At 74.2% G+C, this 55,592-nt stretch carries 54 protein-coding genes (1 of these 54 running past the window's edge); 20 read left to right on the top strand and 34 right to left on the bottom strand.

The features are described 5' to 3' along the window. Together QNO07_RS23230 and QNO07_RS23225 are read right to left on the bottom strand one after the other, a co-directional pair. Positions 1-1,200 carry the 5' end (the start) of an ATP-dependent helicase gene (locus tag QNO07_RS23230; RefSeq protein WP_502961914.1) on the bottom strand. 2,211 nt of this gene lie to the left of the window's left edge, so the window shows 1,200 of its 3,411 coding nt (coding positions 1-1,200); the start codon lies at positions 1,198-1,200; its stop codon lies beyond the left edge, outside the window. 224 nt (positions 1,201-1,424) lie between these two features. Beyond that, positions 1,425-1,799 (bottom strand): MGMT family protein, encoded by a 375-nt coding sequence (locus QNO07_RS23225; protein ID WP_283994253.1) that lies wholly within the window; start codon positions 1,797-1,799, stop codon positions 1,425-1,427. 128 nt (positions 1,800-1,927) lie between these two features. Here QNO07_RS23225 and QNO07_RS23220 point away from each other — a divergent pair, with 128 nt between their 5' ends. Continuing rightward, a complete protein-coding gene (locus QNO07_RS23220; RefSeq protein WP_502961913.1) occupies positions 1,928-4,723 on the top strand; it encodes a lysylphosphatidylglycerol synthase transmembrane domain-containing protein in 2,796 nt (931 codons plus the stop codon). A 163-nt stretch (positions 4,724-4,886) separates the two neighbouring features. Then, positions 4,887-6,491, top strand: coding sequence for an alpha/beta hydrolase (locus QNO07_RS23215; RefSeq protein ID WP_283994249.1), 1,605 nt, complete (start codon positions 4,887-4,889; stop codon positions 6,489-6,491). A gap of 101 nt (positions 6,492-6,592) precedes the next feature. Here the strand turns inward: QNO07_RS23215 and moeZ are convergent, their stop codons facing one another. The 7 genes from moeZ to QNO07_RS23180 form a co-directional block, all read right to left on the bottom strand. Beyond that, a complete protein-coding gene (gene moeZ, locus QNO07_RS23210; RefSeq protein ID WP_283994248.1) occupies positions 6,593-7,771 on the bottom strand; it encodes an adenylyltransferase/sulfurtransferase MoeZ in 1,179 nt (392 codons plus the stop codon). Positions 7,772-7,836: 65 nt separating this feature from the next. Then, complete coding sequence (locus QNO07_RS23205; RefSeq protein ID WP_283994270.1) at positions 7,837-8,538, bottom strand: spherulation-specific family 4 protein; 702 nt, start codon at positions 8,536-8,538, stop codon at positions 7,837-7,839. A gap of 35 nt (positions 8,539-8,573) precedes the next feature. Continuing rightward, positions 8,574-9,491, bottom strand: a complete 918-nt coding sequence (locus tag QNO07_RS23200; protein WP_283994247.1) for an NAD-dependent epimerase/dehydratase family protein — start codon at positions 9,489-9,491, stop codon at positions 8,574-8,576. A 348-nt stretch (positions 9,492-9,839) separates the two neighbouring features. Beyond that, positions 9,840-11,159 (bottom strand): hypothetical protein, encoded by a 1,320-nt coding sequence (locus tag QNO07_RS23195; protein WP_283994246.1) that lies wholly within the window; start codon positions 11,157-11,159, stop codon positions 9,840-9,842. Further along, the gene (locus tag QNO07_RS23190; RefSeq protein WP_283994244.1) at positions 11,156-12,976 is read right to left on the bottom strand and encodes a DUF3492 domain-containing protein; all 1,821 of its coding nucleotides are present in this window, start codon (positions 12,974-12,976) and stop codon (positions 11,156-11,158) included. The genes QNO07_RS23195 and QNO07_RS23190 overlap by 4 nt, the downstream gene beginning before the upstream one ends. Positions 12,977-13,556: 580 nt before the next feature. After that, a complete protein-coding gene (locus QNO07_RS23185; protein ID WP_283994243.1) occupies positions 13,557-14,864 on the bottom strand; it encodes a DUF3152 domain-containing protein in 1,308 nt (435 codons plus the stop codon). A gap of 8 nt (positions 14,865-14,872) precedes the next feature. Continuing rightward, the gene (locus QNO07_RS23180; RefSeq protein ID WP_283994242.1) at positions 14,873-15,853 is read right to left on the bottom strand and encodes an alpha/beta fold hydrolase; all 981 of its coding nucleotides are present in this window, start codon (positions 15,851-15,853) and stop codon (positions 14,873-14,875) included. Positions 15,854-15,989: 136 nt separating this feature from the next. Between QNO07_RS23180 and QNO07_RS23175 the strand changes: the two genes are divergently transcribed. The 4 genes from QNO07_RS23175 to QNO07_RS23160 all read left to right on the top strand — a co-directional run bounded on the left by QNO07_RS23175 (position 15,990) and on the right by QNO07_RS23160 (position 17,742). Then, positions 15,990-16,235: an Rv3202a family protein gene (locus QNO07_RS23175; protein WP_283994241.1), complete on the top strand. Its 246-nt coding sequence runs from the start codon at positions 15,990-15,992 to the stop codon at positions 16,233-16,235. Positions 16,236-16,355: 120 nt separating this feature from the next. Continuing rightward, positions 16,356-16,982 carry a TetR/AcrR family transcriptional regulator gene (locus QNO07_RS23170; protein ID WP_283994240.1) on the top strand — a complete coding sequence of 209 codons (627 nt, stop codon included), beginning with the start codon at positions 16,356-16,358 and terminating at the stop codon, positions 16,980-16,982. A 133-nt stretch (positions 16,983-17,115) separates the two neighbouring features. Then, positions 17,116-17,343 (top strand): DUF3107 domain-containing protein, encoded by a 228-nt coding sequence (locus QNO07_RS23165; RefSeq protein ID WP_283994239.1) that lies wholly within the window; start codon positions 17,116-17,118, stop codon positions 17,341-17,343. Between the two features lie 132 nt (positions 17,344-17,475). Beyond that, positions 17,476-17,742 carry a hypothetical protein gene (locus tag QNO07_RS23160; RefSeq protein ID WP_283994237.1) on the top strand — a complete coding sequence of 89 codons (267 nt, stop codon included), beginning with the start codon at positions 17,476-17,478 and terminating at the stop codon, positions 17,740-17,742. Between the two features lie 96 nt (positions 17,743-17,838). On the opposite strand, the gene QNO07_RS23155 is transcribed toward QNO07_RS23160, so the two are convergent. Continuing rightward, on the bottom strand, positions 17,839-18,588 hold the full coding sequence (locus QNO07_RS23155; RefSeq protein WP_283994235.1) for a ferritin-like fold-containing protein: 750 nt from the start codon (positions 18,586-18,588) through the stop codon (positions 17,839-17,841). A 383-nt stretch (positions 18,589-18,971) separates the two neighbouring features. On the opposite strand from QNO07_RS23155, the gene QNO07_RS23150 reads away from it, so the two are divergent. Beyond that, positions 18,972-20,738 carry a DEAD/DEAH box helicase gene (locus tag QNO07_RS23150; protein ID WP_502961912.1) on the top strand — a complete coding sequence of 589 codons (1,767 nt, stop codon included), beginning with the start codon at positions 18,972-18,974 and terminating at the stop codon, positions 20,736-20,738. A gap of 174 nt (positions 20,739-20,912) precedes the next feature. Continuing rightward, on the top strand, positions 20,913-21,794 hold the full coding sequence (locus tag QNO07_RS23145) for an alpha/beta fold hydrolase (RefSeq protein WP_283994233.1): 882 nt from the start codon (positions 20,913-20,915) through the stop codon (positions 21,792-21,794). 110 nt (positions 21,795-21,904) lie between these two features. On the opposite strand, the gene QNO07_RS23140 is transcribed toward QNO07_RS23145, so the two are convergent. From QNO07_RS23140 to QNO07_RS23125, 4 genes are all read right to left on the bottom strand, one after another. After that, entirely contained in the window at positions 21,905-22,510 is a 606-nt protein-coding gene (locus QNO07_RS23140; protein WP_283994232.1) for a MarC family protein, read from the bottom strand. Positions 22,511-22,644: 134 nt separating this feature from the next. Further along, a complete protein-coding gene (locus tag QNO07_RS23135) occupies positions 22,645-23,490 on the bottom strand; it encodes a PHP domain-containing protein (protein WP_283994231.1) in 846 nt (281 codons plus the stop codon). A 124-nt stretch (positions 23,491-23,614) separates the two neighbouring features. Next, positions 23,615-24,253 carry a DUF6758 family protein gene (locus QNO07_RS23130; RefSeq protein WP_283994230.1) on the bottom strand — a complete coding sequence of 213 codons (639 nt, stop codon included), beginning with the start codon at positions 24,251-24,253 and terminating at the stop codon, positions 23,615-23,617. Positions 24,254-24,296: 43 nt separating this feature from the next. Then, on the bottom strand, positions 24,297-24,905 hold the full coding sequence (locus tag QNO07_RS23125) for a suppressor of fused domain protein (RefSeq protein ID WP_283994229.1): 609 nt from the start codon (positions 24,903-24,905) through the stop codon (positions 24,297-24,299). 430 nt (positions 24,906-25,335) lie between these two features. Between QNO07_RS23125 and corA the strand changes: the two genes are divergently transcribed. Next, positions 25,336-26,448, top strand: coding sequence for a magnesium/cobalt transporter CorA (corA, locus tag QNO07_RS23120; protein WP_283994227.1), 1,113 nt, complete (start codon positions 25,336-25,338; stop codon positions 26,446-26,448). 85 nt (positions 26,449-26,533) lie between these two features. Here the strand turns inward: corA and QNO07_RS23115 are convergent, their stop codons facing one another. After that, entirely contained in the window at positions 26,534-27,142 is a 609-nt protein-coding gene (locus QNO07_RS23115; protein WP_283994226.1) for a TetR/AcrR family transcriptional regulator, read from the bottom strand. Positions 27,143-27,345: 203 nt separating this feature from the next. Here QNO07_RS23115 and QNO07_RS23110 point away from each other — a divergent pair, with 203 nt between their 5' ends. Continuing rightward, positions 27,346-28,194 carry an NAD(P)H-binding protein gene (locus tag QNO07_RS23110; RefSeq protein WP_283994225.1) on the top strand — a complete coding sequence of 283 codons (849 nt, stop codon included), beginning with the start codon at positions 27,346-27,348 and terminating at the stop codon, positions 28,192-28,194. Positions 28,195-28,266: 72 nt separating this feature from the next. Here QNO07_RS23110 and QNO07_RS23105 read toward each other — a convergent pair whose 3' ends face one another. After that, positions 28,267-29,289, bottom strand: a complete 1,023-nt coding sequence (locus tag QNO07_RS23105) for a DMT family transporter (protein ID WP_283994224.1) — start codon at positions 29,287-29,289, stop codon at positions 28,267-28,269. A gap of 122 nt (positions 29,290-29,411) precedes the next feature. On the opposite strand from QNO07_RS23105, the gene QNO07_RS23100 reads away from it, so the two are divergent. Further along, entirely contained in the window at positions 29,412-30,026 is a 615-nt protein-coding gene (locus tag QNO07_RS23100) for a hypothetical protein (RefSeq protein WP_283994223.1), read from the top strand. A 40-nt stretch (positions 30,027-30,066) separates the two neighbouring features. Here QNO07_RS23100 and QNO07_RS23095 read toward each other — a convergent pair whose 3' ends face one another. Continuing rightward, entirely contained in the window at positions 30,067-30,825 is a 759-nt protein-coding gene (locus QNO07_RS23095; protein ID WP_283994222.1) for a hypothetical protein, read from the bottom strand. A 102-nt stretch (positions 30,826-30,927) separates the two neighbouring features. On the opposite strand from QNO07_RS23095, the gene QNO07_RS23090 reads away from it, so the two are divergent. Beyond that, complete coding sequence (locus QNO07_RS23090; protein ID WP_283994221.1) at positions 30,928-32,085, top strand: Mrp/NBP35 family ATP-binding protein; 1,158 nt, start codon at positions 30,928-30,930, stop codon at positions 32,083-32,085. Positions 32,086-32,141: 56 nt separating this feature from the next. Here QNO07_RS23090 and QNO07_RS23085 read toward each other — a convergent pair whose 3' ends face one another. From QNO07_RS23085 to sigE, 5 genes are all read right to left on the bottom strand, one after another. After that, positions 32,142-32,789 (bottom strand): hypothetical protein, encoded by a 648-nt coding sequence (locus QNO07_RS23085; RefSeq protein WP_283994220.1) that lies wholly within the window; start codon positions 32,787-32,789, stop codon positions 32,142-32,144. A gap of 161 nt (positions 32,790-32,950) precedes the next feature. Continuing rightward, positions 32,951-33,415 carry a sec-independent translocase gene (locus tag QNO07_RS23080; RefSeq protein WP_283994219.1) on the bottom strand — a complete coding sequence of 155 codons (465 nt, stop codon included), beginning with the start codon at positions 33,413-33,415 and terminating at the stop codon, positions 32,951-32,953. Between the two features lie 117 nt (positions 33,416-33,532). Beyond that, positions 33,533-35,197 (bottom strand): S1C family serine protease, encoded by a 1,665-nt coding sequence (locus tag QNO07_RS23075; protein ID WP_283994218.1) that lies wholly within the window; start codon positions 35,195-35,197, stop codon positions 33,533-33,535. A 111-nt stretch (positions 35,198-35,308) separates the two neighbouring features. Further along, positions 35,309-36,163: a zf-HC2 domain-containing protein gene (locus tag QNO07_RS23070; protein WP_283994217.1), complete on the bottom strand. Its 855-nt coding sequence runs from the start codon at positions 36,161-36,163 to the stop codon at positions 35,309-35,311. After that, positions 36,160-36,957, bottom strand: a complete 798-nt coding sequence (gene sigE, locus QNO07_RS23065) for an RNA polymerase sigma factor SigE (protein ID WP_283994268.1) — start codon at positions 36,955-36,957, stop codon at positions 36,160-36,162. Before sigE ends, QNO07_RS23070 begins: the two co-directional genes overlap by 4 nt. 156 nt (positions 36,958-37,113) lie before the next feature. Here sigE and QNO07_RS23060 point away from each other — a divergent pair, with 156 nt between their 5' ends. Further along, a complete protein-coding gene (locus QNO07_RS23060; RefSeq protein ID WP_283994215.1) occupies positions 37,114-37,797 on the top strand; it encodes an O-methyltransferase in 684 nt (227 codons plus the stop codon). Positions 37,798-37,936: 139 nt separating this feature from the next. On the opposite strand, the gene QNO07_RS23055 is transcribed toward QNO07_RS23060, so the two are convergent. Then, positions 37,937-38,104: a DUF3117 domain-containing protein gene (locus QNO07_RS23055; protein ID WP_283994214.1), complete on the bottom strand. Its 168-nt coding sequence runs from the start codon at positions 38,102-38,104 to the stop codon at positions 37,937-37,939. Between the two features lie 295 nt (positions 38,105-38,399). Here QNO07_RS23055 and QNO07_RS23050 point away from each other — a divergent pair, with 295 nt between their 5' ends. After that, positions 38,400-39,188, top strand: coding sequence for an enoyl-CoA hydratase-related protein (locus QNO07_RS23050; protein ID WP_283994213.1), 789 nt, complete (start codon positions 38,400-38,402; stop codon positions 39,186-39,188). A 97-nt stretch (positions 39,189-39,285) separates the two neighbouring features. Here QNO07_RS23050 and QNO07_RS23045 read toward each other — a convergent pair whose 3' ends face one another. Together QNO07_RS23045 and QNO07_RS23040 are read right to left on the bottom strand one after the other, a co-directional pair. After that, positions 39,286-39,885, bottom strand: a complete 600-nt coding sequence (locus tag QNO07_RS23045) for a DNA-3-methyladenine glycosylase I (RefSeq protein ID WP_283994212.1) — start codon at positions 39,883-39,885, stop codon at positions 39,286-39,288. Then, positions 39,882-40,385 (bottom strand): DivIVA domain-containing protein, encoded by a 504-nt coding sequence (locus QNO07_RS23040; protein WP_283994211.1) that lies wholly within the window; start codon positions 40,383-40,385, stop codon positions 39,882-39,884. Before QNO07_RS23040 ends, QNO07_RS23045 begins: the two co-directional genes overlap by 4 nt. A gap of 158 nt (positions 40,386-40,543) precedes the next feature. Between QNO07_RS23040 and folP the strand changes: the two genes are divergently transcribed. Further along, positions 40,544-41,404, top strand: a complete 861-nt coding sequence (gene folP, locus QNO07_RS23035) for a dihydropteroate synthase (RefSeq protein WP_283994210.1) — start codon at positions 40,544-40,546, stop codon at positions 41,402-41,404. 43 nt (positions 41,405-41,447) lie between these two features. Here folP and QNO07_RS23030 read toward each other — a convergent pair whose 3' ends face one another. Beyond that, positions 41,448-42,188, bottom strand: coding sequence for an LOG family protein (locus tag QNO07_RS23030; RefSeq protein ID WP_283994209.1), 741 nt, complete (start codon positions 42,186-42,188; stop codon positions 41,448-41,450). Positions 42,189-42,328: 140 nt separating this feature from the next. Further along, complete coding sequence (gene dapE, locus QNO07_RS23025; protein ID WP_283994208.1) at positions 42,329-43,408, bottom strand: succinyl-diaminopimelate desuccinylase; 1,080 nt, start codon at positions 43,406-43,408, stop codon at positions 42,329-42,331. Between the two features lie 83 nt (positions 43,409-43,491). Between dapE and QNO07_RS23020 the strand changes: the two genes are divergently transcribed. Next, on the top strand, positions 43,492-44,409 hold the full coding sequence (locus QNO07_RS23020; protein ID WP_283994207.1) for a VldE C-terminal domain-containing protein: 918 nt from the start codon (positions 43,492-43,494) through the stop codon (positions 44,407-44,409). Positions 44,410-44,705: 296 nt separating this feature from the next. Continuing rightward, on the top strand, positions 44,706-45,176 hold the full coding sequence (locus QNO07_RS23015) for an ATP-binding protein (protein WP_283994206.1): 471 nt from the start codon (positions 44,706-44,708) through the stop codon (positions 45,174-45,176). Between the two features lie 95 nt (positions 45,177-45,271). Here QNO07_RS23015 and dapC read toward each other — a convergent pair whose 3' ends face one another. Both dapC and fdxA read right to left on the bottom strand, forming a co-directional pair. Continuing rightward, positions 45,272-46,369: a succinyldiaminopimelate transaminase gene (gene dapC / locus QNO07_RS23010; RefSeq protein ID WP_283994205.1), complete on the bottom strand. Its 1,098-nt coding sequence runs from the start codon at positions 46,367-46,369 to the stop codon at positions 45,272-45,274. Between the two features lie 225 nt (positions 46,370-46,594). Beyond that, on the bottom strand, positions 46,595-46,921 hold the full coding sequence (fdxA, locus tag QNO07_RS23005; RefSeq protein ID WP_232270238.1) for a ferredoxin: 327 nt from the start codon (positions 46,919-46,921) through the stop codon (positions 46,595-46,597). A gap of 114 nt (positions 46,922-47,035) precedes the next feature. Between fdxA and QNO07_RS23000 the strand changes: the two genes are divergently transcribed. After that, positions 47,036-48,046: a GNAT family N-acetyltransferase gene (locus QNO07_RS23000; RefSeq protein ID WP_502961911.1), complete on the top strand. Its 1,011-nt coding sequence runs from the start codon at positions 47,036-47,038 to the stop codon at positions 48,044-48,046. Between the two features lie 81 nt (positions 48,047-48,127). Further along, a complete protein-coding gene (locus tag QNO07_RS22995) occupies positions 48,128-48,964 on the top strand; it encodes a transglutaminase-like domain-containing protein (RefSeq protein ID WP_283994203.1) in 837 nt (278 codons plus the stop codon). 168 nt (positions 48,965-49,132) lie between these two features. Here QNO07_RS22995 and QNO07_RS22990 read toward each other — a convergent pair whose 3' ends face one another. From QNO07_RS22990 to QNO07_RS22975, 4 genes are all read right to left on the bottom strand, one after another. Then, positions 49,133-50,887, bottom strand: a complete 1,755-nt coding sequence (locus QNO07_RS22990; protein ID WP_283994202.1) for a hypothetical protein — start codon at positions 50,885-50,887, stop codon at positions 49,133-49,135. Positions 50,888-50,966: 79 nt separating this feature from the next. After that, on the bottom strand, positions 50,967-51,350 hold the full coding sequence (locus tag QNO07_RS22985) for a DUF6113 family protein (RefSeq protein ID WP_283994201.1): 384 nt from the start codon (positions 51,348-51,350) through the stop codon (positions 50,967-50,969). Continuing rightward, positions 51,347-52,210, bottom strand: coding sequence for an N-acetyl-1-D-myo-inositol-2-amino-2-deoxy-alpha-D-glucopyranoside deacetylase (gene mshB, locus QNO07_RS22980; protein ID WP_283994200.1), 864 nt, complete (start codon positions 52,208-52,210; stop codon positions 51,347-51,349). The genes QNO07_RS22985 and mshB overlap by 4 nt, the downstream gene beginning before the upstream one ends. Before the next feature lie 24 nt (positions 52,211-52,234). Beyond that, complete coding sequence (locus QNO07_RS22975) at positions 52,235-52,429, bottom strand: hypothetical protein (RefSeq protein ID WP_283994199.1); 195 nt, start codon at positions 52,427-52,429, stop codon at positions 52,235-52,237. 391 nt (positions 52,430-52,820) lie between these two features. Between QNO07_RS22975 and QNO07_RS22970 the strand changes: the two genes are divergently transcribed. Next, positions 52,821-55,019, top strand: coding sequence for a S9 family peptidase (locus tag QNO07_RS22970; protein WP_283994198.1), 2,199 nt, complete (start codon positions 52,821-52,823; stop codon positions 55,017-55,019). A 158-nt stretch (positions 55,020-55,177) separates the two neighbouring features. On the opposite strand, the gene QNO07_RS22965 is transcribed toward QNO07_RS22970, so the two are convergent. Continuing rightward, positions 55,178-55,592: oligopeptide/dipeptide ABC transporter ATP-binding protein (locus QNO07_RS22965; RefSeq protein WP_349636869.1), on the bottom strand; the 415-nt coding region annotated here is incomplete at its 5' end.

Here is a 55,592-nt window from a genome sequence, read left to right as displayed (position 1 = left end):
GCCGGCGCGCACCAGGACGGCCATCGACGACCAGGGGGTGCCGTCCTCCAGGTGGGCCCGGCGCAGCAGGTCGGCGATGTTCTCCAGTTCGGCCCCCGGCGTCGGGTAGGTGCGCACGTCCACCCGACCGCCGGGACGGGAGGACGTCAGTTCGCGGTGGGCCCGGACCGCGGCGGCCGGGAGCCGGGTCAGCGGCATGCGGGCGGTGAGCCGCCGGGTGGCGGCGAGCAGTTCCGCCGCCGAGCGGCGGTGTGCGGTGAGCACTCTGACGTCCGCGCCGGGGAACGTCCGGGGGAAGTCGAGGATGCCGCCCACGTCGGCGCCCCGGAAGGCGTAGATGGACTGGTCGGGGTCCCCGAACGCGACGACCGTGCCGACCCGGCCCAGCGCCTGGAGCAGACGGACCTGCGCCGGGTCGGTGTCCTGGTACTCGTCGACGTAGATGGCGTCGTAGGCGGCGGCCGGTCGCCCGGCGGCGCCCTGCGGCTCGGGGCGCTCGGCGAGCAGCACCGCGCGGTGCACCAGCTCCGCGTAGTCCAGCACGCCGTGCAGGTCGAGCACGTCCAGGTACTCGGCGAGGAAACCGGCCGCCGCCGACCAGTCGGGTCGGCCGGTGCGCCGGGCGAAGCCGCTCAGCTCGCCGGGCCCCAGGCCCAGCTCTCGGCTGCGGGCCAGTACCGCCCGGACCTCGTCGGCGAAGCCCCGGGTGGTGAGGCAGGCCCGCAGGTCGTCGGGCCAGCCGACCCGACCGCGTCCCGCCCGTTCCAGCTCCAGCTGCCCCGCCAGCAGCTCGCGGATGTAGAGGTCCTGCTCGGGTCCGGACAGCAGGCGCAGCGGTTCGGCGAAGAGTTCCGCATCCTGGTGGGAGCGGACGAGCGCGTAGCAGTACGAGTGGAAGGTGGTGGCCTGCGGCGCGGTGCCGGCCATGCGTGCGGCCATCCGGTCGCGGAGTTCCACGGCGGCCTTGCGGCTGAAGGTGAGCACCAGGACCCGTTCGGGGTCGGTGCCGCGCCGGACACGTTCGGCGACGGCCTCGACCAGGGTGGTGGTCTTGCCGGTGCCGGGACCGGCGAGCACGAGCAGGGGCCCGCCGGTGTGGTCAACCACGGCACGCTGCGCTGCGTCCAACGGAGGAGGACTCGCCTGACCCGGCGGGGTGCGCACCAAGCGGTACGCATGGGATTTATCGGAGGAACTCACGTGGATCGCCGGCCCTGGGGTTCGTTCTGGGTGCTGCCGACGGTACGCCAGGGAGCGCCCGGCTCGCAGCGCGTCCCGGAGGTCCCCCGCGGCGTTCGCGGGGGGTTGTCCGAGCGGGTCGCCACTACCCGGACGGCCCAGGCGGCACCTCGTACGGACCGCTCAGCGGATGCGGTGCGGCGGCATGACGGAAGCTGGACACTGTGACAAGGCCCACCCGGCGCTCAGCCGTCCCCGCCGTCCCAGCGGGCCTGCCGCATGTCCAGGCGCGGCGGGTCGGCGCCCGGCCGCAGCGGGGTGCCCTCGGCGCGGTAGTGCGCGAGGGCGCGCCGCTCGCTGCCCGGCAGCGGCCGGCCGTCGGCGCGGACGACCCGCCACCACGGCACCGCCGCCCCGTGCAGGGCCATCACCCGGCCGACCTGGCGGGGGCCGCCCGTGCCCAGCCACTCCGCTATGTCGCCGTAGGTCATGACCCGGCCGGGCGGGATCAGCTCGGTCACCTCCAGGACACGTTCGGTGTAGTCGGCGGCGTGGCCCGAAGCCGGAGGTGGCGGTTCCTCGGTGGGCGACTCTCCCGGCTCCGCTGTGTGCTCGCGCATGACGGCCATGCTGCCGCATGCCACCGACAGCGCCGCACTCGTGGGGAAGATCACGGATTCGCCCGCAAACGGCACCTCCTGCGGTCGGTCCCGGCCTCGGCATGCCACCATCTTCCGGGCGGTGACACGTGATACAGGACGGAAAAAAGCAGACCGAGGCGCAGGACGGGGCCTCTCCGGTACCGGAGACCCCTGCCACCCCGGTGGCCCCGTCCTACCCTGAGGAGGTGCGCGCCGACCAGCTCGACGGGGACGAACCGCTGCTCTCCGCACGCGCCCACCGGCCCTCAGACCTGCTTCGTCTGCTGCTCGGCAGCCTCGGCACGGTGCTGCTGCTGGGCATCGCCTACTTCGCGCACGGCACCGCCGCCGGCCTGGAGCAGGACATCGACAAGGGCGCCGGGCAGGCACCGCCGCTGGTCATCTCCATCGCCGCGTTCGTGTCCAGCATCGCCGTGCTGATCGTCCCGGTGGCGTTCGCCGTGGAGCGGCTGATCAAGCGCGACGGGTTGCGCATCGCGGACGGCGTGCTGGCCGCGGTGCTCGCGCACGGCGTCTCGCTGGCGGTGGCGCTGTGGGTGGCCGAGGCCGCGCCTGAGTCCATCCAGGAGGCGCTGACCAAGGCGTCGCCGTCCGGTGGCCTGACCGACCCGGTGCACAACTACCTCGGCCCGGTCATCGCGTACATGACGGCGGTGGGCATGGCCCGCCGCCCGCGCTGGCGGGTGCTGCTGTGGGTGGTGCTGCTGACCGACGCGCTGTCGGTGCTGATCAGCGGCTACATGACCTCCTTCGCCATCGTGCTGACCGTGCTGATCGGCTGGACCGTCGCCTACGCCACGCTGTACGCGGTCGGCACCCCCAACGTGCGGCCGACGGGCCAGAACCTGCTGGCCGGTCTGCGCCGGGTCGGGTTCAGTCCGGTGAGCGCGCTGCGGGCCGAGGGCCCGGAGGTCCACGACCGCGACGGCGGCGAGAGCAGCGGAAGCGGTGGCGGTGACGACGACAGCCACGGCGACCGGCGCGACCGCCACGACCGGCACGACCGGCACGACCGGCACGACCGGCACGACCGGCACGACCGGCACGACAACGACCGCGGGCGCCGCTACGTGGTGACGCTGGAGGACGGCCCGCCGCTGGACGTCACCATCGTCGACCGGGAGCAGCAGGCCCACGGCTACTTCTACCGGGCCTGGCGGCGGCTCGCGCTGCGCGGCATCACCCAGCGCCGCAGCCTGCAGACGCTGCGGCAGGCGCTGGAGCAGGAGGCGCTGCTGTCGTACGCGGCCATCGCCGCCGGGGCGAACGCGCCGAAGCTGATCGCCACGTCGGAGCTGGGCCCGGACGCGGTGATCCTCGTCTACGAGCACATCGGCGGCCGGCCGCTGGACGCGCTGGCCGACGAGGAGATCACCGACGCCCTGATGGCCACGGCCTGGCACCAGGTCCGCGCGTTGCAGTCGCGGCGCATCGCGCACCGGCGGCTCAGCGGCGACGCCCTGGTGGTGGATCGTTCCGGCGCGGTGTTCCTCACCGACCTGCGCGGCGGCGAGATCGCCGCGGGCGACCTGAGCCTGCGTATGGACGTCGCCCAGCTGCTGACCACGTTCGGTCTGCGGGTCGGCGCGGAGCGGGCGGTACGGGCGGCGGTCGCCGCGCTCGGCCCGGACGCCGTCGCCGACAGCCTGCCGATGCTCCAGCCCATCGCGCTGAACCGCAGCACCCGCCAGACGCTGCGGCGGCTGGCGAAGGAGCGCGCGAACCGCGAACGTGAACGGGTGCTGGCCGCGTCCCGGGACCGCAAGCAGGCCCGCGAGGCCCGCGGGGAGGCGCCCGAGCCGGGCACCCGGGAGGCGGTGCGCGCCGAGCGGTACGCCGACAAGCGCGCGCTGGACGAGGCGCTGGAGGGCGCCCGCGAGGAGGACCTGCTCACCCAGATCCGGGGCGAGGTGCTGCGCATCCGCCCGCAGGCCCCCATAGAGCCCGCCCGCCTGGAACGGATCAGGCCTCGGACGCTGATCAGCGCCATCGCCGGTGCGGTCGCCGCGTACTTCCTGCTCTCCCAGCTGGTGCACGTCAACCTCACCAACCTGGTCAGCGACGCCGAGTGGGGCTGGGTCGCCGCCGCCCTGCTGTTCTCGGCCGTCACCTACCTCGCGGCGGCGCTCAGCCTGCTGGGGTTCGTGCCGGAGAAGGTCCCGTTCCTGCGCACCGTCGCCGCGCAGGTCGCGGGTTCGTTCGTGAAGCTGGTGGCGCCCGCCGCGATCGGCGGGGTGGCGCTGAACGCGCGTTTCCTCCAGCGGGCCGGCGTCCGGCCCGGGCACGCCGTGGCGAGCGTCGGCGCCTCGCAGCTGTTCGGGCTCGGCTCGCACATCATGCTGCTGCTGTTCTTCGGCTACCTGACCGGCAAGGAGCAGGCGCCGTCCATCCCGCCGTCCCGCACGGTCATCGCCGGCCTGCTGACGGTCGCGGTGCTGGCGCTGGTCGTCACGGCCATCCCGGGGCTGCGCAAGTTCGTGGTGACCCGGGTGCGGTCGCTGTTCGCCGGCGTGGTGCCGCGCATGCTCGACGTGGCGCAGCGGCCCCGGAAGCTGCTGAGCGGCATCGGCGGCATGCTGCTGCTGACGCTGGCGTTCGTGATGTGCCTCGACGCGTCGATCCGCGCCTTCGGGGGCAGCGCGAGCTTCGCGGTGGTCGCCGTGGTCTTCCTGGCCGGCAACGCGCTGGGATCGGCCGCGCCGACGCCCGGCGGCCTGGGCGCTGTGGAGGGCGCGCTGCTGATCGGCCTGACCTCCATCGGCAAGCTGGACGTCGCCACCGCCACCTCGGCCGTGCTGCTGTTCCGGGTGCTGACGTTCTGGCTGCCGGTGCTGCCCGGCTGGCTGGCCTTCACCCGCCTCACCCAGCGCAAGGCGCTCTGAGCCGTCCCGCCGCAGGCCGCACGCGCATCGCACACCCTGCCGCCGAGCGCTCCCCCGCCTCCGGCCCGACCGGTCCGCTCACCCGGACGGCACCGCCCAGCGGGCGGTGCCGGTGCCGCTGCGCCGACGATGGCAGCCGGCCACTCGTCAGCAGGGAGCACTCATGTCCGCAGCCCGTCGCGGAAGCACAGCCCTCGCCGCCGCCGTCTGCCTGCTGCTCGCCGGGTGCGGCGGCGGCTCGGCGGGGCCGCTGCCCGCGCAGCCGGTGAACCGGGCTGCCGACGGCACGACGGGCACCGGCGACCTGCCGGCGGAGCTGCGCGAGCAGCGTCTGGCCTGGGAGGAGTGCCCGGCGCCGACCGCCGCGCAGGGCGGCGGCCAGGCGCCGGCCCCGCTACCGGACGGCACCCGGTGGCAGTGCGCGACGCTGCGGGCGCCGCTGGACTACGCGGAACCGGACGGCGAGACGCTCGGCCTGGCGCTGATCCGGGCCCGGACCTCCGCCGAGGCGGACCGGCGCATCGGTTCGCTGGTCTTCAACTTCGGCGGCCCCGGCGGTTCCGGCGTCAGCACGCTGCCGGTGTCAGCGACCGACTACGAGGAGCTTCGCGGCCGTTACGACCTGGTGAGCTTCGACCCGCGCGGGGTGGGCCGCAGCGCCGGGGTGCGCTGCCTGGACGACCGCGAGCTGGACGCCTTCCACCAGGAGGCCGTCATGCCCGGCAGCACCGCGCAGGGCGAGGAACTGCTCGCCCAGCAGCAGCGGTACGCCGACGCGTGCAAGCGGAGGTCCGGCGCGGTCCTGCCGCATCTGACGACCACGAACACCGCCCGCGACCTGGACCTGATGCGGGAGGTGCTGCGCGACGAGAAGCTGCACTACTTCGGCATCTCCTACGGCACGGAACTGGGCGGCGTCTACGCACACCTCTTCCCGGAGAAGGTCGGCCGGGCGGTCTTCGACGCGGTCGTCGACCCGCGGCTGACCCTCGCGCAGAGCGGACTCGGCCAGGCCAGGGGCTTCCAGCGGGCCCTGACGAACTACCTCAAGGCGTGCGCGGAGGGCGAGAACTGCCCGGTGGGCGGGTCACCGGAGGAGGGACAGAAACGGATCACCGCACTGCTGGACGGCCTGGACGAGCAACCGCTGGAGACCGCCGACCCGGACGGCCGCACCCTCAACAGCTCGCTCGCCGCGTCCGGCATCGCGCTGTCCCTGTACTCGGAGGACTTCTGGGGTGTGCTCAGCGAGGGCCTGGAGGACGCGCTGGACAACAACGACGGCACACTGCTGCTGCGCCTCAGCGACCTGCTCAACGGGCGCCAGGACAACGGCCGGTACGACAACAGCCAGGCCGCGCTGACCGCGATCTCCTGCGCGGACGCCAAGCCCCGTTACACGCTGGACGACATCCGGGAGCGGCTGCCCGCGTTCCGTGCGGCGTCGCCGGTGTTCGGCGAGATGAGCGCCTGGGGCCTGGCGATGTGCCACGGCTGGCCGGTCGAGGGTGAGTCCGACCACCCCGAGGTCGGTGCCGAGGGAGCCGCGCCGATCGTGGTGATCGGCAACACCGGCGACCCGGCCACCCCGTACGAGGGTGCGGCGGCGATGGCCCGCGGCCTGGGCAGCGGGGTGGCCGTGCAGCTCACCTACGAGGGTGAGGGGCACGGCGCGTACAACAGCGGCGACGCCTGCGTGCAGCGCGCGGTGAACGTCTACCTGCTGGACGGCGACGTCCCGAAGGACGGGACGACCTGCACGCCGTGACCCGCCTCCGCTCGCGCGTGAGGACCCGCACCGCCGGTATCGGCGGTGCGGGTCCTCACGTTGCGGTCGCGTCCCCAGGGGACCGGCGGCGCTTGCGGCCGTCAGTAGACGGGCTTCTCCGGTTCGATCTGGTGCACCCAGCCGATGACGCCGCCGCCGACGTGCACGGCGTCGGCGAAGCCGGCGCTCTTCAGGACTGCCAGGACCTCCGCGGACCGGACACCCGTCTTGCAGTGCAGGACGATCTTCTTGTCCTGCGGCAGGTCCTGGAGGGCGGTGCCCATCAGGAACTCGTTCTTCGGCACCAGGCGGGCGCCGGGGATGGAGACGATCTCGTACTCGTTGGGCTCGCGGACGTCGATGACGTCGATGCTCTCGCCCGCGTCCATCCACTCCTTGAGCTGGTTGGGCGTGATCGTGGCACCGGCGGCGGCCTCCTGGGCCTCCTCGGAGACCACGCCGCAGAACGCCTCGTAGTCGATCAGCTCGGTGACCGTCGGGTTCTTGCCGCACACGGCGCACTCGGGGTCCTTGCGGACCTTGACCTGGCGGTAGGTCATCTCCAGGGCGTCGTAGATCATCAGCCGGCCGAGCAGCGGCTCACCGATACCGGCGAGCAGCTTGATGGCCTCGTTGACCTGGATCGAGCCGATGGAGGCGCACAGCACACCGAGCACGCCGCCCTCGGCGCAGGACGGCACCATGCCGGGCGGCGGGGGCTCGGGGTAGAGGCAGCGGTAGCAGGGGCCGTGCTCGCTCCAGAACACCGACGCCTGGCCGTCGAAACGGTAGATCGAACCCCATACGTACGGCTTGTTCAGCAGCACGCAGGCGTCGTTGACCAGGTAGCGGGTGGCGAAGTTGTCGGTGCCGTCGACGATCAGGTCGTACTGCGCGAACAGCTCCATCACGTTGGAGGATTCGAGCCGCTCGTTGTGCAGGTTGACCTTGGTGTACGGGTTGATGCCCAGCACGGTGTCCCGGGCGGACTCGGCCTTCGAACGGCCGATGTCCGCCTGGCTGTGGATGATCTGACGCTGCAGGTTCGACTCGTCGACCTCGTCGAACTCGACGATGCCGAGCGTGCCGACGCCTGCGGCGGCCAGGTACATCAGGGCCGGCGAGCCCAGACCGCCGGCGCCCACACAGAGCACCTTGGCGTTCTTCAGCCGCTTCTGCCCGTCCATCCCGACGTCCGGGATGATCAGGTGGCGGGAGTACCTGCGGACCTCGTCGACGGTGAGCTCGGCGGCCGGCTCGACCAGGGGTGGCAGCGACACAGAGACCTCAGCAAGGGGTTGGTCGGTGGACTGTTGTTCTCTGCGTAACACTGCCACGCCCGATCTCATTCCGAGACACCCGGTCCGAGCTTCGAGACGATTTCGTCCCAGTAGCCGGGCAGCGCCTCCCACGGGTCGAAGCCGTCCCGCCGGTCCCGGTCGGTGAAGTACACCGTTCCGGCGCCCTGCCAGCGGGCGACGCGCAGCGCCTCGTCCAGGTGCGGGCGCGGCACGCCGTGCACGAGGTGGCAGAAGCGGTCCGGCGGGAAGTCCGCCGTCCACTCGGCGACCTGCGACCAGCGGTACTCCGGCCAGCCGCCCCGGAAGGTGACCACCTGGTCGGCGATCTCCGCGTAGCCGGGGTGGGGGTGGGTGCCGTGCGCCAGGACCAGGCGCACGCCGCCGCGGCCGTCCTCCCCCAGCGCCCGCAGCGTCGTCAGCACCCGGCGGGTCTCCGGCAGTCCCGCGGCGTCGGCGGGCGGGCGGTCCAGGTAGAAGCCCTCCACGCCGTACCAGTCGAGGTAGCGCCGCGCCTCCCCGACCAGCTCGCCGAACGGCCGGCTGCCGTCGCGCAGGTCAAGGTGGCCCAGCAGCGGCACGCCGGTGTCCCGCAGACGCACCGCCGCGGCCAGGCAGTGCCGGTCCAGCCGGCCGCCCGGACCGTCCGCGACGTTGAGCACCGCCCAGTGCAGCGGGGTGCCGGGCCGCGCCAGCTCGGCCCACTCCACCGGGGCGACCAGCGGATGCGCGCAGCCCGGCACGGCCATGCCGAGCCGGTCGACGGCGTGTCCCGGGAGCGGTCTCAGATCCGGCACGCCGCCTCCATCCAGATGTCGGCCAGGGACTCCTCCAGGCCGGTGCGCGGGCGCCAGCCCAGCCGGTCCCGGGCGGTCCGCACGTCGGCCTGCTGCCACAGGCCGCAGCCGTCCGGGTAGGGGGGCGGCGGCGGACCGGCGCCCAGGTGCGGCTCGTCCAGCTCGTGGATGGAGCCGGTGAAACCGGCGACCCGGGCCAGCACCGCCGTGGCGTCGCGCAGCCGCACGGCCCGGCCGGTGCCGATGTTGACGACGCCCTGCGCGGCGGAGAGCGAGGCGGCGTGCACGGCTCGGGCGACGTCGCGCACGTCCACGAAGTCCCGCTGCACGTGCAGGCCGGCGAGCTTCAGCTCGTGGTCGCCGTGCTGCATGGCACGCCGCATCGCCTCGGCCAGCCGCCCCAGCGGCGATCCCGCGGGGGTGCCGGGTCCGGCGAGCGAGAACACCCGCAGCACGATGGCGTCCAGTCCGGAGCCCAGGACCAGTTCGGTCGCGGCGAGCTTGCTGACCCCGTACGGGCCGCCCGGCCGGGGCACGGCGTCCTCGCCGGTGGACGAGCCGGGCTGCGAGGGCCCGTACTCGGCGGCGCAGCCCAGGTGCACCAGCCGGGCGGTGCAGCTGCTGCGGCGCATCGACTCGCAGATGGTGGCGGTGGCGACCGTGTTGTGCCGGGTCAGTTCGCGGGCGCCGCCGCGGATCGCCCCGGCGCAGTTGATCACCACACCGGGGTGGACGGCGTCGAGGAAGCGGGTGAGCGCCCCCGGACTGCCGGTGGACAGGTCGAAGCGGACGTCGGAGTCGTCGCGGCGGCCCAGCGCGGTCAGCTGGACGGCCGGGTCGGCGAGCAGCCGGTCGGCGACGTAGCGGCCGAGGAACCCGTTGGCTCCGAGCAGCAGCACCCTCATCGTGCCTCCTCCTCCGGTCGAACGGAGACGCCAGCGGCGTGCTGAACGGTCATCGGTCTTGCTCCTGTCGGTGTGGGAAGCGGCTCTTCGGGAGCGGCTCGGTGAGGGGACTTGAGAGGGCCTGAGGGGACTTGAGAGGAAGGGTGTTGGGGTTGAAGGACGCAGGGGGTGAAGGGAGACGCAGGGGGTGAAGGGAGACGCAAGGGGTGGAGGACGGGCCGGACGGCGGGGCGTGGCGGAGCCGGCCCCGCCACGCCGGGACGGCTCGCGGCGCGCAGGCGGCGGTCGGGTCGCCGCGGGCGGCGGGCAGGGCCTGCGGCAGGCGGCTTCCGGGCCGCCGGGCGGCGCTCACCTCGGTTCCGGCCGGTGCGCCCAGGCGCCGGTGAGCGCGGTGGCGGCGTAGGCGAGCAGGACGGCGGCGGCCAGCGCGCAGCCCGCGGCCGGTACGAGTGCCGGGCCGAAGCGGTCCACGGCCCGCACCAGATCGGCGGCCGGGTCCTGGAGCGGCGGCAGCAGCCGCACGGCGAGCGCCGCGCCCAGTGCCGCGGCCTGCCATCCGCAGGCAGCGGCCAGCCCGGCGGCGGCAACCCGCGGATAGCCGTGGGCGGCGAGCAGCAGCGCGGTGAACAGCAGCACGGCCAGGGCCGTGACAGCGGCCGTCGCGGCGTGCGCGGACCCGGCCGCCGGGTCGGGTGGCAGCAGGAAGCGTGCGGCGGACTGGAGGGCGAGCAGCGCCAGGGTGAACATCAGGGCCGCGGCGGCCAGCAGCGGCCGGGTCCGGCCGGTGAACTCGCCCAGGGTGCGGCTGACGGCGAGCCGCCGCCTGCTGCGGGAGGCGAACCAGTGGGCGCACCAGGCGGCGGGCGCCACCGCGAACGCGAGGGTCAGCGGCACCCCCGCGCCGGCCGGTGCGGGCGGCAGCGAGGGGCCGCCCGCGAGCAGCCCGGCGAGCAGCCAGTCGCCGAACAGGGCGTACGCCAGCAGCCATCCGCACCACAGCACGCACAGCCAGCCGAGCCGCACTCCGCGCAGGCACAGCCGCAGCGCGGCCAGCACACCGGCGGCCCCGACGAGCCCGACGGCCGCCGCCGCCACGCCGGTTCCGGCGCCGGGGGCGAGCCGGGCCGCGGCGGGCAGCACCGCGACGGTCACCGCGCACAGCCCGCCCGGCAGCAGCCACAGCGCCGCCTGCGCCGGGGCCGGGGCCGCCGCGCGGGGCAGCGGGCGCGGGGCGCCGCCGCCTTCGGAGCGGGGCACCCGGGCGAACAGCTCCTCCGCGAGGGAGAACACGTCCCGGTGCCGGAAGCGGGCCGCGGTGCGGTCGGTGACGCCGTGCGCCTCCAGCCCGGCGGCGATCTCCAGCGGGTCGACGGCTCGTTCGCAGAGCCGCCGGTGCCGGTGCATCAGTGTGCGGACCGGGTCGGCCGGGGCCGGTACGGCCGCCCGCCCGTCGGGCGCCGGGGCGGGGGGCGCGGCTTGCCTGGCGGGGGCGGCGGGCGGCGGGGCCGGGCGGCGCGGGGGCCGCTCCGGCGGGGCGGCGGCGGGGCCGGGGGCCGAGGGCTCGGCCAGGACGGCCGAGGGCGCCAGGTACGTCGAGTACGCCGAGGGCACGGTGTCCCATGCGCCGGGGCTGACCGGGGTGCGGGGCTGGTACTCGGAGGTGCTCATACCGACTCCTCCTCTGCGGTGGACGCGCCGACCGCGACCGGGCGGGCCGGCGACCGGCCGGGCCCCGCGGCCACCGCCCAGCTGGGTCCCGGCGGTGCTCCGAGCGGTGTCCCGGGCGGGGGTCCGGGGCGCGGGCCGGTCCCTGCGGCGGTCTGCGGGCCCGGGCGGCCGGTGGCCCAGCGGCCCGGCAGGTGGGACTCGGCGGGCCGGGCGAAGGGCCGCGGGGCGCGGCTCGCGACGGTGCCCTGGCCCGGGCTGCGGGAGATCAGTTCCAGGTAGATGCCATGAAACGCCGCGACGTTCTGCTCGACGGTGAACAGCTCGGCGGCCCGGGCGCGGGCGGCGGCGCCGAGCCGGGCCCGGCGCTGCGGGTCCCTCACCAGCGCCAGGCAGGCGTCGGCCAGGGCCCTGGGGTTGCGCGGCGGAACGACCAGGCCGGTGCCCCCGATCACCTCGCACACCGCGCCGACGTCCGTGGACACCGTGGCGCGCCCGCTGAACATGGCCTCCACCAGCGACACGGGGAAGCCCTCGACGACGCTCGACAGCACGACCACGGCCGCCGCCCGGTAGGCGTCGGCGACGGTGGGGACCGCGGCGCCGCCGACCTCCTCGAAGCTCACCGGGTTGTCGCCCGGGGTGCGGGAGTCGGCGGCCTCGTCGGGGAAGAGCTGGGCGGCCAGGGCCCGGCAGTGCGCCAGGTACTCCTCGCCGCGCGGGCCCGCGGCCGGGCCGGTGCGCACGAGCAGCAGCCGGGCACCCGGCTCGGTCCGGCGCACCTCGGCGAAGGAGTGCAGCAGGGCGACGACGTCCTTGGTCGGTTCGATCCGCCCGGTCCACACCAGCAGCGGGCCTGGTCGGCGGGTGCCGGTGTCCTCGGCGACGGCCGCGAAGGAGGCCGCCTCCATGCCGGGGTACACCAGACGCAGCCGCTGCCGCTCGGCGCCGCAGCGCTCCTGCCAGCGGCGGGCATGGGTGTTGCCGGGCGTGATCACCTCGGCCCGCCGGTACGCCTCGCGGGTCAGGCTGCCCTGGAAGGCCGCGAGCAGGGCCCGCACCGGGGCCTGCGCCGTGGACGGCGACACCGCCCGCGCGGCGCCCGCGGCGCTGCGCAGGTAGTGCTCGCGCAGCCGCACGCCGTACTCGGTGACAAGCAGCGGAGTGCCGTAGTAGTGCTTCGCGAGCAGCCCCGGCAGGGCGGCCGGACCGGCGCCGACGGCGTGGCAGAGGTCGGCACCGGCCAGCCCCTCGTCGCCGCGCTCCCCGGTCGGGCGGTCCTCGCCGGGCCCGTACCAGTCCAGGGAGAGCGGGCGCAGGGCCCGTTCCAGGCGCTCGGCGACCGCCAGCAGGTCCTCGACCCGCGCGGTGCGGACCGCGCGCAGGGCGCCGGGGGCGCGGCAGGCGCTCTCCAGGAGGCGGACGGCCTGCTCGGAGCGCAGGCAGGCGGGGAGGCGGACGTGGTCGCGGGCGAGTTCGGCGAGCCCGTACAGGCCTTTGGCGAAACGGTCCGCCTGCGTGTCCTGGGCGCACAGCGCGTGCACCAGCTCCCCGTAGGGCTCCGCGAAGCGCCGACGCTCCCGGCGGCCCGCCCCGCGCCCCGCGGCGGCGTCGTAAGGCCCCCACAGCGCGGCGGTGCGGACCCGGCGCACCTGCGCCGGCAGCGGGTGTCGGCCGCCCTCCTCCTGGCGCCGGCTGCGGCTCAGGGCGTAGACGTCGAACTCGTGGCCGCCCAGCCCTCGCACCAGCCGGTCGCACCAGGCCCCCGACTCACCGCGTGCATACGGGTAACCACCCTCGGTAAGTAGTGCAATGCGCATGAACGCACCCCCGTTCTTCCCTTCGAGCCCTTCGAGACACCGGCGTGGCGCCGCGGGAAGACGGTATGCGCGGGATACGGGGGCACGACGGACGGTTGTCCGCCGCACCACCGGAAGGGGTGAACATCCGTGACTTCTCCCGGGGTGGCGCGTTCACCCGTGCACCGGAGACGATCGGACGATCGCACCACCGCTCACCCGGACGGACCACCCCGTTCCGGCGGAAGCCGCCCTCCGTCAACGGGACCCGTCTGCCCGCTGGTCGCAGGAGCGCGGCGGGCGCGGGTGCACGCCCGGCGCGCGGGAGACGGCGCGGACAACGGCGCAAGCCGGCGAGCGGGGCAGATGGCGCCCGCGCTCGGCGCACAGGCGCACCGGCTCAGCGGCAGGCGGGCAGGCCTCGGGCGCGCGTGGCGGTCAGTGGCGCGGGTTACCGCGGCCCGGCCCACGGCGTCGCGCGCACGGCATCGCGAGCGGCGGGCTCGGCAGCCGGGCACGGCTCAGGCCCAGGCGGGCAGAACCCCTGGTGGCGCGCGGCCTCCGCGGGCGGGTGCCGCCCGGGGCGTCAGGCGTCCGGGCGTCAGGCGTCCGGGAAGGGCCAGGCGTTGGGGCGGCAGGTCGCGCCGCCGACCGTCAGGAACTTCGTCTGCTGCATCATCACCGGGGCCAGCGCGCCCTCACGCGGGCAGTCAACGTGGCCGAAGCCCAGCCGGTGCCCGACCTCGTGGTTGATCAGCATCTGCCGGTAGGCGCGCATCCGCTCGGGGCCGAAGGTGTCGGCGCCCTGCGCCCAGCGGTAGCCGTTGATCATGACCCGCTCGGTGGACGCCGAGTCGCAGGACACGTTGTCCTCGGTGGTGTCCAGGCCCGACTTGGCGCACCACACGGCGGTGGTGCCGGGGCTCGCCAGCGTGATGGCGAAGTCGGCCGAGCCCGACGAGACCCGCTCGAAGGTGCGGGCGCCGCCGTTGGCCCAGCTGCGCTTGTCGTTCAGGGTCTCGTGCACGGCCCGGGCGAAGACCTTGCTGTCCAGGCCCAGGTCGCTCTCCACGTCCACCCGGTAGGTGATGCGCTTGCCGCTGCCCGGCCCCTCGGCCTGCCCGGCGACGGTCGTGAACCGTCCCTCGCCCGCGAAGTCGGGGTCCAGCGGCACCGCGCGGGCGAACTGCTGCTCGAAGCTCAGCGGCGCCGCTTCCGGCTCGCCGTCCGCCGGGGTGGGCCGGCCGTCCGAGCGGGACGCCACGTCCCCGCCCGGGCCGGCGGCGACGGAACCGCGCTCGTTCTGGCCGGCCGCGGCTGCCTCCGGCCCGTTCCGCCGCTCGCCGGCCACCTGGCCGGCGACGAGCACCGCGAGCACGGTGGTGACCGCGGCGGCGGCCACCCCGGTGAGGGTGCGGCCGTGCCGGGCTGCGGGAGGCTCCTCGTCCTCCGGGGCCTCACCCCAGGGGCCGTCCGGGCAGTCGTCGTCGAGCGGGGCCGAGGCGTCGGGAGAGCCCGGGGCGCCGGGCGCGGCCCGGCCCCGACCAGGCGCTGGGCCGGAGTGCGGGGGTGCCGCAGTGTCCGCGCCGGCGCGTTGCGCGTCGGAGGCGAAGGCGAAGGCGTCAACGTAGTCCTGGCGCGGGCCTGGCGCACGCTGCGCCGGGATGCCGCCGGGCGGCGGGCGGCGGGCGGGCCCGCCCGGGCCGCGGCCGTAGGGGCCGCTGCCGTGCTCGGGATGCTGGGGGTGGCCGCCGCGCACGTGCGCGTCGCCGCCGGGTTCCTGCCGCTGGGGGCGCGGGGCCTGCGGCGGGGTCAGCGGACGGGGGGCAGGGCGGTCACCCGTCGGGGGCAGGGGTATTCCGGCGGTGTCCTCGGACGATGCCCGACGGGGGCGGCTGTGACGTCCCACGCGTCGCCTCAACTCCTGACCGTGTCGGCTGCTGCGAGCAGGTCACGGAAGGCTCCCGCCACCGTCTCCGGGTACTCCATCATGGCGACGTGCCCGGCGTCCGGCAGGATCACCAGCCGCGAGTCGCGGTAGGCCCTGCTCGCCCGGCCCGCCATGCGGACCGACACCAGCCGGTCCCGCCCGCCGTAGACCAGGAGCGTCGGGGCGAGGACCCGCTCGGCCTGCCGCCACAGGGAGTGCTGGCCGCCCAGCGTATAGGCATCCACCACTCCGCGTGCCGAACGCGTCAGTACCTCCCAGAAATAAGGGAGTTCCAGTCGCCGCTCGTACTCGGCCACGGCCCGCTCGAAGCCGGCGGGCTCGACCCGCCCGGGGTCGCCGTAGCAGAGCCTCATCACCTCGCGGGTGCGCCGCTCGGCGTCCCACCCGCGGGTGAGCCGGGCGTAGGCGCGGGCGGCGCCGGGCATCGCCAGCAGCGCGGTGGGCACCGCCGAGCGCTGCGGCCGCAGCTCGGGCAGGGCCGGGGAGACCAGGGTCAGGCTGCGCACCAGGTCGGGGCGGACCGCCGCGACGCGGGTGGTGACGGCGCCGCCCAGCGAGTTGCCGAAGAGGTGCACCGGGCCGCGGCCGGCGGCGTCCAGGTAGCGGATCACGGCTCTGGCGTGCCCGGTGACGGAGTAGTTGCCGTCCGCCGGAGGCTCGGAGTGGCCGAAGCCCGGCAGGTCGACCGCCTCCCCGTCGACGTCCCCGGCCAGCTCCGCGAGCAGCGCCGACCAGTTCTGCGAGGATCCGCCCAGGCCGTGCACGAAGAGCGCGGGCGGCAGCGTGTCGCGGTTCTCGGGCGGCTCGGCGAGGGAGCGCACGGCGAGCGTCGAACCGGACAGCGGCAGCGTGCGCAGCACCTCCCCGTCGCCGGCCGGGAGCCCGACCGGCGGCTGCACGACTTGCGGGACAGCGGCGCGGGTACCCGACTGGTCAGTGGAAGCCATGGCCGCAATGTTACGGGTCGATCACGCCGACCCGTGCTGTGTTCGCCGTCACAGCCCGCCCCGACCGCGGGACGGAGAACCGCGCGGCCTGGTGCGGACACAGAACCCGAGGAGACCCCGGAGAAAGGGAACCGCCATGACCGTCGACCCGACCGAGCCCGAGACCTTCGCCACCCGGCGGAGCGCGCCCGGCGAGAGCCACCCCGAGGTTCCCGAGGCGGACGCCGCCGAGCAGCGCGCGGACCTGCTGCCCGGCGAGGACGACCCGCAGCCGCTGCGGAGCACGGGCACCCCGCCGATCGACCCGGCGGACGCCGTGAACGAAACGGACGCCGCCGAACAGGCCCAGGTAGTGGAGATCAATGAGGACGATTACCGATAAATCCGGGCACGCGGTGTCCGAGGAATGAAAATCTCAGGCCACGGCGCGCACAGGCCGGTTACCCAAAAGTACGATGGCCAGCGCGGCGCACATCGCGCAAGCACGACCCTGGGAGGCGGCGTGACAGCCATCGAGCAGACCGAGGCACGCCCGCGAGGCACTCGCCTGCCGCGCCGGGCCCGACGCAACCAGTTGCTCGGGGCCGCGCAGGAGGTTTTTGTCGCACAGGGCTACCACTCAGCGGCGATGGACGACATCGCCGACCGGGCAGGAGTCAGCAAGCCGGTGCTCTACCAGCACTTCCCCGGCAAGCTGGACCTGTACATGGCACTGCTGGACCAGCACTGCGAGGCCCTGCTGCTCGCCGTGCGCACCGCGCTGAGCAACACCACCGACAACAAGCACCGGGTCGCGGCCACCATGGACGCCTACTTCGGCTTCGTGGAGACCGAGGGCGGTGCGTTCCGACTGGTCTTCGAGTCGGACCTGACCAACGAGCCCGCGGTGCGCGAGCGGGTCGACCGGGTCAGCCTGGAGTGCGCCGAGGCGGTGTGCGAGGTGATCGCCGAGGACACCGACCTGCCGCGGGAGCAGTCCATGCTGCTGGCCGTGGGCCTGTGCGGCATGGCGCAGATCACCGCCCGCTACTGGCTCGGGTCAGGTCAGCCGATCCCCCGGGACGCGGCGGCGCAGCTGATGGCGTCCCTGGCCTGGCGCGGCATCGCCGGGTTCCCGCTGCACGAGTGAGCGCCGAGGCGCCGGGACGGTGTTCGCTCCCGGCGTGGCGAAGGGGACGCCGCGGCGTCCCCTTCGCGGGCTAATGTGTGGTGCGAACAGCGCGGTTGGCCGCGCATCCTGTGACCGTCGGAAGGACATTGCCGTGGAGGTCAAGATCGGCGTGCAGCACGCGCCCCGCGAGCTCACGCTGGAGAGCACGCAGTCTGCCGAGGAGATCGAGCGCGCCGTGGCCGAGGCGCTGACCGGCAAGTCCGGTCTGCTCACCCTCAAGGACGAGAACGGGCGCAAGGTCCTGGTGCCGACGGACCGGCTCGCCTACATCGACATCGGCGAGCCCGCGACGCGCAAGGTGGGCTTCGGCGTCGGCTGAGGCGGCGAGGGCCGCTGGGCGGCCCCGACGAACGGCGGCCGGGAGGTGAATCCTCCCGGCCGCCGTTTTGTGCGCCCGGCCGACTGGGTAGTACGGGGAAGTCCCATATGCCCCGCGACCAGGAGGTGCCCCATGCTCGGGGAGGCACTCAGCTCCATGATCCTCGGTCTCGCCGTGGCAGGCGCCGCGCTGCGCCTGCTGCCGCATCGATTCACCGGCCGCTCGTCGCTGGTCCTGGCGACGGGCACGGTCGCCGGTGCGCTGGGCGGCCTGGTCGCCCGGGCCGTGCTCGGACCCGGCAACCTGCTGGTGGCCCTGGTGCTCGCCGCCGCGGTGGCCGCGGCGCTGATCTCACTGCTGTTCGACGCCGGGCCCCCGGTGGCGCACGCCGGCCGCTGACGCCGCCCGCCGCCCGGCCCCTGAGGGACGGACGGCGGCGTGCGGCGGGAAGCCGCGCGCGGCGGGAGCGGGTCAGGTCGGGACCAAGGACAGCCCTTAGGCTGCCAGGCCCAGAGCCGCCATGCGCTTGGTGTGCGCCTCGGTGATGCGGGAGAACATCCGGCCCACCTCCGCCAGGTCGAAACCGTCGGCCACCCCGCCGACCAGCATCGTCGACAGCGCGTCGCGCTCGGCGACCACCCGCTGCGCCTGGGACAGCGCCTCGCCCATCAGCCGCCGGCCCCACAGGGCGAGCCGCCCGCCGACCCGGGGCTCCGCCTCGATGGCGGCGCGCACCTTCTCGACGGCGAAGCTGGAGTGCCCGGTGTCGTCGAGTACCCCCAGCACCAGCGCCCGGGTGTCGGAGTCGAGCCGCGCGGCGACCTCCCGGTAGAAGTCGGACGCGATGGAGTCGCCCACGTAGGCCTTGATCAACCCCTCCAGCCAGTCGGAGGGCGCGGTCTGCCGGTGGAACTCGTCGAGCGAGGCGACGAAGGGCGTCATGGCCTCCGTCGGGTCCACGTCGATCTGCGTGAGCCGGTCCCGCAGCTGGTCGAAGTGGTGGAACTCGGCGGAGGCCATCGCCGCCAGCTTGCCCTTGTCGGCGAGCGTCGGAGCGAGCTTGGCGTCCTCGGCCAGCCGCTCGAACGCCGCGAGCTCCCCGTAGGCCAGCGCTCCCAGCAGGTCCACCACCGCGGCCCGGTACTGCGGGTCGGCGGAGGCCGCAACCCAGTCCTTGGCGGCGATACCGGTCTGCTCGGACGCGCCGCGCGGGTCCGGGGTGTCAGGGGTCTCAGACGTCTCCATGCTGCGCACAATAGCCGCCCCCACCTGCCCGGAAACCCCGCGGGAGCAAGGCCGAGCGGCCCGTGGGGGTGGGTGGGCGAACTCGTGCCCGGTACACCTGCGCCGTTCCGGGGTACAGTGATATGGAGACCGACGTAACGCGGAGGTCTTGTCCGAACGCGCCCCCGGCGCAGCGAGCCAGCACGTTGCCGGAGCCGAGAAGGTTCCAGCACCTCGTTGGGACGTCGTCGCGGGAGCGAGTTCGGAAGTCCTTGAACGCGGATGCCCGGTCGGTGGCACGATCGGCTCCGACCAGACCGCCCTCCCCACGGTGAGGGGCCGCTCGCGCGGTATGAGCGCTTGAGCGAGAGCTAGTGGTCCTGCGTCGCACGTCGACTTCGTGTGTGACGCGGTACGACCCGCCTCGCCGCCTCCTGCCGCGTCACACAGAAGAGGCAAGCATCCTGTCCACCACCCTTACTTTCCGCGACCTCGGCATCCTGGCCGAGACCGCCGAGGCCCTTGAGGCCGTCGGCATCGTTCACCCCTTCCCCATCCAGGAGATGACGCTCCCGGTCGCCCTGTCGGGTCTGGACGTCATCGGCCAGGCCAAGACCGGCACCGGCAAGACGCTCGGTTTCGGCCTGCCGCTCCTGAACGTCGTGACCGTCCCCTCGGATGTCGAAGCGGGCCGGGCCAAGCCCGAGAAGCTCACCGAGGCACCGCAGGCCCTCGTGGTGGTCCCCACCCGCGAGCTGTGCCAGCAGGTGACGAACGACCTGCTCACCGCCGGCAAGGTCCGCAACGTCCGGGTCCTGCCGATCTACGGCGGCCGGGCCTACGAGCCGCAGGTGGAGGCGCTGCGCAAGGGCGTCGACATCGTGGTCGGCACCCCGGGCCGGCTGCTCGACCTCGCCGGTCAGCGCAAGCTCGACCTGTCGCACGTGCGCGCCCTGGTCCTGGACGAGGCCGACGAGATGCTCGACCTGGGCTTCCTGCCGGACGTCGAGCGCATCATGCAGTACCTGCCGCAGAAGCGGCAGACGATGCTGTTCTCCGCGACGATGCCGGGCCAGGTCATCTCGCTCGCCCGCCGCTACATGTCGCAGCCCACGCACATCCGCGCCACCTCGCCCGACGACGAGGGCGCCACCGTCGCGAACACCAAGCAGCACGTGTTCCGCGCGCACAACATGGACAAGCCCGAGCTGGTGTCCCGCATCCTCCAGGCCGACGGCCGGGGGCTCGCGATGGTCTTCACCCGCACCAAGCGCACCGCCGCGGACGTGGCCGAGCAGCTGACCCGCCGCGGGTTCGCCGCCGGCGCGGTCCACGGCGACCTCGGCCAGGGCGCCCGTGAGCAGGCCCTGCGGGCCTTCCGCAACGGCAAGGTCGACGTGCTGGTGTGCACCGACGTCGCCGCCCGCGGCATCGACGTCGAGGGCGTCACCCACGTCATCAACTACCAGACGCCCGAGGACGAGAAGACGTACCTGCACCGGATCGGCCGGACCGGCCGTGCGGGTGCCTCGGGTACGGCGATCACCCTCGTCGACTGGGACGACATGCCGCGCTGGGCCCTGATCAACAAGGCGCTCGCGCTGGGCCTGGCCGAGCCGGAGGAGACGTACTCCACGTCACCGCACCTGTTCGAGCTGCTGGGCATCCCGGCCGGGACGAAGGGTGTGCTGCCGCGCACCGACCGCACCCGCGCAGGGCTTTCCGCCGAGGAGGTCGAGGACCTGGGCGAGCCCGGCGGTCGCGGCCGGGGCCGCAAGACCGCCACCGAGGAGCCGCCGGCCCGTACCCGCACGCCGCGCCAGCGCCGCCGCACCCGCGGCGGGCAGGGCGCGGACGGCTCCGAGGTCACCCCGCTGGACGCCGGGCAGGACGCCGGGCAGCCGGCCGCTGCTGAGGCTGCCGAGAGTGCCGAGGGCGGGCAGGGCCCCGAGGGCCCGGCCACGCCGCGCCGCCGTCGCCGCACACGCGCCGCCCGTCCCGCCGAGGCGCAGCCGGTGGCCGCGCAGGCCGCCGGTGAGGCTGCCGTCGCCGTGGACGACGCCGGGCAGGCCGCGCCGGAGTCGGACGCGGCACGCAAGCCGCGCCGCCGTCGCCGCACCCGCAGTTCCGCCGCACAGGGCGGCGCCACCGCGCCGACGGCCGAGGCCTGACGGACCGCCCGGGCGGGACCCCGCCCGCGCGCCCGCGCCGCACCGACCACGGCATCATGCCGGGACGGCCCCCACCTCGGGGCCGGTCCCGGCATCATGCTGTCCGGCGCCCGTGACTCCCCGGCGGCCGGGTCGGAGGACGTGCCGGAGGCCGGGGCCGGTAGCGTCGGCGGCATGAGCAAGCCGCCGACCCTCTCCCTGCCGCCCGGTGCGCGGTCCCACCTGCTCGACACCGCCCGCGGCCCGTTCGCCGTCCTCGACGCCGGCCGTCCGGAGCGCGGCACCGCGCTGCTGGTGCCGGGTTTCACCGGGAGCAAGGAGGACTTCATCGCGGTGTTGGAACCGCTCGCGGAGGCCGGCTTCCGGGTGGTGGCGGTGGACGGCCGCGGCCAGTACGAGACCCCGGGGCCCGACCGGGAGAGCGCCTACACGCGGGCCGAGCTGGCCGCGGACGTGCACGCGCAGGTGGCGGCGCTCAGCGGCGGTCCTGTGCACCTGCTGGGCCACTCGCTGGGCGGACTGCTCTGCCGTGAGGCGGTACTGCGCGACACGTCACCGTTCCGCTCGCTGACCCTGATGAGCAGCGGCCCCGGCGCGATCGCCGCCGGGCAGCAGGAGCGGCTGAAGCTGCTGATGGGCGCCCTGCCGGTGCTGGGCATGGAAGACATCTGGCAGGCGATGCGCGATCTCGACCCGCCCGAGGCCGCCGACGCGGAGACGCCGCCCGAGGTGGCCGCGTTCCTGCGGGAACGCTGGCTGCGGACGGTCCCCGCGCAGCTGCTCGCCACCGCCGCGCAGCTGCTCGCCGAACCGGACCGGGTCGCCGAGCTTGCCGGGCTGGCCGGCTCCGGCGGTCTGCCGCCGACGCACGTGCTGTCGGGGGCGGTGGACTACGCCTGGCCGGTGGAGCAACTCGACGCCATGGCCGCGCTGCTGGGCGCGCACCGCACGGTGATCACCGGTGCCGAGCACTCCCCCGCCGCGGAACGCCCGGCCGAGACGGCCGCCGCACTCGCCGCGTTCTGGCGGGAGCAGCCGGAGCACGCTCGGCCCTGACGCACGAGACTGACGCGCGGCCCTGACGCACGAGACCGACGGCCGGTCCTGACGGCCGGTCCTGCCCCCGGCGCGCGGGACCGCGGGTGCCGGTCCTGCCCGCCGGGCGGTCAGCCGTTCTGGATGAACTGGGTGACGCCGTTGGCGATCTGCTGCACCGCGATGGCGGACAGCAGCATGCCGGACAGCCGCGTCACCAGCACCACGCCGCCCTCCTTGATGAGCCGGACGATCAGCAGCGAGTAGCGCATCGTCAGCCACAGCACGAGGTGCATCGCGGCGATGGCCGCCCACACGGCGACCTGGCCGCCGACGCCGTCGGCGCGCTGCACGGCGAGGATGACGGAGACGATCGCGCCCGGTCCGGCCAGCAGCGGCATGCCCAGCGGGACCAGCGCCACGTTGACCTCCTTGGTCTGCGTGGGCTCGTCGGACTTGCCGGTGAGCAGGTCGAGCGCCACCAGCAGCAGGAGCAGCCCGCCGGCGACCATCAGCGCGGGCATCGACACGTGCAGGTAGTCGAGGATCTGCTTGCCGCAGAGGCCGAACAGCGTGATGACGCCGAAGGCGACCAGGGCCGCCTGCCAGGCCATGCGGCGCTGCACCTTGACCGGCCGGCCCGAGGTGAGGCCGAGGAAGATCGGGGTGATGCCCGGCGGGTCCATGATCACGAACAGGGTGAGGAAGAGCGAGCCGAAGACGGCGATGTCGAACACGGTGGTGCCTTGCGGGAGGAGCGGAAGGGGGAAGGTCGGGCGGGCGGCGCCCGGGCCGCCGCCGGTACTGCGGGCCGCGGCACCGGGTTCGGCGGGTGAGGCGCGTGCCGGCCCGATGGGCGCGGGCGCGCGGTTCAGCCGGTGAGCGGCGACGCTCCCGTGGCCCGGGCGGCGATCTCGGCGTACACGTCCGGCGCGGTGGTGTGGTCACCGAGTCGGCAGGTCTTGCGGCTGCCGTGGTAGTCGCTGGAGCCGGTCACCAGCAGCGACAGGTCGGCGGCGAGGCCGCGCAGCCGGGCCCGGGTCGCCTCGTCGTGGTCCATGTGGTCGGCCTCCAGGCCGTCCAGCCCGGCCTCGGCCAGCTCGGCGACGGACTTCTCCGACAGGCACGGCCCGCGGGTGGCCGCCAGCGGGTGGGCCAGCACGGTGACGCCGCCCGCGTCGCGGACCAGGCGCAGCGCGTCGAACGGGTCCAGCTCGTGCTTGTCGACGTACGCCCGGCCGTCGTTGCCGATGAAGTCGGCGGTGAAGGCCTCCGAGACGGTGTCCACGACGCCCGCCTCGACGAGTGCGGTGGCGATGTGCGGGCGGCCCATGGCGCCGTCGCCGGCGATCTCGCAGACCCGCTCCCAGGTGACGGGCACGCCCCGCTCGCGCAGCTTCTCCACCATCGCGCGGGCCCGGGGCACCCGGTCGTCGCGGACCAGTTCGCGCTCCGCGGCCAGGCGCGGCTCCAGCGGGTCGAAGAGGTACGCGAGCATGTGCAGGCCGACGCCGTCGAGGCGGCAGGACAGTTCGGCTCCGGTGACCAGTGTCAGTCCGGCCGGCAGCGCCGACGCGGCCTCCCGGTGGCCGCCGACGGTGTCGTGGTCGGTGAGGGCCACCACGTCGAGCCCCGCGGCTGCGGCGTTGCGGATCAGCTCGGCCGGGGTGTCGGTCCCGTCGGACGCGGTGGAGTGGGTGTGCAGGTCGATGCGCACAGGCGTGACTCCCACGGCACGGGGACGGACGGGACGAGGTCCCAGGGTAGAGCACGCCGTTGCGGCGGCCCCTGCCCGGGACGGGGGCCGGGTCAGGGGCGGCGACCGGCCGTGGCCGCGGGCGTCAGCCCAGGATGCGGGGGGACAGCGCGCCGCAGGGCAGCAGGTCGACCTCGGCGCCGGCGTCGCGCAGGTCGGTCAGCACCAGTTCGTCGTACATCAGCAGCCCGGACTGCTCGGGCCAGACGACCGCCCACAGCCACAGCCCGCACGCCTCACCGGCGAACACGGCCCGGTCCTCCGGCACGCCCTGCACGTTCCACAGCGGGGTGGGGCGCCCGCCGGCCAGCACCTTGGCGTGCGGCGGCTTCTCGACCGCCATGTGCGGCCCGGGGTCGGGCCCGGGCAGGCCCGCGTAGCGGGCGCCGAGGCCGACGCCCAGCTCCTCGGCGATCAGCAGCAGCTCGCCCGGTCCGCCGAGCGGAGCCGGTCCGGAGCAGGCGACGGCGGTGGCGCGGCCCCCGCTGCGGTCGTCACCCGCGCAGGCGACACCGGTGAACAGCCAGCCCACCGGCAGCGGCCACGGCATCCAGACGGGGACATGGGTGCGGTTGACGACCACACCGAGCGCCTCGACGCTCGGCGGGAGCACCGGCTGCAGCGGGTGCACCGTGCCGTGCACGTCGCACTGCCAGGAGTCGGCGAAGAGACCGGGCGCCCTGACCCGGCCACCGCACTTCGGGCAACTGGGTTCGCCCCTCATAGGTGTCCACGGTCCTACCCCGCGGCCCCCCAGTCAAGGACGATCACCCGGTCAGGGGTACGGATGCACGACGCGGGTCGCGCAGGTCCGTGCCGCGGGCGAGCCAGCGCTCCTCCAGCGCCTGCGCTCCCTGGACGCGTTTCCAGGCCGCCTCGTTGGGGGTCATGGGCAGCAGCGGGAGGAAGCGGACCGGGTCCGCCGGCTCGTCCAGTTCCAGGTCTGCGACCAGGCCGCCCGGTTCGCCGACCAGCACCGACTGGAAGGGAGCGCCCGGCCACAGCGGCTCGCCCAGGTCGAGGGACGCGCCGGGGGCCACCACCACCCCCTCGACCTGCGGGGAGGCGGCGAGCACCGCGAGCGCCCTGAGCACCTTGTCGGTGTCGGCGACCTCCTTGGCCACCGCCCGCACCGACAGCAGCAGTTCGGCGCGCGGGCCGCGGTCGGGGTCGGCGAGCAGGGCCGCCGGGTCGGCCATCGGCGCGGCGGACATGCCGAGCGTGGCGTAGCGGACGAGCGGGCCGGACGGTTCCTCGCCGGGGAAGCGCAGCACCTCGATCCGGTCGGTGCCGAGGAACGTCACCGACGCCCTGGCGTCCGGCTCGCCGAGCGCCGAGTGCAGCCGGGCTTCGACCAGTTCGAGAACACGTGTCATGCGGCGAGTTTATGCCTCGTATGGATTGGGCAAAGAAGTGCCCGCCGAGGGCCGTTCCGCGCAGGCCGGACAGTGCGCCGGTGCTACGGTGGCGGTTCTTGCCGGGTCCGTTCAGACCTGTGCACGTCATCCCTCAGGGGATCGGCCGGAGGAGGTGGGGCTCGCATGGATCCAAGTCGACCGTGCAGTAGCAGCCACCATCCGTACCGGCAGCGGCTTACCTGATCGGTGCCCGCTTTGGAGACCCCCGGCCCGGCCCCCAGTGTCGCGGTCCTGCCGTAGGTCCCTAATCCAGGCAGCGTTTCCTGCCGACCCGTCTCTGTGTGCGTCCCCTGTGCCCGCGGTGTGCCGCGGGCACCCGGCCGCCCCCGCTCGGGTCCCCCAGCCGCTGGCCGCTCGTTCCGCGTGAACGTCCGCGAAGGAGCCCAGCATGTCGATGATCCGTGACCTGCGCGCCGCGGTGCGCCCGGTCCGCCGCCGGGAGCGCTCCGGCGCCTACAAGAGCGTGCGTGAGGACGGCGGGGCCCGCAGCGCGGTGGTGGACTGCGCGGTCTACCGCGCGGGACGCCGGTGCAGCGAGGCGCTGTCCCCGGCCGATGCCCTGCGCCGGGTGCGCGCCGGGGACGGGCAGGAGTTCGTCTGGATAGGGCTGCACGAGCCCACCGAGCAGGAGTTCTCCGGCATCGCCCAGGAGTTCGGGCTGCACCCGCTCGCCGTGGAGGACGCGGTGCAGGCCCACCAGCGGCCCAAGCTGGAGCGCTACGACGACTCGGTGTTCACCGTCATCAAGACGCTGCACTACGTGGAGCACGCGGAGCTGACCGCCAGCAGCCAGGTGGTGGAGACCGGCGAGGTGATGTGCTTCACCGGCCGGGACTACATCATCACCGTCCGGCACGGGGTGCAGGGCTCGCTGCGCTCGCTTCGGCACCGCCTGGAGGACGACCCGGAGCTGCTGGCCAAGGGCCCGTCCGCGGTGCTGCACGCCATCGCCGACCAGGTGGTCGACGGTTACCTGGCGGTGGCCGACGCGGTGCAGAACGACATCGACGAGGTGGAGACGGACGTCTTCTCCCCGCCCGGCGGCCGGTCGGCGCGCGGCGGCGACGCGGGGCGCATCTACCAGCTGAAGCGGGAGGTGCTGGGCTTCAAGCGGGCCGTGTCGCCGCTGCTGCGGCCGATGCAGCTGCTGAGCGAGCGTCCGATGCGGGTGATCGACCCGGACATCCAGAACTACTTCCGGGACGTCGCCGACCACCTCACCCGGGTCACCGAGCAGGTGCTGTCCTTCGACGACCTGCTCAACTCGATCCTCCAGGCGAACCTGGCGCAGGCGACGGTCGCGCAGAACGAGGACATGCGAAAGATCACCGCCTGGGCGGCGATCTTCGCCGTGCCGACCATGATCGCCGGGATCTACGGCATGAACTTCTCCTACATGCCGGAGCTGGAGTGGAAGTACGGCTACCCGGCCGTGCTGTGCACGATCCTGGCCATCTGCTACGCCATCCACCGCGGCTTCAAGCGCAACGGCTGGCTCTGACGGCCCGCACGGGCCGGGCAGCGTCTCGGGCGGCCCGGCCCGAGCCGCAGGCAGCTCCGCGCGTCAGGAGCCCGCCCGGTCCCGGTCAGCGCTCGGCGGTGCTTCCCTCGGAAGGCCCTGCGGTCAGGACCCTGGTGGCGAAGTCCGCCAACTGCGCGCGCGTTCTCTCGCGCGGCGCACGCCCCTGACCGGCCAGGTGCTCGACGAGGTCGGCCCGGGTGGCGGCGAGCAGGGCGTGGGCGGTGAAGTCGCTGTCGGACATGCCGGGGATCTGGTCCAGTACGCCCCGGAGCAGTCCGTGCCATCGCTCGTAGTGCTCCGCCTGGTACGGGCTTCCGCTCCCGCCTTCCTCCAGAGCCAGGGCGAGGCGGCGGTTGTCGAGCTTGAAGCAGAGGACGGCGTCGAGCAGGGCGATCACCCGCTGCCGCGGCGGGGTGGTGGGCCCCAGGGGCGGCGGGCCGGCCTCGACGGCCTCCCTGACCGGTTCGAGCCGCGCCTCGTACAGCGCGCGGAGCAGTCCCAGGCGATCACCGAAGGCGCGGAAGAGGGTTCCCTTGCCGACGCCGGCCGCTGCTGCGATGTCGGCCATGGTGACGTCTTCGGGGCTCTCGCGGCGGGCGAAGAGGGCGTCGGCGGCCACGAGGACGGCCTCCCGGTTGCGGGCGGCGTCCTTGCGGGGCTTGCGTTCCGGCATGCTGCTTCTCCATTTGCGAAACGGACCCAGGGTCCGTATTGTTAAACCGGACCCCGGGTCCGCATCCTACTCGCCCACCGCCCCTTCGCCACGACCTGCGTCGCCGTCGTGACGGTTCGGGACGGGGGCGTCACCCGCTGCCGCGACATCTGGAACCCCCTCGCCGCCCTCGAACCGGGCACCGACTCCACCGGGAGCATGCGATGAACACCACCGGCACCACTCTGGTCATCGGCGCGACCGGCACCACCGGCAGCCGCACCGCCGCGCAGCTGGCGGCCGCCGGCCACCGTGTCAGAGCCGCCAGCCGCAACGCCACACCCGTCCCCGGCACGGAGGCGGCCCGTTTCGACTGGTACGCCCCCGCCACCCACGCCGCGGCGCTCGACGGAGTCGACCGCGTCTACCTCATACCGCCCCCGGGCGACCTGGACCCGGCGGCGGTCATGCTGCCGTTCCTCCGGCAGGCCCGCGCCGCCGGCGTGCAGCGCGCGGTGCTCCTCAGCTCCTCGGCCATCCCCGAGGGCGGGCCGGCGGTGGGCGCGGTGCACCAGGCCCTGCCCGACCTGTTCGAGCAGTGGGCGGTACTGCGCCCCTCGTGGTTCATGCAGAACTTCACCGGCGACCACACGCACGCCGTGAGCATCCGCGAGGACGGCGTCATCAGCAGCGCGACCGGGGGCGGCCGGGTCGGGTTCGTCGCCGCCGAGGACATCGCCGCCGTCGCCGTCCACTGCCTGACCGTCGAGCACGCCCCCAACGACGGTCTGGTCCTCACCGGGCCGGAGGCGCTCAGCTACGACGACGTCGCCACGGCCATCACCGAGGTGACCGGTCGGCCCGTGGTCCACCGCCGTCTGTCCCACGCGCAGATGCGCGACCGCCTCGCGGCGGTGATCCCGGCGGGCTTCTCCGCGATGCTGGCCGACCTGGACCGTGCCATAGCCGGCGGGTCCGAGGACCGCGTCACCGACACCGTCCAGCGCCTCACCGGTCGGCCCGCGCGCTCCTTCCGCGCCCACCTGGAGGGGGAGGCACGACACGGCGGCTGATGTTCCGGGGCGATCACCGGCAGCGCTTGGTGCCCGGTGCTCAGTGACCTCAATGCCCTCAGTGCCCGGTGGTCACTGCTCGGTGCGGGCCGGGGCGGGGGACTGGGCGGGCGTCGGCAGCGGTACGGCGGGCTGCGGATCGGCCGAGCGGCCGGAGGCGCGCAGCACCACCAGCAGGCCGACCATGATCACGGCGAGCGCCGGGTAGGCCACCAACGGCGGCGTCTGCCCGAGCCACAGGGCCGCGATGAGAGCGGCGCCGGGTGTCTCCAGCAGGATGGCGGTGGAGGTCACCGACGGGCCGAGGCCGCGCACCACCCGGTTGAGCAGCGAGTGGCCGAGCAACTGGGCGGCAACCGTCAGCACGGCCAGCTTCAGCCACGTCTCGGCGCTGTACCCGCCGCCCAGGTCGGCTCCGCTGACCAGGCAGGCGACCAGCAGCAGGAGGGCGGTCGTGCCGTAGCAGACGAAGGTGTAGGCCGTGGTGGAGACCGTGCGGCGGACCTCGGCACCGAGCAGCACGTAGCCCGCCGCGGCCATGCCGCCGGCCAGCGCCAGTGCGTCGCCCGCCAGGGCGCGCGGCGACAGCGACAGGTCCACACCGGTCAGCAGCAGGACGCCGAGGAAGGCGATGCCGATGCCCGCCCAGACCATCCGCGGGGGCCGGTGGCCGCGCATCCGCAGGAGCACGGTGGTCCAGATCGGGGTGGTGGTGACCAGGGCCGTGGAGGACGCCACCGACGTCATGTGCAGGCTGGGCAGCCACAGCGCGAAGTGCAGCGCCAGCAGCGCCCCGGCCGCACCGGCCAGCAGCCAGGTGCGGCGGCTCATGCGGCGCAGCTCCGACCGGTGCCGCAGCAGGGCGACGGGGGTCAGCACGCCCATCGCCATGGCGTTCCGCCAGAACGCGATGGCCAGCGCGGGGGCGGCGGTCGCCGCGATGAGCGGCGCGGACAGCGAGATGCCGGAGATGGCGACCGTGAGCAGGAACAGGTCGACGCCCCGGCCGGGCCGGGCGGAGCCGGGGGCCGGTTCGGGGCGGGGGACGCGCTGCTCGGCGGCGGGCACGACGGCTCCTCTCAGGTCCGGGCGCATGGAGATGTCGGTACCACGCGGCCTGCCCGCCCAGAGTAAGGCTCGTTCCGGTCACGCGGTACTGACGTTTCATGCTGCGGGACGGAGCCTTGAGCCGGCCTGCCTGCGGGTAGGGTCTGCCCATGACCGAGACCGCCGAGCAGCCGTCGTCCGACCGGGCCCCGAGCGACAGTGCCGTGCACGAACGGGCACTGCACGATCGGGCCCTGATCGAGGAGTCGGCGAAGAAGTCCGCGCTGGTGTGGGTCCGCGGCCCGCAGGGCCCGGCCCGGCCGCTGTGGCACGTGTGGCACGAGGGCGCGGTCTGCGTGGTCGGCGCGGCGGACGCGGACGAGGACGCGGTCACCGGGCCGCAGGAGCAGCCGCTGGCCGGGCTCGGCCTGGTCGACGGCGGCACCGCCACGGTGACGGCCCGCAGCAAGGACAAGGGCGGTCGGCTGGTCGTCTGGCCGGCCCGGGTGGTGGAACTCGCCCCGGGCGGTGAGCGGTGGCAGGCGGCGGCCGAGGAGCTGAAGGGCAAGCGGCTCAACGCGCCCGACTTCGAGACCGTGCTCGACCGCTGGCAGCGCGACTGCCGGGTGCTGCGCCTGGAACCGGCCGGGGAGGCGGAGCAGCGGCCGGGCGACATGCCCGCCACGTCCACCGCCGCCGTGCCGCTGCCGACGCCCGCCACCACCAGCCGCCTCGCCCCGGCGGCGCTGCCGCGTCTGCTGCTGCGGGGACGCAAGCGGCGCTGAACCGCGTCGGCGGGCTGCCGGCCGGCAGCCGCCCGAGCGGTCAGTCGCCGCCGGCGGTGATCTGGCGGCCGTAGTCGACGACCTGGTTCTTGTCCGGGGCCCGCAGCGGGAACTCCTTGTCCCAGTCGGCCATCTCCACCACTCCCCCGCCGCCGCCGCGCTCCAGCCGCAGCGGGTAGGGCGTGCCGATGAGCGCCACGTCGAGCTTGCCGCCCTCCCCGTCGGCACCGGTGACCCGTACCGTCCTGACCCCGCCGACCTCGCCGCGCTCCCCGGTGGCCCGTGCGCCGTCCAGGACGAGCAGTCCGTCGAGCATCACGTTGATGTCGGTGAAGCCGCTGAGCTGCTTGTAGGCCGGGTCGCCGGGCGGCACCTTCACGTACTTGCCGTCGAGCTTGCGGGCCGCCTCCCGGTCGCCCTCGGTGGAGTCCTTGCCGTCCTTCTCCTGCTGCACCCAGAACTCGGCGTCGGCTTTCAGGAAGAGGTCCTCGTCGACGCGCAGCAGCTCGAAGCGGGACCCGCCCTTCGTGGAGACCTCGCCCACTCCCCCGGAGTCGTTGAGCCTCATGTCCAGGCGGTAGGTGCGGCCCTGGCTGATGATGCTGCCGGACAGCCGTACCGCCTCGGCCGCGCCGGCGGCCTTCTTCGCGGACCGCTCGATCTTCGCCGCGGACAGCTTGCCGACGCCGTTGGTGCCCTCGTCGGGGTCCTCGGTGGCACAGGCCGAACCCGTGGCCGCAAGACCCGCGCAGACCGCTGCCACCAGAGCCGCACGGCAGGTGCGGGCACGTGCTGTCACGTCGGCTGTTCCTCCTGAGTCGAGGCCTGAGCACCCGCACCCTACCCCCTCCGCGGGCACCGCCCATGATGGGTGGTCCCCGTCTCGCCGTACCATCGACACATGGCTACCGACACGTACGGATCCGGACCCACCGAGGAAGCAGTGCGCACCGCGCTGGCGACGGTGAACGACCCGGAGATCCACCGCCCCATCACCGATCTCGGCATGGTCAAGTCCGTGGAGATCGCCGCGGACGGGTCGGTCGCCGTGGGTGTCTATCTCACCGTGTCCGGCTGTCCCATGCGGGAGACCATCACCCAGCGGGTGACGGACGCGGTGGCCGCCGTCGACGGCGTCACCGGGGTTCAGGTCGAGCTGGACGTGATGAGCGACGAGCAGCGGCGCGAGCTGGCCTCGTCGCTGCGCGGCGGCCAGGCCGAGCGGGAGGTGCCGTTCGCCCAGCCGGGCTCGCTGACCCGGGTGTACTGCGTGGCGTCCGGCAAGGGCGGCGTCGGCAAGTCGTCGGTGACGGTCAACCTGGCGGCGGCGATGGCCGCCGACGGGTTGAAGGTCGGCGTGGTCGACGCCGACATCTACGGGCACTCGGTGCCGCGCATGCTCGGCGCGGAGGGCCGCCCGACGCAGGTCGAGGACATGATCATGCCGCCGTCGGCGCACGGTGTGAAGGTCATCTCGATCGGCATGTTCACCCCTGGCAACGCGCCCGTGGTGTGGCGCGGACCGATGCTGCACCGGGCCCTGCAGCAGTTCCTCGCCGACGTCTACTGGGGCGACCTGGACGTGCTGCTGCTCGACCTGCCGCCGGGCACCGGCGACATCGCCATCTCGGTCGCGCAGCTCATCCCCAACGCGGAGATCCTGGTCGTCACCACACCGCAGCAGGCCGCCGCGGAGGTCGCCGAGCGGGCCGGCTCGATCGCGGTCCAGACGCACCAGAAGATCGTCGGCGTGGTCGAGAACATGTCCGGGCTGCCCTGCCCGCACTGCGACGAGATGATCGACGTGTTCGGTACCGGCGGCGGCCAGCGCGTCGCCGACGGCCTGACCCGTACCACCGGCACGCAGGTCCCGGTGCTCGGCGCGATCCCGATCGACGTGCGGCTGCGGGAGGGCGGCGACGACGGCCGTCCCGTCGTGCTGACCGACCCCGAGTCCCCGTCCGGCGCGGCGATCCGCGCGGTGGCGGGCAAGCTGGGCGGGCGGCAGCGCGGCCTGCAGGGCATGTCCCTGGGGCTCACGCCGCGCAACAAGTTCTGACGGACTCCCTGACCGGCCGCCCCGCCCCGCCCCGGGGCGGCCGGGTCAGGGACCTGTCAGTGCTCGTATCCGGCGATGTCGGTGACGACGGAGAAGCCGAGGCCGTAGGCGCTCATGCCGCGGCCGTAGGCGCCCAGGTGGACGTCGCCGCCGGCCGCTCCCGCCAGCACCCAGCCGTACTCCGACTCGCGGTAGCGGAAGTCGACCGGCACGCCGTCGACGGGCAGGGACAGCGTGGACCAGCCCTCGCCGTCCAGGTTCTCCGCCAGGTCCCACGCGATGTCGGTCTGCTGGTCCAGCCAGTTCTGCCGCAGGTGGCGTTCCATCTGCGTCGGCCAGGTGCACGACAGCAGACCCGACCCGGCCAGCCAGGCCGCCGACGTCACCGAGGTGGCGTCCAGCAGGCCGGCGCCGTCCGCGCTCTGCCGCACGGGCCGGCTGGCGACGGTGACCACCACCGCGAAGCGCTGGTTCTCCTGCCCGGTGTCCGCCCGGAACGACGGCGGCTCACCGTGCCCGGTGGCACCGTGCTCGACCGTCCCGTCGGCGCCCGCACCGACCTGCATCAGCCAGCGCGGGCCGGTGAACGCCCCGTCGAGGCCGTACCACGGGAAGCCGGCCGCCAGGTAGCCGTCCACCGTGCCGCGGGTGCGCTGCGGGACCGCCGCGCGCCCGGGCGCGCCTGCCCGACTCGTCGTCTCCATCTGCGCGAAGCCTCCTCGTTGCCCTGTGTGCTGGGCGGCCTGCCCCCCTCGGACGGCCCGACCCCGGACAACAGGGAGGATAGCCACCCTCACCGACGAGGGCGGGAAGGCCGGAGTATCCCGGAGAGCCGCCGGAGGCTCCGGGGGCGCACAGGGGCGTGTCAGGTGGCGTCCGAGTCGTAGGGGGGCGGCTGCACCGCGGCGGGCGCGTCCTTCTTGCGCAGGCGGTCGGCGGTGCCGCCGGCCGAGGCGGCGGGCGGGGTCTCCGCCGCGCCGCTCGCGGCGTCCGTGGCGGCGCTCTCGCGGCCGTTCACCGCGTCGGAGACCTCGGCCAGCTCCTTGCGCATGTCGAAGCCGTTGCGGATCTCCTTGAGGCCCAGCTCGTCGTTCTCCATCAGGTGCTTCTGCGCGAACCGTTTGGGATGCAGGTCCTGGAACTCGAAGTCCTTGAACTCCGGGCCGAGTTCACTGCGGATGTCGTCCCGTGCGGAGTCCGAGAACTGCCGGATCTTCCGGACGAAGGAGGCCACGTCCTGAATCATCTTGGGCAGCTTCTCCGGGCCGAAGACGAGCACGGCCAGGACGATGAGCACCACGAACTCGAGTGACCCAATGTCGAAGAACACCGCGGGCTCCCTGCGTTTCGTCCATGACCTCTGCGGAGTGAGATCTCCGAACGCCACGGTACCCGCCCCCGGACGGCCTGCGGGAGTCGGCGGGGCGAACCTCGGGCGGCCGCACGGTCACTCGCCGCCCGACGTGCCCAAGGTCACTTCGAAGGTCCGCGTGTCGCCCTCGCGCTCGACCGTCAACTCCAGCAGGTCACCGGGTCGGTGGCTGCGCACCTTCACTATCAGCTCCTCGCCGGTGCGTACCGGCGAGCCGTCCACTGCGGTGATGACGTCGCCCTCCTTGACGCCCGCCTCGTCGGCCGGGCCGTCGGGCACCACCGCGCGGCCCTCGCCGTCGGGTGTTCCGACCTTGGCGCCGTCGCCGTCGAAGGACATGTCCAGGCTGACGCCGATCACCGGGTGGGTGGCACGGCCGGTGTTGATCAGCTCCTCGGCGACCCGCTTGGCCTGGTTGACGGGGATGGCGAAGCCCAGGCCGATGGAGCCGCCCTGGCGCTCACCGGGCGCGCCGATGCCCTGGTCGGCGGCGCGGATGGCGCTGTTCACGCCGATGACACGCCCCTTGGAGTCCATCAGCGGCCCACCGGAGTTGCCGGGGTTTATCGGCGCGTCGGTCTGCAGCGCGTCCACGTAGCTGACGTCGCTGCCGTCCTGCCGTCCGCCCGCGGTGATCGGGCGCTCGGTGGCGCTGATGATGCCGGAGGTGACCGTGCCGGCCAGGTCGAAGGGCGCGCCGATCGCCACGACCGGGTCGCCGACCTGCACGGAGTCGGAGTTGCCCAGCGGCAGCGGCTTCAGCCCTGAGACCCCGTCGACCTTGACCACGGCCAGGTCGTAGCCGCTGTCGCCGCCGACCATGCGGGCGGTGGCCGTCTCGCCGCCGCTGAACGTCACCCGTATCCGGCCGCTCTCCCCGGCGGGCGCCACGACGTGGTGGTTGGTGAGGATGTGGCCGCGCTCGTCGAGCACGAAGCCCGTGCCGGTGCCCTGCTCCCCGGAGCCGCGCACATGCAGGGTCACCACGCCGGGCAGCGCCGCCGCGGCGATGCCCGCCACGCTGTCCGCCGGACGTTCGGCGCTGTCCGGGGCCGCCTGCGGCAGTTCCAGGTCCCCGATGCCGCCGCCGCGCTCCAGCGCGGCCCCGACCACTCCGCCGACACCGCCTGCGAACAGCGCCAGCGCCAGCGCGCCCGCCAGCAGCGGGCCGCGCCGGCCGCGTCCGTCGCTGCCGAACCGCGAGGACTGAGGGGGCTGGGAGGCCTGTGTGGGGAGCGCGCCGCCGCCTTCGCGGTCGGGCGCGGTCGCCCACGGGTCGTAGCGGTGCCAGGCAGCCGTTCCCCCGGCGCCCGGCACACCCGCCGTACCGGAGGGGTCGGCGGGCGCCCCTGGCGGGCCCTGCGGGCCTTGCTGGGGGTGGCCCGGCTCGGGGGACAGCGGCCGCTCGGCGGGGCGCTGCGGCGCGCTGGACGACTCATGGGCCGCCGTGTGCGCCGCACCCGCCACCGGAGCGCCGCCAGCGGAAGCGCCTGCTACCGGAACGCCGCCGGTGGGCGTGCCGCCTGCGGGGGTGCTGCCCGCGGCGGGGCGCTGGACGGGCGGGGCGGGCGCCCACGGGCCGGGGCCGCCGTAGGGCGGCGTGCCGTAGGGGTCCTCGCCGTGCAGCGGCACGGGCCGTGCCGCTTCGGGGGCCGCAGCCGGCGGCTGCTCGCCGTGGGCGGGCCGGTGCGGACGGCTCCACCACTTGGGCTTCATCCCGGTGGCCTCAGCGTCGTCCATTTCGCGTTTCCCCACACTCGCCCTCGCGCCCGGGACTGGGCGGCTTCGCTGCTGAATTCAACCAGGTGCCGGGCGCGGCGCGCAGCGGACCGCCGCAGTGGGCCGCCGCGATCAGGGGGAGACGCGCAGCGGGCTGTTGCCCCCGGCCGGGCTCGGCCCGGGTGCCGCCGCGGGCTCGGGCGTCGGTCTCATGTCGTAGACGACCGGGTGCGCCGCCCTGCTGAGCGGCGGCGGGGACAGCAGTCCCGCCGACGGCGTCGGCGTGCGGAAGCTCGCGGCCACCGGGCCGAAGGCCAGGCCGTCGGGGCTGCGCAGCAGTCGGGTACGGGGGGCCGCCGGCGGCATGCTGGTGCGCGCGGCGCGCACCGGGACCAGGGAGTCCCCGCGCCGGTCCGCGGCGCGCTCGGCGGGCCCGGCGGGCAGCGTGCGCGGCAGTGTGGTGGCCGGGCTGCCGGCCTGCGACGTGGCCGAACCGCCGGGCGCGGCGGTGCCCAGCGCGCCGCCGATGGCGACGGCGGCCAGCGAGAAGGCGCCGGCCGCGGCGAACGCGAAGCGGCGCCCCCGGGAGGCGGCACGCTCGTTCTCGACGGACCGGTGGATACGGAACCCGCGCTGCGGGTGCATGCCGCCGCCCGGCGCGGCCGTCGGCAGGTAGGTCAGCTCCAGCGGGGGCAGGCCCCCCGGATGCCCACCCGGGTGCCCCGGACCGCCGTCATCGGGGCCGCCGGCTGCCGGCAGGCCTTGCAGACGGGCGAGGAAGCCGTCGGAGGGCGGGGGCGGCGCGGCGGCGGCGAACACGTTCTTCACCCGGCGCTGCGCGTCGGCCTCCGCCTTGCAGCCGTGGCAGGTGGCGAGGTGCGCGAGCACCCGCTCGCGCGCCTCGTGGCCCAGCTCGCCGTCGATCAGACCGGCGAGTCGGTCCCCCAGGTGCTGCTCGGCCACGGTCGGTTCCGTGGTGCCGCTCACGCGCTGTCGCCTCCCTCCAACGGGGCGCCCACGGTGACGACGGGCGCCTCGGCCAGTGCACGCTGCTCCGCGCGGCGCTCCGGGGAGCGGTGCTGGAGTGCCTTGCGCAGGTGTGAACGCCCCCGGTGGATACGGCTGCGGACCGTGCCGAGCTTCACGCCGAGCGTCGCGGCGATCTCCTCGTAGGACAGGCCCTCGATGTCGCAGAGCACCACCGCGGCGCGGAACTCCGGCGCCAGCGTGTCCAGCGCCTGCTGGACGTCGGCGTCGAAGTGGGTGTCCTGGAAGTGCTGCTGGGGGGAGGGCTCGCGGCTGGGCAGCCGCTCGGCCGCGTCGTCGCCGAGCGCGTCGAAACGGATGCGCTGCTTGCGGCGGACCATGTCCAGGAACAGGTTGGTGGTGATGCGGTGCAGCCAGCCCTCGAAGGTCCCGGGCGTGTACGTGGAGAGCGAGCGGAAGACACGGACGAAGACCTCCTGCGTGAGGTCCTCGGCGTCGTGCTGGTTGCCCGTCAGCCGGTACGCGAGGCGGTAGACCCGTGAGCTGTGCGTGCTGACGATCTCCGCCCAGGAGGGCGGGGACCACGCCTGGCTGTCCGCGTCGGTGGTGAACGTCGCCGTGGTTCTCGGCGCAGCGGCGGAGGAGGAGTCGGCGGCGTTGCTGCGGTCAGCGGTGTAGGTCACGGATGTTGGCCCGACGGACGACCTGCGGAGACGCCTCAGCACCCCCCGGTCCCCGGCCGTGGCCGCACCTCCCCTGTTGGCTCTGGTGGTGTCCAGTGGAGCACCTACCATAGCCATCTTGCCCGTTAGCTCCGGATAAGCATTTTTGACCAGCATTTGGTCGAGTCCCCTTCGCCAGGCGTCCCTGGTGGCCCACCTTCACCTGCCCTCTTCAACGCGCGGTCCCATCAGCGGGTTCCCACCCCCAACGGATACAGTCACCGTTGCGTGGTCCACGGGGACAGGAGAGTTGAAATTACCGGCAACCGGCAGACGAGCTGGGCGTTCGCCGACGCGTACGGCGTGGAGAGCGCCGACAGCGCTGCGAACGCCGCGTTGAGCTGGGCGCACGACCGAGCCCTGGAGGCCGGACTGCGTGCCGTGTCGGACGGGACGGGTGCCGCGCTGCGGCTGCTGGCGGCCGCCACCGACGCGAAGGCCGTCGCCGAGATCGGCACCGGGACGGGCGTCTCCGGAATCCACCTGCTGCTCGGGATGCGGCCCGACGGGGTGCTGACCACCGTCGACCTCGAACCCGAGCGGCAGCAGTTCGCCCGCCAGGCCTTTCGAGCGGCGGGCTTCGCCGGCAACAGGGCCCGGTTCATCCCCGGGCGGGCCCTGGACGTGCTGCCGCGGCTGGCCGACGGCGGCTACGACCTCGTCTTCTGCGACGGCGACCGCATGGAGTGCCTGGACTACCTCGGCGAGGCACTGCGCCTGCTGCGGCCCGGCGGACTGGTCTGCTTCGAGGGCGTGTTCGCCGACGGCCGCACCGTCGACTCCTCCGCGCAGCCCGCCGAGGTGCTGCGGCTGCGGGAACTGCTGCGCACGGTCCGCGACAGCGGGGCGCTGCTGCCCACCCTGCTGCCCGTGGGCGACGGGCTGCTCTGCGCGGTCAAGCGCGGGCACTGACCGAAGCAGACGGGCAGACGGGCAGACGGCGCACCGGCCCCGGACGCGCCGCCACACCCGGACACACCGCTGCCCCCGGAGTGCGGGCACTCCGGGGGCAGTCGAAGATTCACGGCGCCGGCGGCGCGACAGGTCGCTGTCAGTCGCAGACCTTCTTCAGTTCCTCACCGAGAGCGACCGCCTCGTCACGGGTCAGCTCGACAACGAGCCGCCCGCCACCTTCGAGCGGAACGCGCATGATGATGCCCCGCCCCTCCTTGGTCACCTCGAGCGGGCCGTCACCCGTTCGCGGCTTCATGGCCGCCATGCTCGTTCCCCTTCCTGAAACCAGCTCATCACAGCCGGCGGCCCCAGAAAGGCACGGTGTCACCGGCATCGAACACATTGCTTCCCAGCCATTATCCCGCATGGCACGACCCGATGACCAACATCAGGAGTGATCGCCTTGGTAACGCTCTCTCGCAAACCACCGCATTTCGGCGATCACGCAGCAATACCGCACCCTCCGCGGAGCCGCCGGGGTTGACGCAGGTCGCGCAGGTCACACCACTGCGGCGCGATCGCTGTGTCGGCGTCCGGCGATGTCGGCCATGCTGGTGCGCATGGCCGACACCGTGCTCTACGACCTCACCGACGGTCTGGCGACCGTCACCCTGAACCGCGCCGACGCGATGAACGCGCTCGACGAGGCGACCAAGAACGCGCTGCGCGACGCCCTCCAGGAAGCGGCAGGTGATTCCGCCGTTCGGGCGGTGCTGCTGACCGGCACCGGCCGGGCCTTCTGCGTCGGGCAGGACCTCAAGGAACACGTGCAGTCCCTGCACAGCAGCGGCGGCAGCGCCCTGAACACCGTGGAGGAGCACTACAACCCGATCACGCTCGCACTGGCGTCGATGCCCAAGCCCGTGGTGGCGGGGGTGAACGGGGTCGCGGCCGGGGCGGGCGCGGGCTTCGCGTTCGCCGCCGACTACCGGGTGATCGCCGACACCGCCGCGTTCACCACCGCCTTCGCCGGAGTGGCGCTCTCCACCGACTCCGGCATGGCGTGGACGCTGCCCCGCCTGGTCGGACCGGCCCGCGCCACCGAACTGCTGCTGTTCCCGCGCACGGTGAAGGCGCCGGAGGCCCTCGAACTCGGCCTCGCCCACCGCGTGGTGCCCGCCGACCGGCTGGCGGAGGAGGCGCGGGCCGTGGCCCGCACCCTCGCGGACGGGCCGACGCTGGCCTTCGCCGCGATGAAGGAGGCCATGGCGTTCGGCACCTCGCACTCGCTCGCCGACACGCTCGCCAAGGAGTCGGAGCTGCAGCTGCGGGCCGGCGCCTCCCGGGACCACCGCATCGCGGTGGAGGCCTTCGTCGCCAAGGAGCGGCCGAAGTTCACCGGCAGCTGACGGGCCCCGCGATCCGCAAGGCGCGAGCGGGGTTCGCGGTGGTCGGCGTCTCCTGCGGGGAGCCGCCGGGCCACCGCGGCCCGGGCGCCGCACCCGGTCACCCCTCCCGGCTGACGCATCCCGCGAGGTGGTCGTTGACCAGGCCGCATGCCTGCATCAGCGCGTAGGCGGTCGTCGGGCCGACGAAGCGGAACCCGCTGCGCTTGAGTTCCCGGGCGAGCGCGGCCGACTGCTCGGTGGCCGCCGGGACCTCCTCGGTCGTCGCGGGCGCCGGAAGGGCAGGCGACGACGGGGGCGGCACCGGGGCGTACGACCGGATCAGCCGCTCCAGCGTGCCGGCCGGCCACCCGGCGGCGACCCGGGCGTTGCCGAGCACCGCGTCGATCTTGGCGCGGTTGCGGACGATGCCCGCGTCGGCGAGCAGCCGCTCGCGGTCGGCCTCGGTGAAGGCGGCGACCTCGGCGATCCGGAACCCGGCGAAGGCCGCCCGGAAGCCCTCGCGGCGGCGCAGCACCGTCAGCCAGGACAGGCCGGACTGGAACGCCTCCAGACTCAGCCGCTCGAAGAAGGCGTCGTCACCGTGGACCGGGCGGCCCCACTCGGTGTCGTGGTAGGCGGTGTACTCGGGGGCGTTCGGCGTCAGCACGGCCCACGGGCAGCGCGGCAGACCGTCCGGACCGGCCAGCGGCCCGCTCACCGAGCACCGGCCGACGTACCGTCGAGGCCGTCCTCCCCGTTCCCTCCGTTCCCTCCGTTCCCTCTGTCACGGCCGTTTCCGCCGACGATGCCGGGGGCGCCGGGGGCGTCGAACAGGTCGCCGCGTCCCATGGCGGCGGCCTGCGCACCCGCCAGCGCCGACTCCAGCTCCGCGATCCGCGCGTCCCGCTCGGCGAGTTCGGCACCCAGCCGGTCGAGCACGTCGTCGACCTCGGCCATGCGGTAGCCGCGCAGCGCCAGCGGCAGCCGCAGCGCGTCCACGTCGCCCCGGCCCACCGGGCGGTCCTCGGGCAGCGGGTCGGTGACGCGGTCCGGCTCGGCGTCGTGCAGGCCGCCCTCCGCCGCACGGCCGGAGCCGTCACCGCTGCCGACGACGGCCAGCGTGACCGCGCCGACCACCGCGAGCATCGCGATCAGCAGGAACCAGAACACGGCGTTCACCTCGGGGTGCGACGGTAGGAGGTGTCCCGATCGTGCCATGCGGCAGCGCCCGGACGGTCATCACCCGCCTGATCGTGCCACGCGGAGGCGGCGGTTAGGGTCGGCGTGGCACGATCACGCGGCGCCTCGCCGCAGGTCCCGCCGCAGCCCGGCGGACGCCGCGCGGCGCGGGCCGGAGACCGAAGGGAACGCCTCGCATGCTGCGGCTGGGACGACGGGAGTTCGGCGCACACGAACCCGTGATCATGGCGATCGTGAACCGCACACCGGACTCGTTCTACGACCGGGGGGCGACCTTTCTCGACGAGCCGGCCCTGCTGCGGGTGGAGCAGGCGGTGGCCGAGGGTGCCGCGATCATCGACATCGGCGGGGTGAAGGCCGGGCCCGGCGAGGAGGTCAGCGCCGACGAGGAGATCCGCCGTACCGCGGGTTTTGTCGCCGAGGTCAGGCGGCGCCATCCGGAGGTCGTGATCAGCGTGGACACCTGGCGGCACGAGGTGGGCGAGGCGGTGTGCGAGGCCGGCGCCGACCTGCTCAACGACGCCTGGGGCGGCGTCGATCCGCGTCTGGCCGAGGTCGCCGCGCGCCACCGCACGGGCCTGGTGTGCACGCACGCCGGTGGGGCCCCGCCCCGCACCCGGCCGCACCGGGTGGCCTACGACGACGTGATGGCGGACATCCTGCGCACCACCGTCGGCCTCGCCGAGCGGGCGGTGGCGCTGGGCGTGCCCCGGGAGGGCGTCATGATCGACCCCGGGCACGACTTCGGGAAGGCGACCCGGCACTCGCTGGAGGCGACGCGCCGCCTGGGCGAGATGACCGCGTCCGGCTGGCCGGTGCTGGTGTCGCTGTCCAACAAGGACTTCGTCGGCGAGACGCTGGACCGCCCGGTGAAGGAGCGGCTCACCGGCACGCTCGCGGCCACCGCCGTCTCGGCGTGGCTGGGCGCGCAGGTGTACCGGGTGCACGAGGTGGCGGAGACCCGCCAGGTGCTGGAGATGGTCGCGTCCATCGCCGGCCACCGGCCCCCGGCGGTCGCCCGCCGGGGCCTGGCCTGACCCGGGCCCGGGGCCTGGGACAGGTCCGGGAACGGGCCCGGCGTCACTTCGTGACGTGCGCGACCGCCTCGTCCACGTCGTCGGTGAGGTGCAGCAGGTCCAGGTCGCCCGGGGAGACCTTGCCCTCGGCGGCGACTGTGTCGCGCAGCCAGGCCAGCAGTCCCTCCCAGTAGGAGGTGCCGAAGAGCACGATCGGGAAGCGCGTGACCTTCTGCGTCTGGACCAGGGTGACGGCCTCGAACAGCTCGTCGAAGGTGCCCATGCCTCCGGGCAGCACCACGAAGCCCTGCGAGTACTTCACAAAGCAGGTCTTGCGCACGAAGAAGTAGCGGAAGTTGACGCCCAGGTCCACGTACTTGTTGAGGCCCTGCTCGAAGGGCAGCTCGATGCCCAGGCCGACGGAGACGCCGCCGGCCGCCTCCGAGGCACCGCGGTTGGCTGCCTCCATGGCACCCGGGCCACCGCCGGTGATCACCGCGTAGCCCGCCTCGGACAGCGCGCGGCCGATGGCCCGCGCGGACTCGTACTCGGGTGTGCCGGGCCGGGTGCGGGCCGAACCGAAGACGCTCACACCGGGGCCGACCTCGGCGAGCGCGCCGAAGCCCTCCACGAACTCGGACTGGATGCGCATCACCCGCCAGGGGTCCTGGTGGACGAAGTCGGAAGGCCCGACGGACTCCAGCAGGCGCTGGTCGGCGGTGCCCGGCTGCATCTGGTTGCGGCGGCGCACCACCGGGCCGAGTCGCTGCTCTCTCGGCTCCGGGTCTTCCGTCGAGTTTGGCATGTCGTGCTCCCTCCGCTGTGATCTCCGAGCAAGCCTACGCAGGCACAGGTGGCGCCCGGCGGAACGCCCGGGGGAACACCCGGGGGAAGCCGGGGGAACCCCGGAGAACGCCCGGGGAAATCGCCTTGGCCGGGGTGCCGTCAGCTGGTCAGCCAGGCCCGCAGCCGCTCCTCGCAGTGCAGGACGAGGGCGGTGTCGACCCGCTCGTCGACCTTGTGGGCGAGGTTGGGGTCACCCGGTCCGTAGTTGACGGCCGGCACGCCGAGCGCGCTGAACCGGGAGACGTCCGTCCAGCCGAACTTCGGCTTGGGCGTGCCGCCCACGGCGGCGGTGAAGGCCGCCGCAGCCGGGTGGTTCAGGCCCGGCATGGCGGGCCCCGAGTGGTCGTCCACGGTCAGCTCGGCGACCTTGCAGTCCGCGAAGACCTCCTGGACGTGGGCCAGCGCCTGGTCCTCGCTGAGGTCGGGCGCGTAGCGGTAGTTGACGGTCACCGTGCAGGAGTCGGGGATGACGTTGCCGGCCACGCCGCCCTCGATGCCGACGGCGTTCAGCCCCTCCCGGTACTCCAGCCCGTCGATGAGGACCCGGCGCGGGCGGTACTCGGCGAGCCGGGCGAGCACGGGTGCGGCGGTGTGCACCGCGTTGTCGCCCATCCAGCTGCGGGCGGAGTGCGAACGCTGCCCGGCCAGGCGGATCCTGACCCGCAGCGTGCCCTGGCAGCCGCCCTCCACCTCGCCGCTGGACGGCTCGAGCAGCACCGCGAAGTCCCCGGTCAGCCAGTCGGGGTGGGCCGCCGCGACCTTGCCGAGGCCGTTGAGGTCGGCGTCGACCTCCTCGTTGTCGTAGAAGACGAAGGTGAGGTCGCGGTTGGGCTCCGGAACCGTGGCCGCGATCCGCAGCTGCACGGCGACGCCGGCCTTCATGTCGCTGGTGCCGCAGCCCCACAGCACACCGTCCTCGTCGAGGCGGGACGGCACGTTGCCGGCGATCGGCACGGTGTCGATGTGGCCGGCCAGCACGACTCGTTCGGCCCGGCCCAGTTCGGTGCGCGCCACCACGTTGTTGCCGTACCGCAGCACGCTCAGGTGCGGCAGCGCGGAGAGCGCCGCCTCCACGGCGTCGGCCAGCGGTTCCTCGGTGCCGCTCACCGAGGGCGCGTCGACGAGCTGCGCGGTGAGCCGCGCGGCGTCCTGCTGCAGGTCAAGGTTGATCGGGGCCATGCGGCCGACCCTACCCGTGGGCCGGGCAGGGCGGCAGCTTCCCACCGGCTCCGGAACTCCCGGCCCCCGGCTACCCTGACGCCATGACCGAGCAGCGGGAGAAGAAGCGCGGGCGCCGGTGGCGGGCGGTCGCCGCGGGGTCCGTGCTGCTCGCCCTGGCCGGGTACGTGGTGGTGCAGTACAAGACCACCGAGGGCGGCCCGCCCCGGTGCGAGGTCCGCAGTGCCGACGGTGAGCAGCGGTGGGAGCTGGAGCCGCAGATGGCCCGCAACGCCGCGGCGATCGAGGCGGTGGCGGCCTCGCGCGGCCTGCCCGACCGGGCCGTGACGATCGCGCTGGCGACCGCGGTGCAGGAGTCGACCCTGCGCAACATCGACTACGGAGACCGCGACTCTGTGGGCCTGTTCCAGCAGCGGCCCTCGCAGGGGTGGGGCACGGTCGAGCAGATCATGGACCCGGTGTACTCGGCCGGGAAGTTCTACGACGGACTGGTGGAGGTGCCGGGTTACACCCGGCTGCCGCTGACCGTCGCGGCCCAGGAGGTGCAGCGCAGCGGCTTCCCGCAGGCGTACGCCAAGCACGAGGCGAACGCGGCGCTGCTGACCTCGGCACTGGTCGGCCGGCAGCCGGCGGCGCTCAACTGCACGACGGGCAACGCGCAGCCGGTGGCGGGTGACTCCGCCGAGGTCCGGCGGAAGCTGGTCCGGGAGTTCGGCGCGGACGTGCTCCCCGCGGACGGCGTGTCGGGGGCGGGCCGCAGCGCCCCGGTGTCGGGGCTGCCGGTGGTGTCGGTACCGGTACCGGCCGACGGGGAGGGCGGCGCGAAGGCGGAGCGGCGCGGCTGGGAACTCGCGCACTGGGCGGTGGCCAACGCGACGGAACTCGGTATCTCCCGCATCACTTTTGCCGACCGCGTGTGGGAGGCGGGGAATTCCGCCGCCGGCTGGCGCACGACCGACGGGGAAAAGAGCACGGAAGTGCGGATGACACTCGCGCAGTAGTACGGCGGAACACCCCGGAAGGGGAACGTCGCAGGGCGGCGTGTTGACGCCGCCTCGCCTGCTTCCACCTGTGGCTTCACGAGTCGGCACGGGCCTTGCGCCCCTTGGCCTCGCAGGCGTTCCGGCCACCTCCGCGCGATGCCGGTCACGCGCTCCGCGGCACCCATATGATGCGACACATTACCAATCCTTTACCTGGCGGGGCCGCAACCTCGAAGGCTTTCCGGGCGATAGGCACTGCGTCTGACCGGGCACGCCCCGGAGTCCGGAAATACTCTCTCCGTCAAAGGAGCATCATGTCCTTCACGCGCCGGATCGCCAAGAGCGCACTGCTGACGGCCGCAGGCGCGGCCTCCGTCGTCGGTGCTGCCGCCGGGTCCGCCCAGGCCGTGGACCTTCCCTCCGTCCCGGACCTGGGCGGGGTCAGCAACCTCGACAGCGACAACCTGAGCAGCGGACTCGACGGCGCCACCCAGAACGTGACCTCGCTGGCGGGCGAGGCGGGCAGCGACGCGGTGAAGACGGCCGTTCCCGCCGCCGGACAGGTCGCCGGGACCCTCAGCCGGTCCGCCACCCCGATGGTGCGCAAGGCCGCGATCCAGGCCGCCGCGGGCCCCACCGACACGCTGGGCAAGGCGCTGCAGAGCGCCAAGGGCGGTCTGCCCACCGACGCGCTCACCGAGAGCGGCCTGCCCACCGACGCGCTGCCGCTCGGCAACGGCTCCTTCGGCGGCGGCTCCATCGGCGGCATCCCGCTGGGCGGCTGACCCCACCGACGCACGGACGAGGGGCCCGTGCCGACCACTTCGGGTGGTCGGCACGGGCCCCTCGGTCGAGCGGGCGGGTCAGTCGTCCGGGCGGGTCAGTCGCGCAGGCGGCGGACGGCTTCGGCGACCCGCTCGTCGGTCGCCGTGAAGGCGACCCGTACGAACCGGTCACCGGCCGGACCGTAGAAGTCGCCGGGCGCCACCAGCACACCGCGCTCGGCGAGTTCCCTCACCGTCTCCCAGCAGGGCTCGTCCCGGGTCGCCCACAGGTAGAGCGACGCCTCGCTGTGCTCGATGCGGAAACCGCGGCCCAGCAGCGCGTCCCGCAGCGCGGAGCGGCGGGCGGCGTAGCGCTCCCGCTGCTCCGCCACGTGCCGGTCGTCGCCGAGCGCCGCCACGGTCGCCGCCTGCACGGGGGCCGGCGTCATCATGCCGCTGTGCTTGCGCACCTGCAGCAGCTCGCCCAGCACCGCCGGGTCCCCGGCGGCGAACGCCGCCCGGTAGCCGGCCAGGTTGGAGCGCTTGGACAGCGAGTGCACGGCCACGATGCCGTCGAAGCTGCCCTCGCACACGTCCTCGCGCAGCACGGAGACCGGCTCGGTCTCCCAGCCCAGTTCCAGGTAGCACTCGTCGCTGAACAGCAGCACACCGTGGGCGCGGGCCCAGCGGACCGTCTCACGCAGCTCCGCGGCGTCCAGGACCCTGCCCGTGGGGTTGGAGGGCGAGTTCAGCCACAACAGGGCCGGGGCGTCGCCGCCGAGTTCCGTCGGCTCGTCGTAGACCACCGGCTCCGCGCCGGCCAGCCGGGCGCCCACCTCGTAGGTGGGGTAGGCCAGGCGCGGGAACGCCACCCGGTCACCGGGGCCCAGCCCGAGCTGGGTGGGCAGCCAGGCGACAAGTTCCTTGGAGCCGACCACCGGCAGCACGTTGGAGTGCGCGACGCCGCGCGCGCCCAGGCGGCGCTCGCACCAGCCGGCGATCGCGTCCCGCAGCTGGGGCGTGCCCCAGACCGTCGGATAGCCCGGCCGGTCGCTGGCCTCGGCCAGCGCCCTCTGCACCAGGTCGGGCACCGGGTCCACGGGGGTACCGACGGAGAGGTCCACGATCCCGCCGGGATGTGCGGCGGCCGTCGACTTGTACGGCTCCAGCCGGTCCCAGGGGAACTCCGGCAGGCGCGAGGAGACGGATGGCACGGGCTGTGACTCGCTTTCTGTGCTGGGCGCCACCTGCCCGGCCGACCGGGCTGCGGCGCTGCTGCCGCGGCCCGGCGGCCCACCGAGGGGCCGCCGGGCCGCGAGCCGTCGGGGCCCGGTGCGGCACACGCACCCGGGCCCCTCCGGCCGGCTCGCCGCCGGCCGGGTCCGCTTCGGGAGGAACTCCGAGAGGAAACCCCGGGAGATCCGGAGGAAGCGGTCAGCTCACTCGTCGTGCTCCTGCGGCGGCAGGGCCGCGATCACCGGGTGGTCGCGCTCGATCAGGCCGAGCTTGCTGGCACCACCGGGCGAGCCCAGCTCGTCGAAGAACTCCACGTTCGCCTTGTAGAAGTCCTTCCACTCCTCCGGGGTGTCGTCCTCGTAGAAGATCGCCTCCACCGGGCAGACCGGCTCACAGGCCCCGCAGTCGACACATTCGTCCGGGTGGATGTACAAGGACCGCTGGCCCTCGTAGATGCAGTCGACGGGGCACTCCTCGATGCACGCCTTGTCCTTCAGATCGACACAAGGCTGCGCGATGACGTAGGTCACGCTGTCGTTCCTCCTCGGTAGGGCTCATATCGCGCGGGAGCGCGGCGTCGTCGATGCCCGCACCTAGTATCGCCGTTCCCGGGCACGAGACGAACAAGAGGGTCGGACAGAGCAGTGGAATTCATCATGAGCGGACGTCTTGAGGTGCGGGTGACCCCCGACGACGTGGGGAAACGTGTGTCGGTGCGTAGTTTGACCGGGGCGGCCGACGGATCGGGCCGGTTCACCGACACCCTCGGCGTTCTCACATCGTGGACCGGTGGTGTGCTGCGCGTCACCCGGCGCGACGGCGAGGTGGTGGCGCTGGAGCAGTCCGCGCTGGTGGCGGCCAAGGTGGTGCCCGCGGCGCCCGCCCGGCGCCGCGGCCTGCCGGCCGCCGGGGTCGCGGAGCTGACCCGGGTCGCCGACCGGGGCTGGCCGGCCGCCGAGCGCGAGCCGCTCGGCGAGTGGGTGCTGCGCGCCTCCGGCGGTTTCACCCGCCGCGCCAACTCGCTCCTCCCTCTGGGTGACCCCGGCATGCCGCTTGACGCGGCCCTCGAACGGGTGACGGCCTGGTACGCGGCCCGTGGCCTTCCGGCGTACGCGCAGCTCAGCGCGGGCGCGGCCGACTCCGACGAGGAGCTGGCGGCGGCGCTCGCCGCCCGCGGCTGGGTGCGGGAGGTCAGCGCGGACGTGCTGGTCGGCGGCCTGGCCCCGCTGGCCGACCGGGCGGCGGACACCGCGCCGGTGGAGTGCGGCCGGGACGTGGGGCCGCCCTGGCTGCTGCGGTACCGGGGCATCGCGGAGCCGTCGCCGCACGTGTGGCGGGTGCTGCGCGGCGGCCCGTCGGTCTGGTTCGCCACCGTGCCCGGCGACGGGCCGGACACCGCACCGGCCGCCACCGGCAGGTGCGTGGTGGACGGCCGCTGGGCGGGTTTCGCCGCGGTGGAGGTCGACCCGGCACGCCGCCGCGAGGGCCTGGCCACCGCGGTCATGGCCGCACTGGCCCGGCAGGCTCTCGCCGAGGGTGCCTCCGCTGCCTGGCTCCAGGCGGAGGCGGACAATGAGGGAGCGCACGCCCTCTACAACCGCCTGGGCTTCGCCGCACACCACTCCTACCAGCACTGGCGAGCCCCCCGCGGCTGAACCTGCCGGGCCCGGAGGCCCACCGGCGGCCCACCGGCGGCCCGGAGCCCGATCACCCGCACAAGACGTTCTGAGGCAGGCATGGACGACGACAGCACCGCACAGCAGCGGTTCGCCGAGGCGGCCCGCACCTCCCCGCCGGACGTGGCGCTGCTCTGCCTGCTCGTCGGCGAGGTGGCGTCACCCGGCCGGGGTGAGCGGACCGTCGTGGAGGGGCAGATCGAACTGGACCGGCTGGCGGGCCGACTGCCGTTCGACCGAGGCCGCACGCCCGCAGCCTGGGCGTCGGCGCTGGCCCGGCTGCTCGGCGAGCAGGAGGGGTTCCAGGGCAGTCACAGCGACTACCAGCGGCTGGAGTCCTCCCTGCTCGGCGAGGTGCTGCACCGGCGGCGCGGCCTGCCGATCCTGCTGTCCGTCGTCTGGCTGGAGGTGGCCCGGCGGGCCGGGGCCCCGGTGTACGGCGTGGCGCTGCCCGGGCACTTCGTGGTCGGTTTCGGCGACCCGGCCGGGGAGCACGTCCTGGTCGACCCGTTCGCCGGCGGCCGCGTCCTCGGCCGGGAGGACGCCGAGACGCTGGTCGCCGGGGCGACCGGCGGCGGCCGGCTCTCGCCGGAGATGCTGCGCCCGGCGGAGCCGCTGGAGATCGTGCAGCGTGTTCTCAACAACATCCGCACCTGGGCGGCGGCCCGGCCGGAGTGCACGCAGGTGCAGTTGTGGGCGGTTGAGCTGCTGCTCCTGCTGCCCCACCGCCCGGCCCGGCTGCGCTACGAGCGGGCCCGGCTGATCGTGGACCGCGGCGACTTCGCGGACGGCGCCCGCGAGTTGGAACGCTTCGCCGTGAGCGTCGACCGCCTCGACCCCGAGGCGGCCGAGGCGGCCCGACGGGAGGCGCTGGCCGCCAGAGCCCGCCTCAACTGACCAGGCACGGGCCCTCCCTACGCGGCGCGGGCCCTCCCGGCGCGGTGCGGCACCGAGCTGGACGACGCGATCCCGGCCTTAACGACGCGGGCCCGCCACCGGTTCTTCCGGTAGCGGGCTCCGCGTCGTCTTGCGACCGGCTTCAGGCCGTCGGCACGCGCCCGGCCGTCACTGCGGGTCGAGCGGGATGACGCCGACCCGCTTGGCGGGGTCGGTCTCGGTCAGCGCGGGACGCAGGGCCCCGGCGACGTCCTGCGGGGTGACGGCCGTCTTGCTGCCGTTGCCGCGGGTGATCTCGATGCCCTCGAAGGTGCTGCCGTACAGCTCCTTGAGCGCGGCGAGGTCGTAGTGGTCGACCAGCTTGCCGTCCTTCGTGGCCCGCATCGACAGGAACTGCGGCAGCGAGCGCTCCGGGCTGAAGCTGATCTCGGCGGTGCCGGCCCTGACGGTGACGAGTCCCGACATGGCCGGCTCGCCGAACTCCTTGACGGCGCGCTGCAGCTCCTGCTCGGTGACCTTGGGCTCCTGCTTGCCGACCGGCAGGGTGACGGGGTCGTTCTGACCGGTCGCCGCCCGCTGCCGGTAGGCGCTCTCCACCGCGCTGGCCGACTTCTCCGGGTCGACCGCGGCCCGTGCGGTGCCGGGGACGGCGACGGCCTTGCCGTCCTTGAACGTCACCATGCCGTCCTTGGCTGCGCCGCCCTCCTCGCCACCGAGTCCGGCGAGCGCGGCCTTGAGCTTCTCCTCGTCGACGGTGAACGCCGGCTCGGCCGCACGGCTGCCGCCGAACAGCGAGCCGATCACCGACAGCGGGTTGTAGTCGCGTCCGGAGGCGTCGCGCACGGTCGTCTCGGTGTCCAGCGACAGGCCGGCGACGCTGGGCTTCAGCTGCTGCTGGCTGCCGCCCACGCTGATCACCAGCGGCGCCGTGGTGCGTTCGCCGAGTTGCGCGTCGAGCGTGCTGACGGCTTCCTGCTTGGTGGTGCCGCCGATGTCGACGCCCAGCACGGTGGTGCCCTTCGGCACGTCCGCGTGGTCGAGCAGCAGGCCGACGCCGTAGGCGATGCCGAGCACACCGAGCACCGCGGCGCCCAGCAGCACCAGCTTGGAGCGGCCCTTGGCGGGCGGACGCGCCGCCGGGACGGGGGCGGGGACCTCGGGGCGGACCGGTTCGGACGGTGCGTCACCGGGGCCGTCCAGCGGAAACTGGTCGTGGTGGCCGGACGGCGGCACCACGGGGATACCGCCGGCGACGGTCTCGCCGAGATCGCTGTCGGACAGGCCGCGGTCCGCGCCGGGCGGCGGTGTGAGGCCGGGCGGCGGCCGGTGGCCGTCCGGCCCGAGCTGGAACTCCGGGGGGAGCAGCGGAAGATCGCCCTGGTCGGCGCCGGGCTGCCCGCCGGCCATGGGGTAGCCGGGCGGCATGCCGGAACCCGCCGGCGGACCGGCCAGCGGCGACCGCTGACCGAGCGGCGGACCCTGGTGGCTAGGCGACGGGCCTTGGTGGCCGGGCGGCGGACCCTGGTGGCCGGGCGGCGGACCTTGCGCGCCGAAGGCGGGTGTGCCGCCCGGCGGCGTGCCGTCCCGGCGCGACACTGCCTGGGCGCCGCCGGTGGCGGTGCCGCGCGGCGGCGTCTGCTCGGAGGGCGCCTTGCGGGGCGCGAACCACGAGCTGGGCTCCGGCGACTCCTCGGAGCGGGACGGCTGCCCGTCGGCGCCTCCACCGGACGCGCCCTCGTCGGAGTCCTGTCGCACCGGCTGCTTGCCGGTGTCGGACTCGTTCACGGGGGTGCGCATGACGACCGGGGGAATGGGCCGGGAACCCGGGATGTTGATGCGGATCCGGGTGGTCAGCGTCGTCTCGGTCTTCGGCTCGTCCGGCTCGTTCCCAGGTGGGTACGAACTGTCAGTTTCACGGCTCAAAGCAGGATCTCCCGGTTGGATGCGCCGCACTCATCCGTTCCGATGGTGCTGCGAGTACGGCTCGCCGGCCCGCACCACCTTACTCGGGACGTCCGGCGGGTTCCCGGGGACGGCCCAAACGCGGCTGCCCGGGGGGCGCCAGGGTGGCGCAGACCACAGCGGTCAGCACCCCGACGAGCAGGAAGATATCCGAGCCCAGCCCGGCCGCGATCAGGAAGTCCCCCTCGGGGCGCGGGAAGAGCACCAGGTAGAGCACCGCGAGCACCCACCCGGCAGCGGCGGCGACCGCGCCGCTGCGGGCTCGGGTGAGCAACGCCCCGCCCGCGAACACCCCCACGGACGCCGCGAGGGCGAGCAGCAGTCCTCCGGGGGGCCAGCCGCCCTGCACCAGCAGCGCGGCCGTGCCGACGACGGCTCCGAGTACGACGAGGCCGGCGTGCGCGGCCAGGCGTGCGAGGCTCACAGGTCCACTCCCGCGAAGAGGTCACCGGCCGGTGCCCCGGCGGGGACTGAACCGTCCGCGAGCCGGTAGCACTCGGTGTCGAGCAGGGGCTGCCCGAGATGGTTGGAAAGGGCGAAGAAGCCGCCGTTCACGGTGATCTGCGTGGCATGTGCCCGCATCGCGGCGGACTTGGCCGCCGAGAGGCCGCCGTCGCCGGTGATCCGCACGGCGACGAGCGTGTCGTCCACCACACCTGGCACGTCGTCAGGACCGGCCGCCGCCGCGAACGGGTTGCCGTCGAAGGCGTCCGGCCCGATCTGCGAGCGGGCGACGCAGTTCCAGTAGACCCGCCGCACCCGGTGCGGGGCGCCCAGTTCGGGCCGGTGGCCGTCGAGCGCGGCCAGTTCGACGGCACGCGTGGCGACCCGGTGCGCCTGGATGTGGTCGGGGTGGCCGTAGCCGCCGTCCGGGTCGTAGGTGACCAGCACCTGCGGCCGGGTCTCCCGTATGACGGCTGCCAGCAGGTCGGCGGCGTCGTCCACGGGTGTGCGCCAGAAGCAGTCGGGCCGCTGGTTGGGCGGCGTGCCGATCATGCCGGAGTCCCGGTAGCGGCCCGCGCCGCCCAGGAACCGGTGGTCGGACACGCCGAGTTGACGCATCGCCTCGGCCAGTTCGCCCACCCGGTACGGACCGAGGGTGTCGTCCCGGTCCGCGGCCAGCCCGGCCAGCTCCGGCGGGATGACCTCACCCTCCTCGCCGCGGGTGCAGGTCACCAGGGTGACCTGCGCGCCCTCGGCGACGTACCTGGCCATGGTGACGCCGTTGTTGATCGACTCGTCGTCGGGGTGAGCGTGGACGAACAGCAGGCGGCGCGCGGTCATGGGGGCGAGCCTACGCCGCTCGGGTCAGAACTTGAGGCCACCCACCATGTTGGCGACGCTCGAGGTCAGATCGCTGATGGTGGGTGCCATCGACGAGCCGGCGAGGAAGAATCCGAACAGGACGCAGATCACCGCGTGCATGGCCTTGAGGCCTGACTTCTTGATGAGCAAGAAGACGATGATCGCCAGCAGCACCACCGCCGAAATCGAGAGTGCCACGGCGGCTCACCTCCAAGGACGTGCGTCGAAGAGCGGACGAGGACGTGCGGGAACGGGGAACGCCACGGGCTACATACCCACGCATCCACCGTGCGCAACTGATCATAACTATCGGTGAGTCGGCACGGCTCGGTGCACGGGAGCAGACGGGGCGCATAGTCGCCAGGCATCGGTCAGGCGCACGAAGGCACCGCACGTGGGAGCGGTTCACTCACCCGTGACGGTGACGGTGCTCACTTCGGGCGGCGAGTCCGCCGCGAGCGCCCCGCGAGCACGCCGGGAGCACCTACCCAGTGCGCGGGACCGCACCGGCGGCGCCCGGCGCACCTCCGGGCCGTACCCGCGTGCGGGTGCGGCCCCGCGGCAGGTGGCACGCCCGTACGCTCGGTCCATGTCCTCCGAAGCCGTGAGTTTCCCCCGTCAGTACGCCCGCACCCAGCGCTTCTCTCTCGGCGCGCCGAAGGCGTTCACCGTGGCCCCGGACGGGAGCCGGGTGGTGTTCCTGCGTTCCGGCGGCGGCACCGACCGCGCGCAGTCCCTGTGGGTGCACGACCTCGCTGCGGACGCCGGCTCAAGCCGCCGTGAATATGCCGCCGGCGACCCGGCCGTCCTGCTGGGCGGCGGCGAGGAGCAGCTGTCCGCAGAGGAGCGGGCGCGGCGCGAACGCAGCCGCGAGGGCGGTGCGGGCATCGTCGGCTATGCCACCGACGCGGCGTGCGAGCTGGCCGTCTTCACGCTCTCCGGACGGTTGTTCGCCGCCGAGCTGCGGGCCGGGACGGCCCGGGAGCTGCCCGTCCCGGCGCCGGCCGTGGACCCGCGCCCGGCTCCGGACGGCCGGCACGTGGCCTACGTCGCGGACCGCACGCTGCGGATCGCCGCGCTGGACGGCGGCGCGGACAGGGCCCTGGCCGTGCCCGAGGGCAAGCAGGTCTCGTACGGGCTGGCGGAGTTCGTGGCCGCCGAGGAGATGCAGCGCTCGCGCGGCTTCTGGTGGTCGCCCGACGGGACGCAGCTGCTGGTCGCCCGGGTGGACGAGTCGCCGGTGCAGCGGTGGTGGATCGCCGATCCGGCCAACCCCCAGGCCCCCGCTGCCGAGGTCGCGTACCCGGCGGCCGGCACCGCCAACGCCGACGTCACACTGCACCTGTTCGCGGCCGACGGGGGCACGCGCACCGAGGTGGTCTGGGACCGTGCCGCCCACCCGTACCTGGCGGCGGTGCACTGGTCGGCGGGCGGCCCGCCGCTGCTGCTCACGCAGTCCCGCGACCAGCGCAGCCAGCAGTACCTGAGCGTGGACACCGCCACCGGCTCCACCTCGGAGGTGTTCTCGGAGAAGGACCCGGTGTGGCACGACCTCTTCCCCGGCGTGCCCGCCTGGACGCCGTCCGGGGAGCTGGTGCGGATCAGCGACGCCGACGGCTCGCGCGCCCTGCTGGTCGGCGACCGCCGGGTCAGCGCGGAGGGCCTGCACGTGCGGGCGGTGCTCGACGTCGGCGAGCGGGACGTGCTGTTCAGCGCCTCCGGTGACACGGTCGGCGAAGTGGCCGTCTACCGGGCAGTGTCCGTCGGGTCCGACGGGTCCGACGGGTCCGACGGGTCCGACGGTTCGGGAGGCTCCGGCATGTCCGGCGGCTGTGTGCGGGTCGCGCCCGCCGAGGGCAGCGCCGGGTACGCCTCCGCGGTGCGCGGCGGGCCGGTGACGGTGCTGAGCACCGCCGCGCTGGACCGGCACGGCTCCCGGGTCGAGGTGCACGGCCCGGCACAGGGCGCGGTCACCGTGCTGGCCAACCACGCCGAGACGCCGGTGCTCACCGCACGGCCCCGGCTGCTGCGGTCCGGCGAACGGCGCATCCCGACGGCGGTGCTGCTGCCCTCCGGCCACCGCGAGGGCGACGGCCCGCTGCCGGTGCTGCTCGACCCGTACGGCGGCCCGCACGGCCAGCGGGTGGTCGCGGCGCAGAACGCCCACCTGACCTCGCAGTGGTTCGCCGACCAGGGCTTCGCCGTGGTCGTCGCCGACGGCCGAGGCACCCCCGGCGGCTCGCCCGCCTGGGAGAAGGCCGTGGTGGACGACCTGGCGGAGGTGACGCTCGCCGACCAGGTGGACGCGCTGCACGGCCTGGCCGGGCGGTTCCCCCTGGACCTCGGCCGGGTGGGCATCCGCGGCTGGAGCTACGGCGGATATCTCGCCGCGTTGGCGGTGCTGCGCCGCCCGGACGTGTTCCACGCCGCCGTGGCCGGTGCGCCGGTGACGGACTGGCGGCTGTACGACACCCACTACACCGAGCGCTACCTGGGCGACCCCGCGCAGCAGCCCGCGGTGTACGCGGCGAACTCGCTGGTGACGGACGAGGGGCTGTCCGGTGCCGCGAAGCCGCACCGGCCGATGATGGTGATCCACGGCCTGGCGGACGACAACGTGGTGGCGGCGCACACGCTGCGGCTGTCCTCCGCGCTGCTGGCGGACGGCCGTCCGCACGAGGTGCTGCCGCTGTCGGGCGTGACGCACATGACGCCGCAGGAGCAGGTGGCGGAGAACCTGCTCCTGCTCCAGGTGGACTTCCTCAAGCGGGCGCTGGACGTCAGGTGAGTGCCGCGAGGCCGTCGAGTGCCGTGAGGCCGTCGAGCCCGGTAACCGGCAGGTAACACGGCGGACGTCACTCCGATATGCGGACGGCCGAGCATGGGAGACGTACGGCCGTGCGGGTGCCGTAGCACCGGTCGGGGCGGCCATGTCGCCCCGACCGGTCACCCCGCCGGGACGTCTCCCGCCGGCCCGTCGCCCGGCCGTTCCTCCTCCGCCGCCGGCGGTACGGCGGTGGTGGGCGGGGTGCGGGGGCGGCCTTCGGCCTCGGCGTCGTCGGCGGGCCTGCCCGGGTGTGTCACCTCGGGCCGGTCGGCGGCGAAGAAGCACGCCGAGTCGTGGGCGGCGGGCCCCTCGAAGTACCGGAACTCCGCCGGGACGGCGAGCAGCGGGATCTCCAGGGCGCAGCGCTCCTGCGCCTTCCAGCAGCGGGTGCGGAAGCGGCAGCCCGACGGCGGGTCGGCGGGTGAGGGCACGTCACCGGTGAGGATGATGCGTTCGCGCTGCCTGCTGAGTTCCGGGTCGGGCACCGGTACCGCGGAGAGCAGTGCCTGCGTGTAGGGGTGCGTGGGGTGGTCG

The sequence above is a fragment of the Streptomyces sp. 549 genome, from assembly GCF_030124175.1.
Lineage (GTDB): Bacteria > Actinomycetota > Actinomycetes > Streptomycetales > Streptomycetaceae > Streptomyces.
The sequence above is the reverse complement of the archived record's forward strand: the minus strand, read 5'-3'. Positions and strand labels throughout refer to the sequence as shown.

Bases quoted from the DNA above. Each gene is read 5' to 3' on its own strand.
- QNO07_RS23160 (WP_283994237.1), top strand. From the start codon at position 17,476: ATGCTCGGGGAGGCACTCAGCTCCATGATCCTCGGTCTCGCCGTGGCA.
- QNO07_RS23155 (WP_283994235.1), bottom strand. From the start codon at position 18,588: ATGGAGACGTCTGAGACCCCTGACACCCCGGACCCGCGCGGCGCGTCC.
- dapE (WP_283994208.1), bottom strand. From the start codon at position 43,408: ATGGCCCCGATCAACCTTGACCTGCAGCAGGACGCCGCGCGGCTCACC.
- QNO07_RS23050 (WP_283994213.1), top strand. From the start codon at position 38,400: ATGGCCGACACCGTGCTCTACGACCTCACCGACGGTCTGGCGACCGTC.
- QNO07_RS22995 (WP_283994203.1), top strand. From the start codon at position 48,128: ATGGACGACGACAGCACCGCACAGCAGCGGTTCGCCGAGGCGGCCCGC.
- QNO07_RS23090 (WP_283994221.1), top strand. From the start codon at position 30,928: ATGGCTACCGACACGTACGGATCCGGACCCACCGAGGAAGCAGTGCGC.
- QNO07_RS23225 (WP_283994253.1), bottom strand. From the start codon at position 1,799: ATGCGCGAGCACACAGCGGAGCCGGGAGAGTCGCCCACCGAGGAACCG.
- QNO07_RS23015 (WP_283994206.1), top strand. From the start codon at position 44,706: ATGTCCTTCACGCGCCGGATCGCCAAGAGCGCACTGCTGACGGCCGCA.
- QNO07_RS22970 (WP_283994198.1), top strand. From the start codon at position 52,821: ATGTCCTCCGAAGCCGTGAGTTTCCCCCGTCAGTACGCCCGCACCCAG.
- QNO07_RS23075 (WP_283994218.1), bottom strand. From the start codon at position 35,197: ATGGACGACGCTGAGGCCACCGGGATGAAGCCCAAGTGGTGGAGCCGT.
- QNO07_RS23145 (WP_283994233.1), top strand. From the start codon at position 20,913: ATGAGCAAGCCGCCGACCCTCTCCCTGCCGCCCGGTGCGCGGTCCCAC.
- QNO07_RS23040 (WP_283994211.1), bottom strand. From the start codon at position 40,385: ATGGCACGATCGGGACACCTCCTACCGTCGCACCCCGAGGTGAACGCC.
- QNO07_RS23110 (WP_283994225.1), top strand. From the start codon at position 27,346: ATGAACACCACCGGCACCACTCTGGTCATCGGCGCGACCGGCACCACC.
- QNO07_RS23175 (WP_283994241.1), top strand. From the start codon at position 15,990: ATGACCGTCGACCCGACCGAGCCCGAGACCTTCGCCACCCGGCGGAGC.
- corA (WP_283994227.1), top strand. From the start codon at position 25,336: ATGTCGATGATCCGTGACCTGCGCGCCGCGGTGCGCCCGGTCCGCCGC.
- QNO07_RS23195 (WP_283994246.1), bottom strand. From the start codon at position 11,159: ATGAGCACCTCCGAGTACCAGCCCCGCACCCCGGTCAGCCCCGGCGCA.
- QNO07_RS23200 (WP_283994247.1), bottom strand. From the start codon at position 9,491: ATGAGGGTGCTGCTGCTCGGAGCCAACGGGTTCCTCGGCCGCTACGTC.
- QNO07_RS23205 (WP_283994270.1), bottom strand. From the start codon at position 8,538: ATGGCCGTGCCGGGCTGCGCGCATCCGCTGGTCGCCCCGGTGGAGTGG.
- QNO07_RS23215 (WP_283994249.1), top strand. From the start codon at position 4,887: ATGTCCGCAGCCCGTCGCGGAAGCACAGCCCTCGCCGCCGCCGTCTGC.
- QNO07_RS23180 (WP_283994242.1), bottom strand. From the start codon at position 15,853: ATGGCTTCCACTGACCAGTCGGGTACCCGCGCCGCTGTCCCGCAAGTC.
- QNO07_RS23100 (WP_283994223.1), top strand. From the start codon at position 29,412: ATGACCGAGACCGCCGAGCAGCCGTCGTCCGACCGGGCCCCGAGCGAC.
- QNO07_RS23085 (WP_283994220.1), bottom strand. From the start codon at position 32,789: ATGGAGACGACGAGTCGGGCAGGCGCGCCCGGGCGCGCGGCGGTCCCG.
- folP (WP_283994210.1), top strand. From the start codon at position 40,544: ATGCTGCGGCTGGGACGACGGGAGTTCGGCGCACACGAACCCGTGATC.
- QNO07_RS23030 (WP_283994209.1), bottom strand. From the start codon at position 42,188: ATGCCAAACTCGACGGAAGACCCGGAGCCGAGAGAGCAGCGACTCGGC.
- sigE (WP_283994268.1), bottom strand. From the start codon at position 36,957: ATGGTAGGTGCTCCACTGGACACCACCAGAGCCAACAGGGGAGGTGCG.
- mshB (WP_283994200.1), bottom strand. From the start codon at position 52,210: ATGACCGCGCGCCGCCTGCTGTTCGTCCACGCTCACCCCGACGACGAG.
- QNO07_RS23020 (WP_283994207.1), top strand. From the start codon at position 43,492: ATGACCGAGCAGCGGGAGAAGAAGCGCGGGCGCCGGTGGCGGGCGGTC.
- QNO07_RS23055 (WP_283994214.1), bottom strand. From the start codon at position 38,104: ATGGCGGCCATGAAGCCGCGAACGGGTGACGGCCCGCTCGAGGTGACC.
- QNO07_RS23190 (WP_283994244.1), bottom strand. From the start codon at position 12,976: ATGCGCATTGCACTACTTACCGAGGGTGGTTACCCGTATGCACGCGGT.
- QNO07_RS23130 (WP_283994230.1), bottom strand. From the start codon at position 24,253: ATGAGGGGCGAACCCAGTTGCCCGAAGTGCGGTGGCCGGGTCAGGGCG.
- QNO07_RS23115 (WP_283994226.1), bottom strand. From the start codon at position 27,142: ATGCCGGAACGCAAGCCCCGCAAGGACGCCGCCCGCAACCGGGAGGCC.
- QNO07_RS23125 (WP_283994229.1), bottom strand. From the start codon at position 24,905: ATGACACGTGTTCTCGAACTGGTCGAAGCCCGGCTGCACTCGGCGCTC.
- QNO07_RS23105 (WP_283994224.1), bottom strand. From the start codon at position 29,289: ATGCGCCCGGACCTGAGAGGAGCCGTCGTGCCCGCCGCCGAGCAGCGC.